Annotated in this window: 52 protein-coding genes and 1 pseudogene; 23 read left to right on the top strand and 30 right to left on the bottom strand. The window is 62.8% G+C overall.

Annotated elements, in window-relative coordinates; genetic code table 11:
• The first annotated feature begins 97 nt into the window (after positions 1–97).
• The 5 genes from NKH52_RS22510 (at position 98) to NKH52_RS22490 (ending at position 6,438) form a co-directional block, all read left to right on the top strand.
• Entirely contained in the window at positions 98–3,721 is a 3,624-nt protein-coding gene (locus tag NKH52_RS22510; RefSeq protein ID WP_352733754.1) for a hydantoinase B/oxoprolinase family protein, read from the top strand.
• 31 nt (positions 3,722–3,752) lie between these two features.
• The gene (locus tag NKH52_RS22505; protein WP_352733756.1) at positions 3,753–5,051 is read left to right on the top strand and encodes a BtaA family protein; all 1,299 of its coding nucleotides are present in this window, start codon (positions 3,753–3,755) and stop codon (positions 5,049–5,051) included.
• A complete protein-coding gene (locus NKH52_RS22500; RefSeq protein WP_352733758.1) occupies positions 5,048–5,713 on the top strand; it encodes a class I SAM-dependent methyltransferase in 666 nt (221 codons plus the stop codon). The genes NKH52_RS22505 and NKH52_RS22500 overlap by 4 nt, the downstream gene beginning before the upstream one ends.
• Positions 5,714–5,823: 110 nt before the next feature.
• The gene (locus NKH52_RS22495) at positions 5,824–6,120 is read left to right on the top strand and encodes a type II toxin-antitoxin system RelE/ParE family toxin (RefSeq protein WP_352733760.1); all 297 of its coding nucleotides are present in this window, start codon (positions 5,824–5,826) and stop codon (positions 6,118–6,120) included.
• 9 nt (positions 6,121–6,129) lie between these two features.
• Positions 6,130–6,438, top strand: coding sequence for a HigA family addiction module antitoxin (locus tag NKH52_RS22490; RefSeq protein WP_023813159.1), 309 nt, complete (start codon positions 6,130–6,132; stop codon positions 6,436–6,438).
• Positions 6,439–6,454: 16 nt separating this feature from the next.
• Here the strand turns inward: NKH52_RS22490 and NKH52_RS22485 are convergent, their stop codons facing one another.
• Positions 6,455–7,834, bottom strand: a complete 1,380-nt coding sequence (locus tag NKH52_RS22485; protein ID WP_352733762.1) for a serine hydrolase domain-containing protein — start codon at positions 7,832–7,834, stop codon at positions 6,455–6,457.
• A gap of 229 nt (positions 7,835–8,063) precedes the next feature.
• On the opposite strand from NKH52_RS22485, the gene NKH52_RS22480 reads away from it, so the two are divergent.
• Both NKH52_RS22480 and NKH52_RS22475 read left to right on the top strand, forming a co-directional pair.
• Complete coding sequence (locus NKH52_RS22480) at positions 8,064–8,864, top strand: glycoside hydrolase family 25 protein (protein WP_127296027.1); 801 nt, start codon at positions 8,064–8,066, stop codon at positions 8,862–8,864.
• 183 nt (positions 8,865–9,047) lie between these two features.
• Complete coding sequence (locus NKH52_RS22475; RefSeq protein WP_352733765.1) at positions 9,048–10,229, top strand: lytic murein transglycosylase; 1,182 nt, start codon at positions 9,048–9,050, stop codon at positions 10,227–10,229.
• A 57-nt stretch (positions 10,230–10,286) separates the two neighbouring features.
• Here NKH52_RS22475 and NKH52_RS22470 read toward each other — a convergent pair whose 3' ends face one another.
• Entirely contained in the window at positions 10,287–11,507 is a 1,221-nt protein-coding gene (locus NKH52_RS22470) for an alanine racemase (RefSeq protein ID WP_352733767.1), read from the bottom strand.
• Between the two features lie 200 nt (positions 11,508–11,707).
• Here NKH52_RS22470 and NKH52_RS22465 point away from each other — a divergent pair, with 200 nt between their 5' ends.
• Positions 11,708–12,625: a DMT family transporter gene (locus NKH52_RS22465; protein WP_352733769.1), complete on the top strand. Its 918-nt coding sequence runs from the start codon at positions 11,708–11,710 to the stop codon at positions 12,623–12,625.
• Positions 12,626–13,073: 448 nt separating this feature from the next.
• On the opposite strand, the gene metF is transcribed toward NKH52_RS22465, so the two are convergent.
• Both metF and NKH52_RS22455 read right to left on the bottom strand, forming a co-directional pair.
• A complete protein-coding gene (gene metF / locus NKH52_RS22460; RefSeq protein WP_352733771.1) occupies positions 13,074–13,991 on the bottom strand; it encodes a methylenetetrahydrofolate reductase [NAD(P)H] in 918 nt (305 codons plus the stop codon).
• On the bottom strand, positions 13,991–14,998 hold the full coding sequence (locus NKH52_RS22455) for an ArsR/SmtB family transcription factor (RefSeq protein ID WP_352733773.1): 1,008 nt from the start codon (positions 14,996–14,998) through the stop codon (positions 13,991–13,993). Before NKH52_RS22455 ends, metF begins: the two co-directional genes overlap by 1 nt.
• 184 nt (positions 14,999–15,182) lie before the next feature.
• Between NKH52_RS22455 and tsaA the strand changes: the two genes are divergently transcribed.
• Together tsaA and NKH52_RS22445 are read left to right on the top strand one after the other, a co-directional pair.
• Entirely contained in the window at positions 15,183–15,722 is a 540-nt protein-coding gene (gene tsaA / locus NKH52_RS22450) for a tRNA (N6-threonylcarbamoyladenosine(37)-N6)-methyltransferase TrmO (RefSeq protein ID WP_352733775.1), read from the top strand.
• Complete coding sequence (locus tag NKH52_RS22445; RefSeq protein ID WP_352733777.1) at positions 15,719–16,033, top strand: DUF2293 domain-containing protein; 315 nt, start codon at positions 15,719–15,721, stop codon at positions 16,031–16,033. The genes tsaA and NKH52_RS22445 overlap by 4 nt, the downstream gene beginning before the upstream one ends.
• A gap of 6 nt (positions 16,034–16,039) precedes the next feature.
• Here NKH52_RS22445 and NKH52_RS22440 read toward each other — a convergent pair whose 3' ends face one another.
• Positions 16,040–16,537 (bottom strand): hypothetical protein, encoded by a 498-nt coding sequence (locus NKH52_RS22440; protein WP_352733779.1) that lies wholly within the window; start codon positions 16,535–16,537, stop codon positions 16,040–16,042.
• Positions 16,538–16,686: 149 nt separating this feature from the next.
• Between NKH52_RS22440 and NKH52_RS22435 the strand changes: the two genes are divergently transcribed.
• Both NKH52_RS22435 and NKH52_RS22430 read left to right on the top strand, forming a co-directional pair.
• Positions 16,687–17,646 carry a D-amino acid aminotransferase gene (locus NKH52_RS22435; RefSeq protein ID WP_352733781.1) on the top strand — a complete coding sequence of 320 codons (960 nt, stop codon included), beginning with the start codon at positions 16,687–16,689 and terminating at the stop codon, positions 17,644–17,646.
• 132 nt (positions 17,647–17,778) lie between these two features.
• Complete coding sequence (locus NKH52_RS22430; RefSeq protein ID WP_352733783.1) at positions 17,779–18,618, top strand: SDR family oxidoreductase; 840 nt, start codon at positions 17,779–17,781, stop codon at positions 18,616–18,618.
• 142 nt (positions 18,619–18,760) lie between these two features.
• On the opposite strand, the gene NKH52_RS22425 is transcribed toward NKH52_RS22430, so the two are convergent.
• Both NKH52_RS22425 and NKH52_RS22420 read right to left on the bottom strand, forming a co-directional pair.
• On the bottom strand, positions 18,761–19,549 hold the full coding sequence (locus NKH52_RS22425) for a putative phage abortive infection protein (RefSeq protein WP_352733785.1): 789 nt from the start codon (positions 19,547–19,549) through the stop codon (positions 18,761–18,763).
• A gap of 257 nt (positions 19,550–19,806) precedes the next feature.
• Complete coding sequence (locus NKH52_RS22420; protein WP_352733787.1) at positions 19,807–20,424, bottom strand: MOSC domain-containing protein; 618 nt, start codon at positions 20,422–20,424, stop codon at positions 19,807–19,809.
• A 197-nt stretch (positions 20,425–20,621) separates the two neighbouring features.
• Here NKH52_RS22420 and NKH52_RS22415 point away from each other — a divergent pair, with 197 nt between their 5' ends.
• Complete coding sequence (locus NKH52_RS22415; protein WP_352733789.1) at positions 20,622–21,188, top strand: methyltransferase family protein; 567 nt, start codon at positions 20,622–20,624, stop codon at positions 21,186–21,188.
• 10 nt (positions 21,189–21,198) lie between these two features.
• Here NKH52_RS22415 and NKH52_RS22410 read toward each other — a convergent pair whose 3' ends face one another.
• The 3 genes from NKH52_RS22410 to ettA all read right to left on the bottom strand — a co-directional run bounded on the left by NKH52_RS22410 (position 21,199) and on the right by ettA (position 24,969).
• Positions 21,199–22,320: a beta-ketoacyl-ACP synthase III gene (locus NKH52_RS22410; protein WP_352733791.1), complete on the bottom strand. Its 1,122-nt coding sequence runs from the start codon at positions 22,318–22,320 to the stop codon at positions 21,199–21,201.
• A gap of 185 nt (positions 22,321–22,505) precedes the next feature.
• Positions 22,506–23,273, bottom strand: coding sequence for a trans-aconitate 2-methyltransferase (gene tam / locus NKH52_RS22405; RefSeq protein ID WP_352733793.1), 768 nt, complete (start codon positions 23,271–23,273; stop codon positions 22,506–22,508).
• Between the two features lie 46 nt (positions 23,274–23,319).
• Positions 23,320–24,969 (bottom strand): energy-dependent translational throttle protein EttA, encoded by a 1,650-nt coding sequence (gene ettA / locus NKH52_RS22400; protein WP_013530923.1) that lies wholly within the window; start codon positions 24,967–24,969, stop codon positions 23,320–23,322.
• 273 nt (positions 24,970–25,242) lie between these two features.
• On the opposite strand from ettA, the gene NKH52_RS22395 reads away from it, so the two are divergent.
• Complete coding sequence (locus NKH52_RS22395; protein ID WP_352733835.1) at positions 25,243–26,529, top strand: GGDEF domain-containing protein; 1,287 nt, start codon at positions 25,243–25,245, stop codon at positions 26,527–26,529.
• 73 nt (positions 26,530–26,602) lie between these two features.
• On the opposite strand, the gene NKH52_RS22390 is transcribed toward NKH52_RS22395, so the two are convergent.
• On the bottom strand, positions 26,603–27,610 hold the full coding sequence (locus NKH52_RS22390) for a ribonuclease T2 family protein (protein WP_352733795.1): 1,008 nt from the start codon (positions 27,608–27,610) through the stop codon (positions 26,603–26,605).
• 182 nt (positions 27,611–27,792) lie between these two features.
• Between NKH52_RS22390 and NKH52_RS22385 the strand changes: the two genes are divergently transcribed.
• The 3 genes from NKH52_RS22385 (at position 27,793) to NKH52_RS22375 (ending at position 31,646) form a co-directional block, all read left to right on the top strand.
• Positions 27,793–28,725: an alpha/beta fold hydrolase gene (locus tag NKH52_RS22385; RefSeq protein WP_352733797.1), complete on the top strand. Its 933-nt coding sequence runs from the start codon at positions 27,793–27,795 to the stop codon at positions 28,723–28,725.
• A gap of 99 nt (positions 28,726–28,824) precedes the next feature.
• Complete coding sequence (locus tag NKH52_RS22380) at positions 28,825–30,000, top strand: CaiB/BaiF CoA transferase family protein (protein ID WP_352733799.1); 1,176 nt, start codon at positions 28,825–28,827, stop codon at positions 29,998–30,000.
• On the top strand, positions 29,997–31,646 hold the full coding sequence (locus NKH52_RS22375; protein WP_352733801.1) for a thiamine pyrophosphate-binding protein: 1,650 nt from the start codon (positions 29,997–29,999) through the stop codon (positions 31,644–31,646). The genes NKH52_RS22380 and NKH52_RS22375 overlap by 4 nt, the downstream gene beginning before the upstream one ends.
• 52 nt (positions 31,647–31,698) lie before the next feature.
• Here the strand turns inward: NKH52_RS22375 and NKH52_RS22370 are convergent, their stop codons facing one another.
• Both NKH52_RS22370 and NKH52_RS22365 read right to left on the bottom strand, forming a co-directional pair.
• Entirely contained in the window at positions 31,699–32,142 is a 444-nt protein-coding gene (locus NKH52_RS22370) for a CHRD domain-containing protein (protein WP_023813180.1), read from the bottom strand.
• Positions 32,143–32,289: 147 nt separating this feature from the next.
• Positions 32,290–33,573, bottom strand: a complete 1,284-nt coding sequence (locus NKH52_RS22365; protein WP_352733803.1) for a cystathionine gamma-synthase family protein — start codon at positions 33,571–33,573, stop codon at positions 32,290–32,292.
• Positions 33,574–33,698: 125 nt separating this feature from the next.
• Between NKH52_RS22365 and NKH52_RS22360 the strand changes: the two genes are divergently transcribed.
• A complete protein-coding gene (locus NKH52_RS22360; RefSeq protein ID WP_352733805.1) occupies positions 33,699–34,157 on the top strand; it encodes an Lrp/AsnC family transcriptional regulator in 459 nt (152 codons plus the stop codon).
• A gap of 50 nt (positions 34,158–34,207) precedes the next feature.
• On the opposite strand, the gene NKH52_RS22355 is transcribed toward NKH52_RS22360, so the two are convergent.
• From NKH52_RS22355 to NKH52_RS22340, 4 genes are all read right to left on the bottom strand, one after another.
• Complete coding sequence (locus NKH52_RS22355; protein ID WP_109668338.1) at positions 34,208–35,179, bottom strand: ABC transporter substrate-binding protein; 972 nt, start codon at positions 35,177–35,179, stop codon at positions 34,208–34,210.
• Positions 35,180–35,219: 40 nt separating this feature from the next.
• Positions 35,220–36,374 (bottom strand): ABC transporter permease, encoded by a 1,155-nt coding sequence (locus NKH52_RS22350; protein WP_352733807.1) that lies wholly within the window; start codon positions 36,372–36,374, stop codon positions 35,220–35,222.
• Positions 36,371–37,249 (bottom strand): ABC transporter permease, encoded by an 879-nt coding sequence (locus NKH52_RS22345; RefSeq protein ID WP_352733809.1) that lies wholly within the window; start codon positions 37,247–37,249, stop codon positions 36,371–36,373. Before NKH52_RS22345 ends, NKH52_RS22350 begins: the two co-directional genes overlap by 4 nt.
• Before the next feature lie 432 nt (positions 37,250–37,681).
• Positions 37,682–38,473: an ABC transporter ATP-binding protein gene (locus NKH52_RS22340; protein WP_352733811.1), complete on the bottom strand. Its 792-nt coding sequence runs from the start codon at positions 38,471–38,473 to the stop codon at positions 37,682–37,684.
• A 127-nt stretch (positions 38,474–38,600) separates the two neighbouring features.
• Between NKH52_RS22340 and NKH52_RS22335 the strand changes: the two genes are divergently transcribed.
• Complete coding sequence (locus NKH52_RS22335; RefSeq protein WP_352733813.1) at positions 38,601–39,005, top strand: cupin domain-containing protein; 405 nt, start codon at positions 38,601–38,603, stop codon at positions 39,003–39,005.
• A gap of 35 nt (positions 39,006–39,040) precedes the next feature.
• On the opposite strand, the gene NKH52_RS22330 is transcribed toward NKH52_RS22335, so the two are convergent.
• From NKH52_RS22330 to NKH52_RS22320, 3 genes are all read right to left on the bottom strand, one after another.
• The gene (locus NKH52_RS22330; RefSeq protein WP_352733815.1) at positions 39,041–39,412 is read right to left on the bottom strand and encodes a hypothetical protein; all 372 of its coding nucleotides are present in this window, start codon (positions 39,410–39,412) and stop codon (positions 39,041–39,043) included.
• Between the two features lie 2 nt (positions 39,413–39,414).
• Positions 39,415–40,866: a dihydropyrimidinase gene (gene hydA, locus NKH52_RS22325; RefSeq protein WP_352733817.1), complete on the bottom strand. Its 1,452-nt coding sequence runs from the start codon at positions 40,864–40,866 to the stop codon at positions 39,415–39,417.
• A gap of 61 nt (positions 40,867–40,927) precedes the next feature.
• Complete coding sequence (locus tag NKH52_RS22320) at positions 40,928–42,178, bottom strand: Zn-dependent hydrolase (protein WP_352733819.1); 1,251 nt, start codon at positions 42,176–42,178, stop codon at positions 40,928–40,930.
• 121 nt (positions 42,179–42,299) lie between these two features.
• Between NKH52_RS22320 and NKH52_RS22315 the strand changes: the two genes are divergently transcribed.
• A complete protein-coding gene (locus NKH52_RS22315) occupies positions 42,300–42,938 on the top strand; it encodes a TetR/AcrR family transcriptional regulator (RefSeq protein WP_013530908.1) in 639 nt (212 codons plus the stop codon).
• A 114-nt stretch (positions 42,939–43,052) separates the two neighbouring features.
• Here the strand turns inward: NKH52_RS22315 and aptA are convergent, their stop codons facing one another.
• Positions 43,053–44,381: an omega-aminotransferase AptA gene (gene aptA, locus NKH52_RS22310; RefSeq protein WP_128303455.1), complete on the bottom strand. Its 1,329-nt coding sequence runs from the start codon at positions 44,379–44,381 to the stop codon at positions 43,053–43,055.
• Positions 44,382–44,607: 226 nt separating this feature from the next.
• On the opposite strand from aptA, the gene NKH52_RS22305 reads away from it, so the two are divergent.
• A complete protein-coding gene (locus NKH52_RS22305; RefSeq protein ID WP_352733821.1) occupies positions 44,608–45,243 on the top strand; it encodes a TetR family transcriptional regulator C-terminal domain-containing protein in 636 nt (211 codons plus the stop codon).
• Positions 45,244–45,247: 4 nt separating this feature from the next.
• Here the strand turns inward: NKH52_RS22305 and NKH52_RS22300 are convergent.
• Positions 45,248–46,134, bottom strand: a pseudogene (locus NKH52_RS22300) (helix-turn-helix transcriptional regulator).
• Between the two features lie 103 nt (positions 46,135–46,237).
• Between NKH52_RS22300 and NKH52_RS22295 the strand changes: the two are divergent.
• Positions 46,238–47,080, top strand: coding sequence for an SDR family NAD(P)-dependent oxidoreductase (locus tag NKH52_RS22295; RefSeq protein ID WP_352733823.1), 843 nt, complete (start codon positions 46,238–46,240; stop codon positions 47,078–47,080).
• Positions 47,080–47,802 carry an SDR family oxidoreductase gene (locus NKH52_RS22290; RefSeq protein WP_352733825.1) on the top strand — a complete coding sequence of 241 codons (723 nt, stop codon included), beginning with the start codon at positions 47,080–47,082 and terminating at the stop codon, positions 47,800–47,802. Before NKH52_RS22295 ends, NKH52_RS22290 begins: the two co-directional genes overlap by 1 nt.
• A 31-nt stretch (positions 47,803–47,833) precedes the next feature.
• Here NKH52_RS22290 and NKH52_RS22285 read toward each other — a convergent pair whose 3' ends face one another.
• The 8 genes from NKH52_RS22285 to NKH52_RS22250 form a co-directional block, all read right to left on the bottom strand.
• Positions 47,834–48,091, bottom strand: coding sequence for a hypothetical protein (locus NKH52_RS22285; protein ID WP_352733827.1), 258 nt, complete (start codon positions 48,089–48,091; stop codon positions 47,834–47,836).
• A 60-nt stretch (positions 48,092–48,151) separates the two neighbouring features.
• Positions 48,152–48,934: a trehalose-phosphatase gene (otsB, locus tag NKH52_RS22280; protein ID WP_502908088.1), complete on the bottom strand. Its 783-nt coding sequence runs from the start codon at positions 48,932–48,934 to the stop codon at positions 48,152–48,154.
• Positions 48,931–50,709, bottom strand: coding sequence for an alpha,alpha-trehalose-phosphate synthase (UDP-forming) (locus tag NKH52_RS22275; RefSeq protein WP_352733829.1), 1,779 nt, complete (start codon positions 50,707–50,709; stop codon positions 48,931–48,933). Before NKH52_RS22275 ends, otsB begins: the two co-directional genes overlap by 4 nt.
• Positions 50,710–50,850: 141 nt before the next feature.
• Complete coding sequence (locus NKH52_RS22270; RefSeq protein WP_352443089.1) at positions 50,851–53,013, bottom strand: amylo-alpha-1,6-glucosidase; 2,163 nt, start codon at positions 53,011–53,013, stop codon at positions 50,851–50,853.
• A gap of 50 nt (positions 53,014–53,063) precedes the next feature.
• A complete protein-coding gene (locus tag NKH52_RS22265) occupies positions 53,064–54,125 on the bottom strand; it encodes a glycosyltransferase family 4 protein (protein ID WP_352733831.1) in 1,062 nt (353 codons plus the stop codon).
• Between the two features lie 114 nt (positions 54,126–54,239).
• The gene (locus tag NKH52_RS22260) at positions 54,240–54,617 is read right to left on the bottom strand and encodes a DoxX family protein (protein ID WP_023813201.1); all 378 of its coding nucleotides are present in this window, start codon (positions 54,615–54,617) and stop codon (positions 54,240–54,242) included.
• Between the two features lie 62 nt (positions 54,618–54,679).
• The gene (locus tag NKH52_RS22255; RefSeq protein ID WP_023813202.1) at positions 54,680–55,138 is read right to left on the bottom strand and encodes a carboxymuconolactone decarboxylase family protein; all 459 of its coding nucleotides are present in this window, start codon (positions 55,136–55,138) and stop codon (positions 54,680–54,682) included.
• 43 nt (positions 55,139–55,181) lie between these two features.
• Positions 55,182–55,685, bottom strand: a complete 504-nt coding sequence (locus NKH52_RS22250) for an RrF2 family transcriptional regulator (protein ID WP_352733833.1) — start codon at positions 55,683–55,685, stop codon at positions 55,182–55,184.
• Between the last annotated feature and the right edge of the window lie 285 nt (positions 55,686–55,970).

Genomic DNA, 55,970 nt, shown 5'->3' with positions numbered 1-55,970 from the left:
AACATCATCTGGTTCATTTGCGATTGCCGCTCAGGCCGTGGCGAACTAACAGCATGTGCCGAACCACCGATCGAACGGAAGAGCGCCAGGGGCTGTCATGACCGAAAAATGGGATTTCTGGATCGACCGCGGCGGCACATTCACCGATATCATCGGCCGAGATCCGGAAGGCGGGCTGCACCCGCGCAAGCTTCTCTCCGAAAATCCCGAAGCCTATAACGATGCTGCCATCCAGGGCATTCGCGACCTTCTTGGCTTGTCGGCCGGCGACGCGATCCCGAGCGGCCTGATCGGCGACATCAAGATGGGCACCACGGTCGCCACCAATGCGCTGCTGGAGCGCAAGGGCGACCGCGTGCTTTTGCTCATCACCAAGGGCTTTCGCGATGCGCTGAAGATCGCCTACCAGGCGCGCCCCGACATCTTCGCCAAGGAGATCATCCTTCCCGAACAACTCTACGAGCGCGTCATCGAAATCAACGAGCGTGTGCGCGCCGATGGCTGCGTCGAACAATTGCTCGACATCGCCGCCTGCCGGCCGGCGATCGAACAGGCCAAGGCCGATGGCATCGATGCGGTCGCCATTGTCTTCATGCACGCCTGGAAATACCCCGACCACGAGAAGGCTGTGGCGAAAGTCTGCCGCAAACTTGGTTTCAGCCAGGTCTCGGTCAGCCATGAAGTCTCGCCACTGATCAAGCTGGTCGGCCGCGGCGACACCACTGTGGTCGACGCCTACCTGTCGCCGATCCTGTCGCGATACGTGCAAAGGGTGGCGGGAGAGTTGGGCGTGGCGCCCGGCCAATCGCCTCGCCTCATGTTCATGATGTCGTCGGGCGGTCTCACCGCCGCCGACATGTTCCAGGGCAAGGACGCACTGCTGTCGGGGCCCGCCGGTGGCGTCGTCGGCATGGTCGAGACGGCCAGGCTCGCCGGCTTCGACAAGGTCATCGGCTTCGACATGGGCGGCACCTCCACCGACGTCGCCCATTATGACGGCGAGTATGAGCGTGCCTTCGACACCGAGGTCGCCGGCGTGCGCATCCGCGCGCCGATGATGCGCATCCACACCGTCGCCGCCGGCGGCGGCTCGATCCTGCACTATGAGGCCGGCCGTTTTCGCGCCGGACCTGACTCGGCCGGCGCCAATCCCGGCCCGGCAGCCTACCGGCGCGGCGGCCCGCTCGCCGTCACCGACGCCAATGTCATGCTGGGCAAGCTGCAGCCCGATTTCTTTCCGGCAATATTCGGACCCGGCCAGGACGAACCGCTCGACGTCGAGACGGTGCGAGCAAAATTTGCAGCACTCGCCGCCGAAATCGGCGATGGCCGCACACCCGAGGCTGTCGCCGAAGGCTTCGTCACCATTGCCGTCGAAAACATGGCCAACGCCATCAAGAAGATCTCCGTCCAGCGCGGCTATGACGTCACCGAATATCTCCTGAACTGCTTCGGCGGCGCCGGCGGCCAGCACGCTTGCCTGGTCGCCGACGCGCTCGGCATGGAGGCTGTGCTGATCCATCCCTTCTCCGGCCTGCTGTCAGCCTATGGCATCGGCTTGTCCTCGGTCTTTGCCTCGCGCCAGCAGGCGCTGCTGAAACCGCTTGCCGAGGAGTCCAGAACCGAGATCGGCAACCTCATCGCCATCTTGAGAAAAGCCGTCATCGCCGAGCTCGCGGCGCAAGGCATCGGCGAGGATACGGTCGCCACAAAGCCCGTGCTGCACATTCGCTATGACGGCACCGACACGACACTGCCGGTGAATTTCGAGGCGGATTCGATTTTCCAGGCCAGGCGCGATTTTGAAATCGCCCACAAGGCGCAGTTCGGTTTCGTCTATGACGACAAGCCGATGATCGTCGAGACCGTCGGCGTCGAAGGCACCGACACCGGCGGCACCGGGCGCGACGAAACTGAATCGCGAACCGAAGACCTTGCCGTAAGCCCTTCGCAAACCCGCGAAATCTTCACCGAAGGAGAGTGGCGCACGTCACCCATCTTCCGCCGCGAGGCGCTGAAGCCGGGAAACAGGGTTGCGGGACCTGCCTTGATTATCGAGCCGAACCAGACAATCGTCATCGAGCCGGGCTGGCAGGCCGAAATCACCGCCAGGAACCACGTGCTCCTGCGCCGTGTCGAGAAAAAGCGCCGGCAGGCAGCGCTCGGCACCGAGGCCGATCCGGTCATGCTGGAGGTCTTCAACAACCTCTTCATGTCGATAGCCGAGCAGATGGGTGTGACGCTGCAGAATACCGCCTATTCGGTCAACATCAAGGAAAGGCTGGATTTCTCCTGCGCCGTCTTCGATCGCACTGGCGCGCTGGTCGCCAATGCACCGCATATGCCGGTGCATCTCGGCTCGATGGACCGCTCGGTCGAAACCATCATCCGGCTGAATTCCGGCGACATCCACCCCGGCGACGTCTTTGCCCTCAACGCGCCCTACAATGGCGGCACGCATCTGCCCGACATCACCGTGGTGACGCCGGTATTCGACGACGCCCAACGCGAAATCCTGTTCTGGGCAGCCTCTCGCGGCCATCATGCGGATATCGGCGGCACGGCACCCGGCTCGATGACGCCGCTTGCCACCACGGTCGACGAGGAAGGCGTGCTGTTCGACAATTTCCGCATCGTCGATCGTGGAAAATTCCGCGAGAAGGAGCTGGAAACGCTGCTCACCGACCACCGCTACCCGGCCCGCAATCCGCACCAGAACATCGCCGACCTCAAGGCACAGATCGCCGCCAACGAGAAGGGCGTCGCGGAACTGCGCAAGATGGTCGCGCATTTCGGCCTCGATGTCGTCGAGGCCTATATGGGCCATGTCCAGGACAATGCGGCTGAAAGCGTGCGCCGCGTGCTGGAGCGGCTGCCCGATAGTTCTGAGTACGAATACCCGACCGACACCGGCCAAATCATCAAGGTGAAGATCACGGTCAACCGGCAAAAGTGCGAGGCGACAGTTGACTTCACCGGCACATCACCGGTCATGAAGAACAATTTCAACGCGCCGGAACCCGTCGCCCGAGCGGCCGTGCTCTATGCCTTCCGCGTCATGGTCGAGGACATGATCCCGATGAATGCCGGGTGCCTGCGGCCCATCAACATCATCATTCCCGATGGCTGCATGCTGAACCCCGCCTACCCCGCCGCCGTCGTCGCCGGCAATGTCGAGACCTCGCAGCACGTCACCAACGCGTTGTTCGGCGCCATGGGCGCCATGGCAAACGCGCAAGGCACGATGAACAACCTGACCTTCGGCAACAAGATCTACCAATACTACGAGACGATCTGTTCCGGCTCGCCGGCCGGCCAGATGAACTCGGGCCGCGGCTTTGCCGGCACCTCAGGCGTCCACACCCACATGACCAACTCGCGCCTCACCGACCCGGAAGTGCTAGAGCTGCGCTTTCCCGTGCTGCTCGAGGATTTCCACATTCGGGAGAACTCAGGCGGCAAGGGCAAATGGAGCGCCGGCGACGGCACCAAACGCACCATCCGCTTCCTCGAAAAGATGGAATGCGCGATCCTGTCCTCGCACCGCAACCGCCCGCCGCAAGGGCTGGACGGAGGCGGCGATGGCGAGGTCGGCTCGACCAAGGTCCGCCGCAAGGACGGCACGATCGACATGCTGAAAGCCTGCGACCAGACCGTGCTGCAGGCCGGCGACGCCGTCATACTGACGACGCCGACGCCGGGCGGATTTGGCAAGCCGTAAGGAGGCATCAACAGGCTGTCACCGGCCTGTCATGACCCTGGGTTACCCGCTTGCGGCAAAGCAAATGGGGAATCATCTTGCCATGACGGACGTTTCCGCAGATCTGGTTTTTCGCCGCGGCAAGGAAGTTGGAAAGGCCGTCTACCAGAACCGCCCACTGTCGAAGGCAGGCATTTCGGAGCGGCTGTTCGCGTTCCTGTTTTCCGGCCTCGTCTATCCGCAGATCTGGGAGGACCCTGATGTCGACATGGAGGCGATGCAGCTTGGCCAGGGCCACCGCGTCGTCACCATCGCCTCCGGCGGCTGCAACATCCTGGCCTACCTCACGCGCTCGCCGGCCCGGGTCGACGCCGTCGACCTCAACACCGCACATATCGCGCTGAACCGCATGAAGCTGGAGGCGGTGCGCCATTTGCCATCGCAGGGCGACCTGTTCCGCTTCTTCGGCGCCGCCGACACCAGCCACAATTCGAAAGCGTATGACCGTTTCATCGCGCCGCATCTCGATCCGGTCAGCCGTCACTACTGGGAGCGCCGCAACTGGCGCGGCATCAGGCGCATCACTGTGTTCGACCGCAATTTCTACCAGACCGGCCTGCTCGGCCTGTTCATCGCCATGGGCCACCGCACGGCAAAATTCTTTGGCGTCGACCCTGCCGGCATCATGCAGGCCAAGAACATCGGCGAGCAGCGCCGCTTCTTCAACGAGGAGTTGGCGCCGGTCTTCGACAAGAAGCTTTTGAAATGGGCGACGTCGCGCAAGGCCTCTCTGTTCGGCCTCGGCATTCCGCCGGCGCAGTACGATTCGCTGATCACTTCTGGCGACGGCACCATGGCCAGCGTGCTGAAAGCCCGGCTGGAAAAGCTCGCTTGCGATTTTCCGCTGGAGAACAACTACTTCGCCTGGCAGGCCTTCGCCCGGCGCTATCCGAACCCCGGTGAGGCCGCCCTGCCCGCCTATCTCGAAAAACAGAACTACGAGACCATCCGCGGCAATGTCGGCCGCGTCGCCATTCACCACGCCAATCTGATCGAGTTCCTCGCCGGCAAGGACGCAGGCTCCGTCGACCGCTTCATCCTGCTCGATGCACAGGACTGGATGACCGACGACCAGCTCAACGCGCTGTGGGCCGAAATCACCCGCACCGCATCGGCCGACGCCCGCGTCATCTTCCGCACCGCCGCCGAACCCAGCCTGTTGCCGGGCCGAGTCTCCAGCTCGCTGCTCGACCAGTGGGACTATCAGGACGAGGCTTCGCGGGAGTTTTCGGCCCGCGACCGCTCGGCGATCTATGGCGGCTTCCACCTCTATGTGAAGCGTGCGGCATGAGCACGACCGAGCTGCCGGCCAACCATGCCGAATTGATGGACGGCGTCTACCGCTGGCAGCGCCACATCTATGACCTGACCCGCAAATACTACCTGCTTGGCCGCGACCGGCTGATCGCAGGGCTCGATGTGCCCGCCGGCGGCACCGTGCTGGAACTCGGCTGCGGCACTGGCCGCAACATCATCCTGGCCGCGCGTCGCTACCCCGACGCCCGCTTCTTCGGCCTCGATATTTCAGCCGAAATGCTGGAGACGGCCGGCGCCGCGATTGCCCGCGAGGGCCTGGTCGGTCGTGTCACGCTCGCCCAGGGCGACGCCACGGGATTCAATGCCAAGGCGCTGTTCGGGCGCAACGGCTTCGATCGCGTCTTCGTGTCCTATTCGCTGTCGATGATCCCCGGTTGGGAAAAAACTGTGTCGGCAGCGCTGGCCGCGCTGTTACCGAACGGTTCGCTGCACATCGTCGATTTCGGCCAGCAGGAAGGCCTGCCGGGCTGGTTCCGGACCTTGCTGCGCGGCTGGCTGAAAAAATTCCACGTCGCGCCGCGTGAATCGTTGCGCGAAGTGCTGGAATCGGAATCTCGGCGAACCAGCGCAAGCTTCCGTTTCCGCACGCTTTATCGCGGCTATGCCTGGCTGGCGGTTATCAAGATCACTTCCTGAATATTGCCGTGGGAAAGGCACATAAAGGCGAAGCAGCCACGATCCGTTGGATCAACGTTGCCTTATGACCCCGAGAGCGGTACACTATCTCACATGTATGGAAGCATGTGATGACCGTCGGCTTCAGGGATGAATGGCTGCGGGCCTTCTTCGTGGAAGACACCCATTCTCGCAACATTCCGTCCGATCTCGAAAGCCGTTTGTTCCGCAAGCTCCAGATGATTGACGACGCGATGATCGATCAGGATTTGCGTGTGCCGCCCAGCAATCATTTCGAGAAGCTGCGCGGCATTCTCGAAGGCTTCCATTCAATACGCGTCAACAAGCAATGGCGGCTGATCTTCCACTGGGACGGTGGCCGCGGTGAGGCGTCGGACATCTATCTCGACGACCACAGCTATAGATGAGGTGAGAACATGTTGATGACCGCACGCAAGCCGGCAACGGTTGGCGAAATTCTCACGGAAGAATTCATGCAACCGCTTGGCCTTACGCAGGCAGCTTTGGCCGAGGCGATGGGGGTCCAGCGCAAACATGTGAACGAATTGTGCAACGACCGCCGCAACGTGACGGCGGCGACCGCGCTCATTCTGGCACGGGTGTTCGGCAACAGCCCGGACTTCTGGTTGAACGTCCAGCGCCGCAGCGATCTTTGGCAGGTCATGAACTCGCCCGACGAGCGGGCGCGAGTTGACCGCGCCAAGCCATTGGCGACAGCTGCATAGCAAGAGTTGCGCCGCGCTAATGCAGCGCCTTGATCAGCGCCCCCACCATCGTCTGCGGCCGGTAGCCGAACTTGGCAGGCGTCAGCCCTAGCCGCACCACCACCAACTGCTCCGAGGGGATGATGGCGACCGTCTGCCCGTCATGGCCTTCCATCCAATACGTGTCCTTGGGCAGGCCTGCCGCGACGCTGGCGCCGGGGTTTTCCTCATCGCCCGGGGCCTCGATCCACAACTGACCCTTGCCGTAGACTTTCGAGGCGGATGCCGGCTCGCGCATCCAGTCGACGAAACCGGTTGGCAGGATCTGGTTGCCGTTCCACACCCCGCTTTGCAGCAGGAATTGGCCGAAGCGCGCCCAGTCATGGGCGGTCGCGTAAAGATAGGACGAGCCGACGAAGGTGCCCTGCTCGTCCGTCTCGAACACCGCGCTGTGCATGCCGAGCGGCTCGAACAGCGCCGTGCGCGGCCACGTCAGCGCCTTGGCCTTGTCGCCGATCGCGTCCTGCCAGAGGCGCGACAGCATCACCGCCGTGCCGCTCGAATAGGAAAACTGTTTGCCGACCTCTGCAGCCAGCGGCTTGGATTCGGCGAAGCCCGCCATGTCAGGTTCGAGATAGAGCATGCGCGTGACGTCGGCGACGTCGCCATAATCCTCGTTGAACTCCAGCCCGCTCGACATCGCCATCATGTCGGCAAGGCTGATCGCGGCGCGGCCGTCCGCCTTCCACGGGGCAAACAGGTTTTTGTCGTCGAAAGCAATCTTGCCGTCCTTGACCAGCGTGCCGACGATGGCGGCGTTCACCGTCTTGGTCATCGACCAGCCGAGCAGCGGCGTCCTGGCGGAAAAGCCATCACCGTAGCGCTCGGCGACGACACGGCCATTCTTGACCACCACCACCGCGCGCATGCCGGCGCCGGTCAGCGCCGCATCGTCCAGCAGCTTGGCAATCACCGGATCCTGTGATGCCTCGACGCGCTCGCCGTGCGGCCACAGGTCGCCCATGGTGGCCGCCGACGGCTCCGCCTGGATTGCGGTCCGCCGCGCCTTGCCTACATCGCCGTCCGGAACCGAAGCGCAGCCCAGCCCGTCACGGGCGACGGCGATGCTCTTGCCGAGGAAGCCGAACAGGCCCGCCGACACCGTTCCCCTGTTCTTGTCCACCGAAACACGCATTAGCCGCAGCAGGGGATGCCCGGGTGCCTGCACGTCGACGGCGAGCACCTCATTGGGATCGCGGCCGGCAATGAAGACGTTCGAACACACGATCTTGGCCGAGTAGCCCGAGCCGACCCTGATCAACTCCGGCGGCGCGATATAAAGCCAGGCAAAAAGGGCGGCGATCGCCAGAACGATCAGGCCAAGCAGCCATTTGACGATCTTGACCACGATCCGCATTTATTTCCTCCGGGCCCTGCGCGACCCTTATGTCATCGATTTGCCGCCATTGCTTCCGCAAATCACAATGCTTGTCGAGCGCCATCAACGGATTATCAACCATGATCGGCGATCACAGGATATGCTGAGCGATGCTGTGGGGCGATCGCTCGGAGGGGGCCCGATCACAAAACCGGCCATCAGTGTATAGACCCATCAGCGACCGGCTGAATCCGGCTCGGGAATTGCGATGCGCCGTCTTGCGGGCCTCATCATGCTGACGCTGCTTGGCGCCTGCTCGACCGTGGACGATCTCTCGCCGCTGTCGCCGTCCGCTTCGAGCAGCCCGACGGTTGCCGTGCGCGCGCCGCGCTTTGCCGATTCCAAACCGCATGAATGGGAAAGCGGCGCGCCGTGGAACTATGCCGTCCACGGCACCGATGTTTCCAAATACCAGACCTCGGTCGATTGGCCGGCGGCCAGGGCCAGCGGCATCTCCTTCGCCTTCATCAAGGCGACCGAGGGCGGCGATCGCTTCGATGAATACTTCAACGAGCATTGGGCGCACACGAAGGCCAACGGGATTCCGCGAGCCGCCTATCACTTCTACTATTTCTGCACCCCGGCTGCCGTGCAGGCGCGCTGGTTCATCCGCAACGTCCCCGTCGATCGCTCGGCAATGCCGCCCGTCCTCGACATGGAATGGAACCCGCAGTCGCCAACCTGCAGGCTGCGTCCCGACGCCGCCACGGTGCGCGCGGAGATGACCACCTTCCTCGAGATCGTCGAACGGCACTACGGCAAAAAGCCGATCATCTACACCTCGGTCGACTTCTTCGACGACAACGGGCTGGCGGGGTTCCGCGGCTATCCCTACTGGCTGCGTTCCGTCGCCGGCCATCCGCGTGAGAAATACGGCAGCCACCCCTTCACATTCTGGCAGTACACCGGAACCGGGATCATTCCGGGTATGACCGGCAAGGCCGACATCAACGTCTTCAACGGCAGTGAAGCCACCTGGAACAAGTGGCTGCGGCAGAACACCCGTTGACACCGGGTCAACGGCAGCGAAGCCGCAGGGAATAAGTGGCTGCGGCAGAACACCCGTTGACACCGGGCCTGCCGCCTGCTTTTCGACACAGCCAGCGGTGAAAAGTGCAACCGCCAGTAATTCAGGGCGTTGGGCTTCCGGGGAGCACAACAACTGCCCGCTATTCGTTTCGAGAGGAAGCTGATGCGACTGCGTTCCAAAGTCCTCGCGGCTGCGCTGACCTTGTGCGCCACGGCCTTGCCGGCGATGGCGCAGGAATGCGGCGGCGACTTCGAATCCTGGAAGCAGGGCGTCGCTGCGGAAGCCAAGGCGGCTGGCGTAGGTACAGCGGGTCTCGACGCCCTTGAAGCGGCAACCATCGACGACAAGGTGCTGGCGCGCGACCGCGCCCAGGGCGTTTTCACCCAAACCTTCGTCGAATTCTCCAGCCGCATGATCTCGGCCTACCGGCTGAAGCAAGGCGCGGCAAACATGAAGAAATACGCCGACGTCTTCGCCCGCGCCGATCAGCAGTTCGGCGTCCAGGCGCCGATCATCGCCGCCTTCTGGGCGCTGGAGACCGATTTCGGCGCCGTGCAGGGCGACTTCCACACGCTGAGCGCCTTGGTGACGCTTTCCCATGATTGCCGCCGGCCGCAACTGTTTCGGCCTCAGTTGATACCGCTTCTGCAATTGATCGATCGCGGCGTGCTGCCGGCCGATGTCACGGGCGCCTGGGCCGGCGAAATCGGCCAGACGCAGATCCTGCCCTCAGATTATCTGGCACGCGGCGTCGACGGCGACGGCGACGGCAAGATCGACCTGCGCGGCAGCGTGCCCGATGTGATCATGACCACCGCCAACAAAGTGCTGTCGCGCGGCTGGAAACGCGACCAGCCCTGGATTCAGGAAGTCCGCGTGCCCGAAGACATGCCGTGGGACCAGACCGGTCGCACCAACAAGCTGCCGCTGTCGCAGTGGGCGCAATGGGGCGTCACCTACCCCAGTGGCGCGCCGCTGGTCGACAACGGCCTGAAAGCAGGCCTGGCGCTGCCGATGGGCCGCAAGGGGCCAGCCTTCCTCGCCTACGACAATTTCGACATCTATCTCGAATGGAACCAGTCCTTCACCTATGCGCTGACGGCAGCCAACCTTGCCGCACGACTGGCAGGCGCGCCGCCGCTCGACCCGCGCAATCCCGAAACCGGCCTCAACAACGAGCAGATGAAGGCGTTGCAGACCAAGCTGGAAGCCAGGGGCTACGACGTCGGCACGGTCGACGGCATTTTGGGTACCAACACCCGCGAGGCGATCCGCAAGGAGCAGATGCGGCTAGGCCTGCCGGTGGATGGCTGGCCGACGCCGGAGCTTCTGGGGAAATTGTAGGCAGTAGGCAGTAGAAATTATCCCGAAAGCCGTGCCTGCCACCCTATTCCCTATTTACTAATCCGCCATCGTCTCCAAACTGGCAAACCCCTGTGGCGCGTCGCCCTCGTCGAACGGCGTCGTCACCTCGACGAAGGTGTCGGGGTAAAACCCGTTGAAGCGGGTCCTCAGCGACAGCGAATAGGCGCCGATATGGCCGATCTCGATCCAGTCGCCGGTATCGACCGTTTCCGGCAGCCAGAATGGCCGCGACAGGATGTCGACGGAATCGCAGGTCGCCCCGCAGACCTTGAACGGCACGATGTTCTTCTCCTCGCCATTGCGCGAGCGGATTGCAGGATCGGGAATGAAGCGGGCCGGCAGCGTGATCTTGCCGGTCCATGAATCCGACAGCGACGCCCAGATGCCGTCATTGATGTAGAGCCGCTTGCCCTTGCGCAGCAGCACCCGCACGATCAGCGACAGGCAGCGCGCCACGATCACCCTGCCCGGCTCCGCCACCAGCGACATCTGGTCGAACTGATACTCTTTCAGATCGCCCGAAAGCCGCGACATGATCTGGCCGAGCGACGGCATCTCGATCTGCTTGCGGTTGGGATCGTGGCCGTATTCGGCGGGGAAACCGCCGCCGACGTCGAGCCCGGCAATATCGAAGGTCAGCCGGTTGCGCACCCAATCGGCGGAGGCCAGCGCCCGCTCATAGGTGTCGGGATCCTCGATCTGACTGCCGACGTGGAAACACAGGCCAACCTTGTAGCCGGTACGGTTCAGCCGCTCGGCAAGTTCGACGGCATAGGCCGGCCCGGCGCCGAACTTCTTCGACAGCTCGTAAGCGGCATGGCCCTTGGTCTGCACCCGCACGAACACGCTGATCGAGCCCGGATCGATGTCGAGCGCCCGCACCACTCGCGTCAGCTTGGTGATCTCGTCCTCGTGATCCAGCGAAATGACGCGGATGGCGTATTTCTCCAGCGCCAGCTTGATGTCCGACTGCGCCTTGACCGGATGCATGTAGAGCATCTCGGCATCCGGAGAGACCGCACGCACGGCGGCGAACTCGCCCGGCGACGCGACGTCGAAAGCCTTGACGCCGGCTTCGACCAGGGTCTTCAGCACGATCTGCTCGCCATTGGTCTTGACCGCATAGGCGGTCTTGCCCGGGAACATGCCCATGAACTGTCTGGCATCCGCCATCAGCACTTGCGGGCGGAAACAATAGACCGGATCGTCCGGGCGAAGCGCCAGTGCCGCCTCGCGGGCATTCTCGAATCGCTGCATCGACGAATCCTTGATCTAGCCTGCGCACAATTAATCCAAGCTAGCGGCTAATGAAAACAATTCTGTGTCTCGTACGGCTGACGCTGGGGCGCTAGGTCTTGGCGGCAGGCGTTTGCCATCAATCACGTTTCGGGTGGCCCTTGTCTCCGAACCGGATATGGCTTCTGCCTGACTGGCATACGTCTGGGAGGGCGACTCACATGGCAATAGCCGCTACATCCGCACCACGCGGGCCGATGGTGCTCAAGGATTGGGGGCAACTCCTGCTGCTCGGCGCGATCTGGGGCGGCTCGTTCTTCTTTGCGCGCATCGCGGTGGCGGAACTCCCCCCGCTGGTGCTGGTGCTGTTTCGCGTCGCCATCGCCGCGATTGCGCTGCAGATCTATCTCGGCCTGCGCGGTCCGTCCTTCCGCCTCGCGCTTCCGCATGCCGGCCTGTTCTTCCTGCTGGCGCTCACCAACAATGTCGTGCCCTTCTCGCTGATCTTCGCCGGCCAGACGGAACTCGGAGCCGGCATCGCCTCGGTGCTCAACGCGACGACGCCATTCTGGACGCTGATCCTCGCCAACGCGCTGACATCCGACGAAAAGCTCTCCTGGAACAAGCTCGCCGGCATTGCGCTCGGCATCGCCGGTACGGCCGTCATGATCGGCCCCGGCCTGCTTGCTGGGCTCGGCGGCCCGGTCTGGGCCAAATTCGCGCTGATCGGCGCTTCGCTGTCCTACGGTATTGCGCTGATGGTCGCCCGCCGCTTCAGAGGCGTGCCATCGCCGGTCATCGCTACCGGACAGTTGACGGCGTCGACCATCATCATGATCCCGATCGTGCTCTTCACCCACGGTCCATCCGGCCTGTTCTCGGCCTCACCACCGGTCTGGGCGGCGGTGCTGGCGCTGGCGCTTCTGTCCACCGCCTTCGCCTACATCCTCTATTTCAACCTCGTCGCTTCGGCCGGCGCGACCAACGCCTCGCTGGTCACGCTTGTCGTGCCGGCCAGCGCCATGCTGCTCGGCTTCCTGTTCCTTGGCGAGCGGCTGGAGCTGTTCGAAATCGGCGGCGTGGTGCTGATCGCGCTCGGCCTCGTCACCATTGACGGGCGGCTGTTCGCAAGACGTTAGCCGTGCGTCCAACTGGACGCGCCGTAGCGCGAAAGTCGATTCGACTTTCGCCGGGGTAGCGCTGCCATGACACGACAGAGACACATCACCGCCATAATTTATTCACAGGTCTGAAGCTGGATTTTGCCTAGGAGTTTCAACGCCTAACGGCAAAAGACGGGTCGCGAATTCCACAATCACGTCGCAATGCAGCACATTTTCCGCTTGCCTGTGGCACAAATGAACCTAGACTCCTAGGCATAGCTCTTTAAGAGGAGGCTATGTCATGGGACTTACGAGGCCTATCAACGCATTGATGATCTGTGCTGCGTTCGCCTTTATCGGAGCCCTTATTATGGGCTTTCTTCCCTGACCCGCCAAGACGGGGAAGACCAGCACTACATAGTCCAAATCATTGAAAAGGCCGGGTTTTACCCGGCCTTTTTGCATTTCGGACGCTTCTTCAGGCCTAAGCCGCAGCCGATCCCGCGACCTCCGCTCCATGCGATCGGATGCCGATCATGTGACAGATGGCGAAGACCAGATCGGCTCGATTCATCGTGTAAAAGTGGAAATCACCGACACCGCGCTCGACCAGGTCCATGACCTGCTCGGCCGCCACCGCCGACGCCACCAGCGCATGCGTCTGCGGGTCCCGGTCGAGGCCCTCGAACCGCTCCACCAGCCAGCCCGGCACATGCGCGCCCGCCCTCGCGGAAAAGTTCGCGACCTGCTTGAAACTGTGAACCGGCTGGATGCCCGGCACGATGGGGATGTAGATGCCGGCGCGGCGGACGCGCTCGACATAGCGCTCGTAGAGATCATTGTCGAAGAAGAACTGGGTAATGGCGCGCGTCGCGCCATTGTCGACCTTGCGTTTCAGCATCTCGATGTCGGTGGCGAAATCGGGGCTTTGCGGATGCTTTTCCGGATAAGCTGCGACGGAGATGTCGAAATCCGCGATCGTCTTAAGCCCGGCGACCAGCTCCGCGCCATTCTCGTAGCCACCGGGATGCGGGCGATAGGGTTCGCCGACGCCGGAGGCAGGGTCGCCGCGCAGCGCCACGAATCGGTTGATGCCGATCGACTTGTAATCCTGGATGACCGCGTTGACCTCGTCGCGCGTTGCGCCGACGCAGGTCAGATGCGCCGCGGCAGGAATATCGGTTTCCGTCAGGATGCGCTTCACGGTGCGCGCGGTACGCTCGCGTGTCGAGCCGCCGGCGCCGTAGGTCACCGAAACGAATTTCGGCTTCAGCGGCTCCAGCCTTGTGACCGTGTCCCACAGCCTTGCCTCCATCTCGTCGGTCTTCGGCGGGAAGAATTCAAAGGAAACCCTGACCTTGTCGCCAATGTCGGGGCGGCGGGAAAAACGGAACTGGTTCATCAGGCGATTTCCCTTATCTGCCTTGTGTCGTTGGAAGGATCGGCGATCAGCAGGCGCCGGTCGCGGCCAAGCCAGAGTTTCACGGTGAGCCTGGCCTCGTTGCCGCCGCGCGGCTCGAACTCTTGGGCCTCTTCGAGATCGAGCCCGGCTTCCGCGAACCAGTCGGCGATCTGCCGGTCGGAAAAGCCGAGCCGCATATGCGCATGCTCGTCGCGCAGGAATTCCAGCGCGTGCGGCGCGAAGTCGACGATGACCAGGCGCCCGGCCGGGCGCAAAAGCCGCGCCGCCTCATGGATGGCGCGGGCGGGATCGTCGAGATAGTGCAGCACCTGGTGGATGGTGACGAGATCGAAGGCGTCGCGCTCGACCGGCGGCGCGAAGATGTCGCCCTGCCGCACCTGCGCATTCGAAACACCGGCCTTGTCGAGATTGGCGCGCGCCACGGTCAGCATCTCGCGTGACATGTCGATGCCGACGCCGCGCCGATAGAGCGGCGAGAAGATTTCGAGCAGCCGCCCGGTGCCGGTGCCGAGATCGAGCATCGACTGGAACGGCCGTTTTCCGACAAGCTTCAGCATTGCGGCCTCGACGGCGCGGTCCGGCACATGCAGCGAGCGGATATGATCCCAGCTCGCCGCATTCACGGAAAAATACTCGACCGCCCGGTCCTGCCGCTTGCGCTTGACCGAAGCCAGCCGCTCGAGGTCGCGTTCGACCTGCGGATCGGCGCCGCGAATGCCGGACACCAGCCCCATGACAAAGTCCCGCGCGGAATCCGCGTCCGACAAGCGGAAGAAGGCCCAAGATCCCTCCTGGTAGCGGCCGATCAACCCGGCTTCCAGCAAGAGCTTCAGGTGACGCGAAACGCGCGGCTGCGACTGGCCGAGAATTTCGGTAAGATCGGAAACGGTGAGGTCGCCGCGCGACAACAGTGCCAGTATGCGCAAGCGGCTGGATTCGGCCGCCGCCTTCAATGTATCCACCATGGTGTCGAGCGAGACATGCATCAGCGTATTCTCTTTGAAAAGATATAAACATATGTTTATGTCGATTTTCGAAATCATGCAAGTGCTATGTCGCTTCCGGACAAGAAAATGGCGCTTGCGTGGCCGCTTGGTGCCTGTCCCCAAAAGTGCGTTGCGATTTTGGGACAACGACATGCACGAACAAAAGATGCGAGATGAGAGCAAAATGACCGGACCGCGTGAGATGTTCGAGGAGCGCGAAGGCGAGCAGAGGCTGGAAAACGATCCGGCACTGATGACGCCTGACGGCGGCATCGTCTTCGTCGGCCGCATCGCCTCGCTATGGACGACGCGCGAAACCTGCCCGAAGAACATGCGCAGCGCGCGCGAGACCGGACAGCCGGCGGTGCTGACCATCGACGCGCCCTATCGCAATGGACTGCAAGGACTGGAGCGGGCCAGCCACGTCATCATCCTGTCCTGGCTGCATCATGCGCCGCGGGACCTGATTGTGCAGAAACCGCGCCATGCGGCTGAAGCGAAAGGCGTATTTTCGCTCCGCTCCCCTGCCCGCCCGAATCCCATCGGGCTGCACATCGCGAGGCTGATTGCCGTCGACATCGGCACCGGCCGCATTGATCTCGACGCCATCGACGTGCTCGACGGCACGCCGATCATCGACCTGAAACCCTATTTCGCCTCGACCGACGCCATTGCCGAGGCGACCGTCGAAGGGCGCGACGAGCCCAATAGGATTCGCCGATGACGGCGCCGACCGGCCGCCGCCGTGCCATCGCCAAGGCGCTGACCGCGCTGTTGCCGCTGGCGCCCTATGCCGACATGGAGAAGATCCGCACTGACGCCGGCCTGGTTCACATGAAGACCTTGCCGCCGGGCATCGCCGTGTGGCTGGCGACCATTGCCCATATCCGCCACGTGCACACCGACTACGAAAAACTGCTCAGCGAAGGCTATGACCGCGACTCGGCACGTTTCTTCGTCATCGAGCAGACCAACATCGTGCTCACCCGCTGGCGCGCGACACGCCTGCTGGATGCCGACGACGAGGATGAATGAACGCCGTTATTTCCGCGCGAGCACGGCGACGGCATTGTAGGGCTGGCCGTCGGCTTGGCCGACCCACGTCCAGGACAGATTTCCCTTGAAAAACCTGACGGTGATGTTGCCGCCGTCGATGCACTTGTCCTGACCGTAGGTGATGCTCTCGTGGTATTCCGCCGATGTGTCGTCCCGGGACGTCTGGGACAGGGAGCCGCCGCAGCCGAGCGACGGATAGTCGATCGACGCACCGCCATCGTTGATCGTCATGGCGATCGGCCAGTCGGCCCCGGCATCGCCGGCCGGACTCTGGTGGCCGCTGCCGACCCAGGTGCCGCTCAGCGACGGCACCGCGCAAGGCAGGTTCTGGAAGATCGGTGTCAATTCGCTGCCGGTTTTCTCGCAGCGATAGGTCTGGCCGCTCTGGCAGAGTTCCTCGCCTTCTTTCACACATTGCGCGCTGGCCTCGCCCGCGGCTGCGAAAATCGACAGAACTGTAACCACGATCCCAAACCTGTCCATATCCCCTCCTGATCGACGCCCACAACATAGGTCAATTCTAAACCAATGTATCGATCCCCGGAGGCCGAACAGCGCCGAGCGGGTGGCTCTATGCCTTCTGCCCAGCGCCGATAGCCTGCTGATCTCGCCTTGCGCGACAGGAGGCCCCGATGAGCCAGACGACGACACACGACGAGAAGCAACTGCCCGTGGTTGGCGACCGTCATGTCGACCCGCACTCCTACCCCAACGGCATCGCCTTTCTCGACGGTCAGTACCTGCCGATGTCGCAAGCCAAGATTTCAGTGCTGGATTGGGGATTTTTGCATTCCGACGCCACTTACGACACCGTGCATGTCTGGAACGGCCGCTTCTTCCGCCTCGATCTGCATCTCGACCGCTTCTTCGGCGGGCTGGAAAAGCTGCGCATGACCATCCCGTTCGACCGCGAGGGCGTGACCGAAATCCTGCACAATTGCGTGGCGCTGTCGGGTCATCGCGCCGCCTATGTCGAAATGCTGTGCACGCGCGGCGCATCGCCGACCTTCAGCCGCGATCCGCGCCAGGCGGTCAACCGCTTCATGGCGTTCGCCGTGCCGTTCGGCTCGGTCGCCAATGCCGAGCAGTTGCAGCGCGGCCTGCGTGTCGCCATCAGCGACAAGGTGCGTATTCCGCCGGCCTCGATCGACCCGGCGATCAAGAACTACCACTGGCTCGATCTGGTGCGCGGTCTCTATGACGCCTATGACCGCGGCGCCGAGACCGCGCTGATTCTCGACTTCAACGGCAATGTCGCCGAAGGCCCGGGCTTCAACGTCTTCTGCGTCAAGGATGGAAAACTCTCGACGCCTTCTATTGGCGTGCTGCCCGGCATCACCCGCCGCACTGTCTTTGACCTGTGCGCCGAAGAAGGTCTTGCCGCAACCGCCACCGATGTCAGTGTCGCCGCATTGCGCGAGGCAGACGAGGTTTTTATTACCTCGACCGCAGGCGGCATCATGCCGGTGACGGAGATCGACGGCGTCCGGATCGCGCACGGCAAGGTCGGCGCGATCACCAGTCGGCTGATGGCACTCTACTGGGAGAAGCACGACGACCCGGCTTGGTCGAGCCCGGTGCATTATCCCTGATAATTCAAGCGTCTTTTTCAAAAGATACCCGCCGCCTCTGGAAAATCAGAGGATCGACCGTATATGCCCGAAAGCGGAGAAGCCTCCGCTTTCACCCAAAATCACGCCCGCAGGGGCAAGGACTCCAAGATCATGACAAACAAGGTTTGGTTCATCACCGGATCGTCGAAGGGCTTTGGCCGCGTCTGGGCCGAGGCGGCACTCGCGCGTGGCGACAGCGTCGCAGCGACTGCCCGCGATGCCGGCACGCTCGCCGATCTCGTCGAGAAATACGGCGACAGGATTGCCGCGATTAAGCTCGACGTCACAGACAAGAAAGCCGTCGATGCCGCTGTCGCCGAAGCGCACAAGCGTTTTGGTCGGCTCGACGTCGTCATCAATAATGCCGGCTACGGCCATTTCGGCGCCATCGAGGAGGTCAGCGAACAGGAAGCCCGCGACCAGATCGAAACCAATGTCTTCGGCGCGCTGTGGGTCACTCAGGCCGCACTGCCGATCATGCGGGCACAGCGTTCAGGCCACATCATCCAGATCTCGTCGATCGGCGGCGTCAATGCCTTTGCCTCGCTCGGCCTCTACCACGCCTCGAAATGGGCGCTGGAGGCCTTCAGCCAGTCGCTGAGCATGGAGGTCGCGGAATTCGGCATCCACGTGACGCTGGTTGAACCCGGCGGTTTCTCCACCGACTGGGCCGGCCCGTCGGCCAAGGTGTCACAACCGATCGAGGCCTATGCGCCCGCCCGTGCCAAGATGGCCGAGCGCCGCGCCAATTCGGTCGCCGGGGATCCCGAGGCCACCGGGCCGGCCATGCTGGCCATTGTCGATGCGGTCGAGCCACCGCTCAGAGTGTTCTTCGGCGACGGCGGCCTGCCGATGATACGCCAGGAATACGCCAACCGGCTCGCCACCTGGGACAAGTGGGACCACGTGTCCGTCATGGCACAAGGCGCCAAGAAGAACCGCAAGGGTTGAAGCCCAGCGTGTTTGCTACGCCGTCTCCCCGGGGCGGCGTAGCGCGCTGACGCGATTAGAGAAATTCCTGCTGCAGTTGTGGCAAATGACAACCCCGCCGAAGTGACTTCAGAATGGGGACGGAATTAAAGACCTGCGATTCCTAGTCAGGTCTGTCTTCGAATGCTTGCTTGGGATAACATTTACCAAGATAGCTACGGCCAAAATCTTCTGGAAGATACTTCAACAGACGGTATTCGGTGATTAGATCAGAGAGGTCTTTCGATACAGGGTTAAGTCCATTGAATCCTGCCAGCGCCACCTCATGCGAGGATAACTGGCTTCGAAAAAGGTTTGCATAACGCCGCTTTTCAGAAAGGGTCAGAAGCTTGTCCTCCTTAATACGGAACAACATCGTGTAAAGCAGCCGGAAATAAGGGCCGGTTGTGCTTTCATATCTGTCTATGACCGCTTTCTCGTAGATCATGCTCACAAGGCTTGAATCAATTTTCTCCTGCGTGACATTTTCGAGCTGCCAAAGAATTTCAAAATTGGCTCGACGAATGGCCTCAGACCCCGAGGCAAGAACGTTGAACATTGGCTTCATCTTGCGATCTTTGATGTAGTCGTCGCCATATTTGTACTGGACAGCGTCACGAGCCTCGCGGAATAAGCGAAGAACCTCAAAGTAGGTACTCTCGAACCGCTGGATATGCTGGTCGCGCTGGGCTTCACGAATTTGGCGCTGCTGGAGGCGCAGAGTGAAGAACACGGCAGCGAATGCTAGCGTTGACATTAACGCGCTCAGTCCACCGAAACTGTCTCCCCATTGCCCCATGATTTCCGGGTCCCACGGGATCAACATCCGTTTCGCGAGAAATGGGTGCAGCGCCCAGATTAACCACAGAATGAAAGCGCCGATCGCGACGCTGCGGACAGTTCTATCTTCCATTTGCTTGAGCCCCCCAGCAACCAGGACGCTTCATACCATGCAATTCACCGACGCTGTAAACGCCTGAACGCACCGGCGTGACCACGGCTAAGCAGCCGGCGGTGTCGGATACCGCACGTACTGTTGAGATTCAGGTTAGGTCGAATCGAGAATAGCGGGCTCCGAGAACCGAAATGGAGCGCACATTTAGATACCTGAATATGGAAGCGCGGTGTCACCTCTTCGCAGGCCGGCATTACCTGAATATCAGCATACCCTCAGGCACGATAAATCCACTGCTCCGGCACGCGCACCGAAATCTCCTCGCCGGTCTTGACCGTTCCCGGCTTTTCGACCCAGGCGACGACGCCACGCAAACGTTTCGCCATCTTCGGGAACAACATCGCGCCGGCTTCCACGTCGGCCAATCCGGCGTTTTCGGCGATCGACCGGCCGGCGATGCGGCACGGGCCGTTCTGCGCGTCGACCTTGATGGTCACGCCGTCCTTGAAGAACAGCATCGTGCCGGCCGGCAGCATGGAGAGGTTCGGCACTCCCTCGATCACCAGATTGGCGCCGATCCATTCCGGCCTGATCTCGGCCAGGCCCATGCGTTCGGCCACGGTGGCCAGCTCGTCCGCCGCCACTATGGACAATTGCCGTTCGTTGCGTATTTCCGTGCCGCGCGGATACCAGGGCTCGCGCCCGCCCGAGCGCCGTGTCGGTCCGGCATGGAAGTCGCCTGAAATGCCGTCGAAACCCAGCCGCAATTCATCCACCGGGCGGGTCTGAAAATGATCCGCCGGCGCCACGTAAAGCGCTGCCGCCCTGGCGGCAAGCTTTCGCGCGGGGATGATTTCAACCGGCTTTTCTGCCTCGGGGAAGAGATCCGGCATGGCGTTCTTTCCAATCGTCATTCGACGAGTTAGCCGGGCGGGCTTCCCGGCGTCCAGTCGAAAGTGCTGATCGTCCGATCAACAGCGCCGATAGGATCGCGATCACGCTTTTCTTACCTGTCATCGATTTCGCACCGCATTGCTGCCGCGTGGTGCCGGTCTCATAGTGACGTCCAGACGGTTTGCGGAGGCTGATCATGCGACCTGTGACGGCAATCACGTTGCTTTGGTTGATCTGGGCAGGAAGCTGGGCCGTCGCCGCCCTGTGGTCCGACCCTGCCCAGAAGCGCGCCGGGTTCAGGGCAGAGGCCCGCTATCGGGGTCTCTGGGTGGCCGGCGCGGTGCTGCTGTTCATTCCGGCGCACGGCTATGAAGGCCGGCTCAGGCTGTGGATGCCTGATCTCTCCGAAGCCTGGATCTGTGTCGCCCTGATCGCCATCGGCATCGCCTTTGCCTGGTGGGCGCGCCTGCATCTCGGCAGGCTGTGGTCGGGCACCATCACCGCCAAGGCCGGGCATCGGGTCATCAATACAGGCCCGTATGGCCTGGTCCGGCATCCGATCTACACCGGATTGCTGCTGGCGATCCTCGCCACCATGGCGGCCAAGGGCACGGTCTGGGGCATAGCCGGAACCGCCCTGCTCATCATCGGCATCGTGACCAAGGCAAGACTGGAAGAAAGCTTCCTGCGCGGCGAGTTGGGCAGTGCCTATGACGACTATGCCAGCCGCGTTCCAATGCTGGTGCCGTTCGCACCAGCTTGACCAGACAAGCTCAAAGCATCCGCAACAGCGCACCGCCTATCGAATACCCCGCGCCAAAGGCGCAGATCAGGCCGAAATCGCCGGGCTTCATGTCGGCGTGGTTCTCCGACAGCGCGACGATGGCGCCGGCGCCCGCCGTGTTGCCAAGCCGCTCCAGCACCATCGGCGCGCGGTCGTGGTCGACCTCGTGGCCGAACGACAGTTTCAGGATCATCGCATTCATGCGCGCATTGGCCTGATGCAGCCAGAAGCGCCTTATCGCCTGCGGCGTCAGCCCATGCTCGGCGAGGAATTCGACGATGAATTTTTGCCCGGCGACGGTGACTTCCTTGAACACCTTGTTGCCGACCTGCTTGATCAGATTGCCTTCCAGATTGATCATGTAGGGATCATCCTGGGCGGTGCGGGTGTGGTAGCCGAGATTGGTGCGGATGTTGTTCGACATCTGCGTCCAGACGCGCGTGTCGAGCACCTCGAAGCGCCCCGGCCGCTTGTCGCCCTTGGCCAGGCCTTCGACCACCATCGACACCGAAGCGTCGCCGAAGATGAAATGCGTCTGCCGGTCGCGGAAATTGAGATGCCCGGTGATGATCTCCGGCGTCGTCACCAGGATGCGTTTGTGCGCGCCCGACCGCACCAGGTTGACGGCGACGTGCAAGGCGGCCGCGGCCGAGGAACAGCCAAGCCCCATGTCGAAGCCGGCGCCCTTCGTCCCCAACGCCTCCTGCATTTCAATGGCGATCGCCGGATAGGGCCGCTGGTGATGCGAGGCCGAGCAGATCACCAGGTCGATATCCGACGGCTGCAGCCCGGCGTGGTCGAGGGCCTTCTTCGCCGAGGCGATGCCGAACTCCGCCTCCAGCGACAGCGCGTCGTCGGGCCGCGCCGGAATGCGCGGCGCCATGCGGGTCGGATCGAGAATGCCCTCGCGCTCGATGACATGGCGGGTGCGCACGCCCGAGGCGTGGACGATGAAGTCGCTGTCCGATTTCGGCAGCGGCGGCTCGCCAGTATCCTGGCGACGCGCGTTTTCCAGGTCGACCCAGGCATTGAAGCTGGCGACCAGTTCTTCATTGGTGATTGTGGGTTCGGGGATTTCAACGCCGATGCCGCTGATGATGACGCGATGCATGTCCAGTCCGTCCCATCCGCAGGCGCTGCGGCTTCATGTGGGCGCCGGAATGCTCCGACGCAACAGTTTTCTCACCGAGGCGGTTTACGCCGGCTTAAACCAAAGATCTGGGCCGACTTAAGCCGATCCTCGACATGGCCACAGGCAAAGCCAAGCGGCCCTAAGACGCCGCGCAACACGGATAATCAAGCTCGTTTTGCGACAATGAAAATGCGAGGAAAGCGCAAGAGCACCTTGCCATCAGCCGTCTTTGGATAGGCCTCGGCGATCTTGGCCGTGTAACATTCGAGGAACAGCGTCCGCTCATCGGCACCCAGCGGATCGAGGAACGGTTTCAGGCCCGTCGACTTCACCCATTCGACGATCGCCTGCGCATCGGCAAGCGGGTGGTTGTAGATGGTGTGCCAGATATCCAGCCGATCGCTGAGCGGCGACAGAAGATCATAATAGAACGATACCGGCGGCAACGGCCCGCGTGCCGCGCCCTTGAGCTTTTCGGCAAACGCCATCTCGGCGGCGGTATCCCGCATCAGGCGGTGCGAGTCCTCGCCCATGTTGTCGGGCATCTGGATGGCCAGCGCGCCGCCTGGCGCGAGAAAACCCATCAGCCGCTGGAACACAGCGGGATGCTCGGGCAGCCACTGGAACACCGCATTGGCGAAGATCACGTCGACCGGCTCCGCCGGCTGCCATTTGGAGGCATCGGCCAGATCAAAGGTGACCTCGGGCAGGCGCGCCCGCGCCTTCTCGATCATGTCGGGAGAGGTGTCGAAGCCGCTCACCTGCGCATCCGGCCAGCGCTCGACGAGCAGCGCGGTCGAGTTGCCCGGCCCGCAGCCGATGTCGACGACCCGGCGCGGGAAGTCGACGGGGACCTGCGCCACCAGATCCCGCGCGGGCCGCGTGCGCTCATCCTCGAATTTCAGATATTGGGCGGCGGACCAATCAGCCATGTGAACTCCTCACGTCTTCTTGAGAATTCGCCGCCCGAAAAACCCCTTACCGCGTCAGCCTCTTGTAGGTCATGCGGTGCGGGTTGACGGCATCGGGCCCGAGGCGGCGGATCTTGTCCTGCTCGTAATCCTCGAAATTGCCTTCGAACCATTCGACATGGCTGTCGCCCTCGAAGGCAAGGATGTGCGTCGCCAGGCGATCGAGGAACATACGATCGTGCGAGATGATGACGGCGCAGCCGCCGAAGTTTTCCAGCGCGTCTTCGAGTGCGGCAAGCGTTTCCGTATCGAGATCGTTGGTTGGTTCGTCAAGCAGCAGGACGTTGCCGCCAGTCTTCAGCATCTTGGCCAGATGCACGCGGTTGCGCTGGCCGCCGGATAGATTGCCGACCTTCTGCTGCTGGTCGCCGCCACGGAAGTTGAACGACGCGCAATAGGCACGCGTGTTGGCCTCGAACTTGCCGAGCTTGACCACTTCGGCGCCGCCGGAAATCTCTTCCCACACCGTCTTTGACGGATCGAGCGCATCGCGGCTCTGGTCGACATAGCCGAGCTTCACCGTTTCGCCGACGCGCACTGAGCCCGCATCCGGCTTTTCCTGGCCGGTGATCATGCGAAACAGCGTCGTCTTGCCGGCGCCGTTCGGGCCGATGACGCCGACGATGCCGCCGGGCGGCAGCTTGAATTCCAGGCCGTCGATCAAAAGCGTGTCGCCAAAGCCCTTCGACAGGCCTTCCGCCTCGATCACCACATTGCCGAGCCGCTCGCCATGCGGGATGACGATCTGCGTATCGCTCGGACGCCGCTTGTCGGCTGCATCCAAAAGATCCTGGAACGCCTGGATACGCGCCTTGGACTTCGTCTGGCGGGCCTTCGGGCTCGACTGGATCCATTCGCGCTCGCGGCCGATGGCGCGCTGGCGGGCATCGTCCTCGCGGCCTTCCTGCTTGAGGCGCTTGGCCTTGGCTTCGAGGTATTTGGTGTAGTTGCCCTCATAGGGAATGCCGCGGCCGCGGTCGAGTTCGAGGATCCAGCCGGTGACATTGTCGAGGAAGTAGCGATCGTGGGTGATGATCATCACGGCGCCCGGATAGGCACGCAAATGCTTTTCCAGCCACGCCGTGGTTTCGGCGTCGAGATGGTTGGTTGGTTCGTCGAGCAGCAAAAGATCCGGCTGGCGCAGCAAGAGCTGGCAGAGCGCGACACGGCGCCGCTCGCCGCCCGAAAGCTTGGTGACTTCCGAATCCTTGGGCGGGCAGCCCAGCGCTTCCATCGCCATCTCGACCTGCTGTTCGAGATCCCACAGGTTGAGCCGGTCCATCTCGTCCTGAAGCTTGGCCGACTCGTCGGCCGTCTCGTCGGAGTAGTTCATCATCAATTCGTTATAGCGTTCGATGATCGCGGTCTTGGCGGCAACGCCTTCCATGATGTTTTCGAACACGGTCTTGTCCGGATCGAGCGCCGGCTCCTGCGCCAGGTAGCCGACGGTGGCGCCTTCGGCCAGCCAGGCTTCGCCGTTCCACTCCTTGTCGAGCCCGGCCATGATCTTGAGGATCGTCGACTTGCCCGAACCGTTGGGGCCGAGGATGCCGATCTTGGCGTCGGGATAGAAGGAGAGATGGACATTCTCGAGCACCTTCTTGGTGCCATAGGCCTTGTTGAGGCCGGCCATGTGATAGATGAACTGGCGTGCCACGCGCGCTTTCCCTGAAAAAACTGACTGCCCAGAAAACTGACTGGATCTGTCGAATTGAGTGGAGGTTGGCCGCTATGTAGGCGATGCGGCGGCGAACGGCAATCGCTTTTGCCATATCTGCCCGGTCACACGCGGAAGTGTCCGCCAACCGCCGAAGTTTTCCACCAGCACGAAGCGTGCTGAAATCTCCGGTTAACTCTTCGGCGTCAAAACAGGATCGGAGTGGAATCGCTCGCTATTCGCGATTTCGAGAAAGAGATCGGGTCGACGGCATTGCTGAACAGTTTCCTGCTCCTTGCCGAAGCGGTCGTCTACTTCAGCGTCATGGTGACGCTTTTCCGCTTCCGGAGGCGTATCGGCCTCGGCGTGTTCATCTGCGCGCTCGGTGTCATGCACTTCCTCGAGACCTACCTCGCCAGCGTTTTTTACGTCGCCTTGCCGTTCGGCATGGTCTCGCCTGGCTCGGCGGTGCTGTTTTCCGGCAAGCTGGTGATGCTTTTGCTGCTCTATATGAAGGAGGACGCTGCAACTGTGCGTCAGCCGATCTACGGCCTGCTGCTCGGCAATGCGCTGATGATCGGGCTGGTGCTGCTGCTGCGCCTGCACGTCATCGCGGCACTTCCTGACGGCAGGCTTCCAGACATCGGCTTCATCGACCAGATGGGCTGGCTGATGGTGTGGGGCACGACGCTGCTGTTCGTCGATGCCATCCTGATCATCCTGCTTTATGAAAAGCTCGGGCGTCATCTGCGCAAGGCGCCGTTCGCGCGCATCCTGATTTCGGTCGCTTGCGTGCTGACCTTCGACCAGGCCGGGTTTTTCACCGCCCTGCATTTCGTTGCCGGCGCGCCGATAGCCGTCTTTTTCGGCGGCTGGTTCGCCAAGATGGCGGCGGCAGTGACGTTCAGCACCATGCTCGTCGCCTATCTCAAATGGTTCGAGGAGCGCCAGATCACGGCGCCACGCGGCCTGACCGATATCTTCGATACGCTGACCTATCGCGAACGCTACGAAGCGCTGGTCGAGCATGTCGGACGGGACGGCCTGACCGGCCTGCTGCACCGCGGGCGCTTCGACGCCGACGGTGAAGCCGCCGTCCAGACCAGCCTGCGCACCGCCAGGCCGCTCAGCCTGCTGATCATCGATGTCGACCATTTCAAATCGATCAATGACCGTTTCGGCCATGCCGAAGGCGACAAGGTGTTGAAAGCCGTTGCCGCGCTGCTGCGCGAGGTCGCCAGTCCCGAGGACCAGGTGTTCCGCATCGGCGGTGAGGAATTCGCCATCCTCAGTTCTCGTCCGCACTCGGTCACCAGGCTGTTTGGCGAAAGCATTCGCCATGCGATCAAGGCTTCAGCGGCTACCAGTCGATTCGAATTCACCGTCAGCGCCGGCGTTTCCAGCGTCAGCGAAACCACGCGCTGCCTTGCCGACCTGTTCGCGCTTGCCGACCAGCGTCTCTATAAGGCGAAGTCGACCGGCCGCGATCGCGTCATCGGCGAGCCGGGCGGCCAAGAAGCCGACACGGCCGCTGCGCGGACCAAATCCGCACAGATCTAGTTCTGTCGTTACGACTTCTTCTGCCGCCGAAGACCGGTCACGGTGGAAACCGCCACCAGGAAACCGCCCGTACTTACTGGAACCCGATCGCGTCGACATTGCCTGTCGGGCAGCCGGCCTTGTTGGTCGGCACCGAAGCCAGCAGCAGATCCTTAAGCGAGCTGTTGGGCCCGATCGGACCCGCGAGGCCGAGCGTCAGTTCGCCGATCAGCCGCCTGCCGCTCGACGGATCGATGACGCAGGAAACGCGCACGCGATCCCCTGCTCCCGCCCCGAAGGCAGTGTCGAAAGCGCCGCGGATCTGGTCCGCCGTCAGCTTGCCGCCGATGTTCTTGGCAAAGAGATCGCGCACCGGCGAGCTGTTCACCGCGCGCATCAGGTTGAGCGCATCGGAGAAATAGTCCTGCTGGCTCTTGCCGTAGCAGGTGCCGTGCTTGATCCATTCATGCCGATCGAGGTGGGAGGCCGTGCCAGGCATCACCTGATCGAGTTCCGTGCGGGTGTTGGCGTCAAGATTGACCGGCGGCAGGTCTTTCCAGTGGGCCGGGTTGTCGTTGGCCTTGTCGCTCGCCGTCGCCTGGCAATAGAAATTGCCGTTCGGCTGCGGCCAGAGACCGTGCAAGGTGAAATGCGTGGCGTCGAAATCACCAGCACTCTGCGCCCTGCATTCGGTCTTGTTCGACTTTGTCTCGCAAAACGCCGGCTGCCAGCTCAGCGCGAAGACGTATTCAGGTTTCCCCGATGCCGCCGGCTTGCCTTGCCCGTCAGGTGCGGCCGGCACGGTCACCGCGCTGCTGCCGGAAACGTGGCCGCAGCTGACCTTCACCCAGCGGCGCTCCGGATCGGCACCCGGCACCAGGATGAGATAATGCGTCGGCGTATCCTTGTTGCCGGCAAGCAGCTGATAGCTCTGCCCGGCATCGGTCGAGACATTGCCGGGGTTCTTGCCGTTCTTGATCGCTTGCGTTGCCGGACAGGCAGCGTCGGCCACAAAGGAGCCGCTCATCTTGACGTCGGCACGCGCGGCACCGGCCAGCGACGCGGCCAGCATGGCCAATCCGAAAACGACACCAATACGCATGGAAAATCCCCGGCTGGACAAGTGGGCGACAGACTGAAGCTGTCTCCATGTCAGAATTGCGATATTTTGCTGGCCGAACGCAAGAAACATCGTCGCGAAAAGCGGGGTTGCCGGATTGACGCATAATGTGGGCCGGCGCAAACAAAGCCAACGACGATAATGCAAGGGCGGGACCAGGCGGCATGTCATTCAGCCAGCAGCGCGTGGTTCGCTCCCCAACCGGTGCCGAGCTCAATCTTTTCGTCAGGCAGGCCGATGGCCGGGCACGCGCCGTCGTCCAGATCAATCATGGACTGGCCGAGCACGCAGCGCGCTATGCCCGCTTTGCCGATTTTCTTGGCTCCCGCGGCTTCGACGTCTATGTCCACGATCATCGCGGCCATGGCGCGACCAAGGCCCCCGACGCGCCGCTCGGCAGGTTCGCCGCCAGCGACGGCCCGGCCAAGGTGATAGCCGACGTCGGCGCCATCCATGATCTCATCGCCCGCGAACAGCCAAACAGACCGGTCATCCTGTTTGGCCATTCGATGGGGGCGTCGGTCGCGCTGAACTTCCTGTTGGGTCACTCGCCACGCGTCCATGCCGCCGCTATCTGGAACGGCAATTTTTCGCAAGGCCTGCTCGGGCAGGCGGCGCTGGGCATCCTTGCCTGGGAGCGGTTCCGCCTCGGCTCCGACGTGCCGTCGCGCCTTCTGCCAAAGCTCACCTTCCAGGCCTGGGGCAAGGCGGTGCCCAATCACCGCACATTGTTCGACTGGCTGTCGCGCGACGAGGCGGAAGTGGCGAAATACATCGCCGATCCGCTCTGCGGCTGGGATGCTTCGGTGTCGATGTGGCGCGATGTGGTCTCGATGGCGCTGAACGGCGGCAAGGATGCCGGCTTTGCCGGCATCCGGCGCGACCTGCCCATCAGCATCGTCGGCGGCGAAAGGGATCCGGCTTCCGACTATGGCAAAGGGATCACCCATCTTGCCGATCGCATGCGCACGATGGGCTTTTCGAATCTGGTTTCAAAGGTTTACGCCGACACCCGCCACGAAAGCCTGAACGAGGTGAATCGCGATATCATCATGGATGATTTCGCCATTTGGGCCGACGAAGTCCTCAAAGCGTGACGGATTGGCCCATTGCAAGAGCCGTGACAGCCGTTGCAGGGCTTGATAGAGGCTCTGCTTTCGCAGCAATCACGGTGATTGCGGCAACCACGGTGATCCATGGCTGAGCCCCCGCTGAAAGGCGTCCGCGTCGTCGAACTCGCCCGCATCCTTGCCGGGCCATGGGCCGGGCAATTGCTTGCCGATCTCGGCGCCGATGTCATCAAGGTCGAAAGCCCCGATGGCGGTGACGACACCCGCAAATGGGGCCCGCCCTTCGTCATGGGCAAGGACGGCGAGAACCTGTCGGCCGCCTATTACCACTCCTGCAATCGCGGCAAGCGCTCCATCGCCATCGATTTCTCGACGCCGGAAGGCGCCGAGACCGTGCGCCGGCTGGTCGCCACCTCGGACGTGCTGATCGAGAACTTCAAGCTCGGTGGCCTGAAGAAATACGGCCTCGACTATGACAGCCTGCGCAAGATCAACCCGCGCCTCGTCTATTGCTCGATCACCGGCTTCGGCCAGGACGGACCCTATGCGCCGCGCGCCGGCTACGACTTCATCATCCAGGCCATGGCCGGCATGATGTCGATCACCGGCGAGGTCGGCCGCGAGCCGCAAAAAGCGGGCGTCGCCATCTCCGACATCTTCACCGGCCTTTATTCGGTCATCGCCATCCAGGCAGCATTGCGCCATGCCGAGCAGACCGGCGACGGCCAGCACATCGACATGGCGCTTTTCGACACCCAGATCTCGGCGCTCGGCAACCAGAATTTGAACTATCTCGTCTCCGGCCAATCGCCGGTGCAGATGGGCAATGCGCATATGAACATCGCCCCTTACGAGGTGGTGCCGGTCAGGGACGGGCACATCATCCTGGCGGTCGGCAATGACGGCCAGTTCGCCAAATTCTGCGCCGCTGTCGGGCTGGACGATCTGCCTGCCAATCCCGATTTCGCCACCAACCCCGCCCGGGTCGCCAACCGGGTCAAGCTGCGCGAGCGCATGATCGAGGCGCTGAAGGTTTTTGACCGCGATCCGCTGCTGGCCAAGCTGGAAGCGGCCAGCGTGCCGGCGAGCCCGATCAACACGATCGGCCAGATGTTTGCCGATCCGCAGACGATCGCGCGCGGCATGCGGCTCGATCTCGACGACGGCCATGGCAATCTTCTGCCGTCGGTGCGCGCGCCGATGGTGATGTCCGGCACGCCTCTGGTCTACGAGCGCCCGTCGCCGCGCCTGGGCGAGCACACGCAAGAAATCCTTGCCGAACTGGAGAAGTCTGGACAATGAAGACCGGCGGACAACTCATCGTCGACGCGCTCGAAGCCAACGGCACCGACCGCATCTATTGCGTGCCCGGCGAATCCTATCTGGCGGTGCTCGACGCGCTGCACGATTCTGCGATCCGCACCATCGTCTGCCGCCAGGAAGGCGGTGCCGCGATGATGGCCGATTGCCACGGCCGCCTGACCGGCAAGCCCGGCATCTGCTTTGTCACCCGCGGCCCCGGCGCCACCAACGCCTCGGCCGGCATCCACATCGCCATGCAGGATTCTATACCCGTCATCCTGTTCATCGGCCAGGTCGCCAGCCACGCCAAGGAGCGTGAGGCTTTTCAGGAGGTTGATTATAAGAGGTTCTTCGGCGACATCGCCAAATGGGTGGTCGAGATCGACGACGCCTCGCGCATCCCCGAATTCGTCACCCGCGCCTTCGCGGTGGCGACATCGGGCCGTCCCGGCCCGGTGGTGATCTCGCTGCCCGAAGACATGCTGACCAGCGTCGTCGAAGCACCTATCGCCTTGCCACACACGCCGGTTGAGACACGGCCGGGCGAAGCGGAGCTCGATGCGCTGGAAAAGCTGCTGGCTAAGGCCAAGCGGCCGTTCGTCATCCTCGGCGGCACGCGCTGGGACGCCGATGCCGTGGCACAGATGCGCACGATCGCCGAGGCCTGGTCGCTGCCGGTCGGCTGCTCCTTCCGCCGCCAGATGCTGTTCGATCATCTGCACCCGAACTATGCCGGCGATGTCGGCATCGGCATCAATCCGAAGCTGGCCACAGCGATCAAGCAGGCCGATCTCGTGCTCCTGATCGGCGGCCGCATGGGCGAAATGCCGTCCTCGGACTACACGCTGCTGAAAAGCCCCTACCCCGACCAGACGCTGGTCCACATCCATGCCGCCGCCGGCGAGCTCGGCCGCGTCTACAGGCCGACACTGGCGATCAACGCCTCGCCGTCCGCCTTCATCGACGCTTTCGCCAAGCGCAAGCCGGCCTCGGAGCCGACCTGGGCAGCCGAGACACCAAAGCTGCATGCCGCCTATCTCGACTGGTCGACGCCACCTGAAGGCGGCCCCGGCTCGGTCCAGATGGGCCCGATCATGAACTACCTCGAAAAGATGCTGCCCGACGACGCCATTCTCACCAACGGCGCCGGCAATTACGCGACCTGGGTGCATCGCTTCCACCGCTTCCGCCGCTTCGCCACTCAAGGTGCGCCGACATCGGGCTCGATGGGCTATGGCACGCCTGCGGCCGTCGCTGCCAAAGAGCTGTTTCCGGAGCGCACCGTGGTCGCTTTTGCCGGCGACGGTTGCTTCCTGATGAACGGGCAGGAATTCGCCACCGCCGTGCAGTATGACCTGCCTATCATTGTGGTCGTCGTCAACAACGGCATCTACGGCACCATCCGCATGCATCAGGAGCGCGAATATCCCGGCCGCGTCGTCGCCACCGATCTTAAGAACCCCGACTTCGCGGCTCTCGCCCGCGCCTATGGCGGCCATGGCGAAACGGTCGAGAAGACCGCCGATTTCGCCCCGGCCTTCGAACGAGCCCGCGCCAGCGGCAAGCCGGCGATCGTGGAAATCCGCCTCGACCCCGAAGCGATCACGCCGACCAAGACGATGACGCAGATACGCGACAAGGCGTAGTCCAAACAAAAAAAGAGGCGGTCGCCCGCCCCTTTTTGTCATGCGGCTTGCGCTATTTCGCGGCCTCGATCTGTCCGCGGATTTCGCCGTCCTTGTTGGCTGCCGTGTGCAAATTGACATAGTCCTTGCCGCCCATCAGGTCGGCGGCCTGCGCGTCGGTCAGCACGGCCGACCCTTTGATCGGGCTCTTGAGCTTGCCCTTGAACGGGATCGCCACCCCGGCGTTTTCACCCATCGCGGCTGGGCCGTGAATATGCCCGGCGGTCGCCGACCCGCTGAGGCCGGAATATTTGACGTTCCAGCTGAGTTTCTTCGTGGCCGTGTCGAAGGTAAGAGCTGCGGTGCCCTTGCCTTTTGTGGTCACCGGCGGGTTCTGCTGGGCGCCGTCGAGCGTCGCTTTCAGCTTCACCGTCTCGGCCAGGGCCGGCGCTGCCGTAAGGAAGGACGCCGAGATGGCCAGTGCCGAAAGCATCGGCGCCAAGGATTGGATACGCATGAGGATCTCCGTTTGCTGATGACATCCAGCCGCGGCTCCCCGGCGCGCGGATGTATCGGCACAACGCTTATAAGAGCGAATGGCTGCGCGCGAGTAACACTTACGTGCAAACTAATGGACCGCGCGATACCCCGGATACGGGGAGCGTCAGACCGCCGCCAGCGCCTGCGTCAGGTCGGCGATCAGATCGTCCGGGTGCTCCACGCCGATCGACAGCCTGACCGTGGTCTCCAGCACGCCGATGCGCTCGCGCACCTCGAAGGGTATGCCCGAATGCGTCATGGCCGCGGGGTGGCTGGCCAAGGATTCCGTTCCGCCCAGGCTCACCGCCAGCTTGAAGATCTGCAGGTTGTTGAGAAAGGCGAAAGCCGCCTTCTCTCTGCCCTTGATATCGAAGGAGAAGGTCGAGCCGGCACCAGTGCATTGCGCCCTGTAGGTGCGGCCAGCCGGCGTGTCCTCGCCCAGGAACGGCAGGTAATGCACCTTCTCGACCTTGGCATGGTCGCGCAGGAATTCGGCGACCAGCCGCGCATTGTCGTTGGCCCGCTCCATGCGGATCGACAGCGTCTCCAGCGAGCGGCCGAGCATCCAGCAGGAATGCGGGTCGAGCTGCGTGCCGATCGCGCCGCGCAGCGCCTTGATCGGCTTGGTGACCGCCTTGCCGCCCATGGCGGCGCCCGCGATCAGGTCGGAATGGCCGCCGACATATTTGGTCAGCGAATAGACGGACACGTCGGCGCCATGTTCGATCGGCCGCTGGAACACCGGGCCGAGCAGCGTGTTGTCGCAGACGACGATCGGCGTCGACCCCTGGCTCGCGCCGATCTCGTCGGCGATCTTGCGCATCAGCGCGATGTCGACCAGGCTGTTGGTCGGATTTGATGGCGTCTCGATCAGGATGACCGACACGCGGCCCTTCGCGACGGCGGCGTCAGAGGCCGTGCGCACCGCCGTCTCGTCGACGCCGTCCGCGAAACCGACAGCACCGATGCCGAAACCGGAGAGCGTGCGCGTCAAAAGCGTCTCGGTGCCGCCGTAAAGCGGCTGCGAATGAAGGATGACGTCGCCCGGCCTGATATAGGCGAGCAGTGTCGTGGCGATCGCCGACATGCCTGATGAAAACAGGATGCAGGCATCCGTCCTTTCATAGATTGCCAGACGGTCCTCGACGATCTCGCTGTTGGGATGGTTAAAGCGCGAATAGACCAGGCCGGACGCCGTGCCGCTCGGCGGCTCCTTGCGGCCGGAGGTGTAATCGAAGAAGTCGCGTCCTTCTTCCGCCGACTTGAACACGAAGGTCGAGGTCAGGAACACCGGCGGCTTGACCGCGCCTTCCGAAAGCTGCGGATCGAAGCCATAGCTCAGCATCAGCGTCTCCGGGTGGAGCTTGTGGTTGCCGATATGGGTTTTCGACGGGCGTGGCGCGGTCATGATCTTTCCTGCCTGTTCGAGTGAAATATTGAACGGCAATTTATGCGATCCTGTTCCACCAGTCCTTGCTATTTTTGGGCTCTCATGGCTGCATTCCCGCAACAAATTGCCTGGAGAGACCGAACGTGCAGCAGAAGATAGCCGATGATTTCGACCGCAAGATCCTGCGCGAACTGCAGGCAGACGCCCGCATCACCAACAACGAGCTTGCCGAGCGGATCGGCCTGTCGCCGTCGCCCTGCCTGAGGCGGGTGCGGCGGCTGGAGGAAACCGGAATTATCAGAGGCTACACCACGCTGGTCGATCTCTCAGCCTTCGGCTGGAACATGGTCGCCATCGCCACCATCCGGCTCAGCCGCCAGAACGAGGACGAGATCGTGATGTTCGAGGACGCGATACGCGGCTGGGAAGAGGTGCTGGAATGCCACCTCGTCACCGGCTCGCGCGATTATGTGCTGAAGGTGGTGACGGGAAGCCTCGAGCAGTACGAGCGCTTCATCAAGGAAAAGATCGCGCGGCTGAAATGCGTCGCCTCGATCGAAACCAGCTTCGTCATGAACACCATAAAAGAACGGCGCCTCTGACATTTCTGCCGGAGGCGCCGCTTTCTGGATAGATGTGTTGCCGACTAGGCTTACTTCACGGCCTTGTCGGTGATGGCGGTGGTGTAGGCGCCGGTCGGCTCCTTGGTGATGATCTTCTGGTCGAGCAGCGCCTTGGCGGTGCGCTCGTAGGTCGCCGGGTCGAGCTTGCCGTCGGCATTGTCGATCAGCTTGGCGACTTCGCTCATCATGCGCTTCTGGTGGTTCTCGTCCTGGCCGCCGCCGTCCATGACGATGCCCGCGGCTTCGTCATTGTTGTCGATGGCGTATTTCCAGCCCTTCATCGAAGCGCGCACGAAACGCACCATCTTGTCTTCGAAGGCCGGATCCTTGAGCTTGTCTTCGGACGCATAGAGCCCGTCCTCGAGCAGGTCGTTGCCCATCGCCGAGTAGTTGAACACGGTCAGCTGTTCCGGCTTGTAGCCGGCATCGATGAGCTGCCAGTACTCGTTGTAGGTCATGACCGAGATGCAATCCGCCTGCTTCTGGATCAGCGGCTGCACGTCGAAGCTCTGCTTCAACACGGTGACGCCGTCGGCGCCGCCTTCGGTCTTCAAGCCGAGCTTGTTCATCCAGGCGTAGAACGGATATTCGTTGCCGAAGAACCAGACGCCGAGCGTGTGACCCTTGAAGTCGGCTTCGGTCTTGATCGGGCCGTCCTTCGGGCAGACCAGCTCCATGCCTGCCTTCTTGAACGGCTGGGCGATGTTGACCAGCGGCACACCCTTTTCGCGGGCTGCCAGCGCACCGCCCATCCAGTCGACGATGACATCGGCGCCGCCGCCGGCGATCACCTGCTCGGGCGCGATATCGGGACCGCCCGGCTTGATGTCGACGTCGAGACCTTCGGCCTCATAGAAACCCTTGGCCTTGGCGACATAGTAGCCAGCAAACTGGGCCTGCGTGACCCATTTCAGCTGCAACGTCACCTTGTCGGCGGCCATTGCCTGGAACGCGGCGAGCGACATCGCGCCGGCCAGAACGGGAATAATCAGTCTTTTCATTTTTTTACCCTCTGAAGTTAGTGCCCTAAACCCACCGCCCCTATCCACCACGGACAGAGGGATGCCAAAACGTGACGGCTCTTTCGACAAGAGCGACCACGCCATAAAAGACCGAACCCGCAAGTGCTGCAACTGCGATTTCGGCCCAGACCATGTCGATGTTCATCCGCCCGACCTCGGTCGAGATGCGGAAGCCCATGCCGACGACAGGCGTGCCGAAGAACTCGGCGACGATGGCGCCGATCAGCGCCAGCGTCGAGTTGATCTTCAGCGCGTTGAAGATGAAGGGAGCTGCTGCCGGCAGCCTGAGCTTCAGCAGGGTTTGCCAGTAGCCCGACGCATAGGTGCGCATCAGGTCGCGCTCCATGTGGCCGGAGGCGGCAAGGCCGGCGACCGTGTTCACCAGCATCGGGAAGAAGGTCATGATGATGACCACCGCCGCTTTGGACTGCCAGTCGAAGCCGAACCACATCACCATGATCGGGGCGACGCCGATGATCGGCAGTGCCGAGACCATGTTGCCGATCGGCAAGAGGCCGCGCCGCAGGAACGGCACGCGATCGGCGAGGACCGCGGTGATGAAGCCGGCGCCGCTGCCCACCACATAGCCGAAGATCACTGCCTTGAAGATGGTCTGCCTGATATCGGCGCCGAGCACCGGCAGCGAACCGGCGATGCGAGCGCCGATGGCGCTTGGCGGCGGCAGCAGGATGAAGGGTATGCCGGCCCCGCGCGTCACCGCTTCCCAGATGATCAGTATCCAGGCGCCGAAGATGGCCGGGATGATCAGGCGCAACGCGGTCCGCGCCCATTTGGCGAAAGGACGCAACGACGACAGCACCGCCACGCAGCGCCAGCCAAGCAGCCATGCACCCGCGAGCAGCAGGAAATACGGCGCCCGCGCCAGACCTTCGAAGCCGGCGATGCCGCCAATCAGCAGCCAGGCGACCAGATGCGCGCCGATGAAAAGCACAACGGCTTCGACGATGGACGGTATTCTGGCCATCGAGATCAAAGCGGCGACAAGCAGCACGCCAAAGATCAGCCAGTTCGTCGCCGCATAGGGATATATCAACGTCCCTGCGGGCTGCGCCAGTGCATCCACTTTCGGCACGGCGATCGCGCCGAGCGCCACAGCGATCAGGCACAGCACGATCGCCAGCACCGCTTGCCAGGAGGGTTTCAGCCAGTTCATGCCGGCCTCCCGCCCATGGCGCGGTCGACGATACGCCCGGCAATGCCGACAACCATGACCAGAAGTGCCGCCACCACGGACCCAGCAACCAGCGCCGACCAGATGTCGATGGACTGGCTGTAATAGGCGCCGGCGAGCAACTTGGCGCCGATGCCGGCGACCGCGCCCGTCGGCAATTCGCCGACGATGGCGCCGACCAGGCTTGCCGCCACCGCCACCTTCATCGAGGTGAACAGGAACGGCACCGAAGCCGGCACGCGCAATCTCCAGAAGGTTTGCGCACGACTGGCATTGTAGGTGTGCATCAGGTCGAGATGCATGATCTCGGGCGAGCGCAGCCCCTTCACCATGCCGACAGTCACCGGGAAGAACGACAGATAGGTCGAGATCATCGCCTTCGGGATCAGACCGCTGATGCCGATCGCCCCCAGCACGACGATGATCATCGGCGCCACCGCCAGGATGGGGATGGTCTGCGAGGCGATGATCCACGGCATCAGGCTGCGGTCGAGCGTCGCCACATGCACGATGCCGACCGCAATGATGATGCCGAGCGCGGTGCCGAAGGCAAAGCCGAGCAGCGTCGACGACAGCGTCACCCAGGCATTGTAGACGAGGCTGCGGTTCGAGGTGATGGGCCGCAGGAAGGTGTTCTCGAAGAAATTCACTGCCACCTGGTGCGGCGCCGGCAATGTCGGCTTCGGCTGCGACAGCGTCTTGCCGATGAGTTCGCTGAACGTGGAGGTTTCACCGGCACGGCGGTCGAGATCGCGCTGGAACGGCGCGTTGAGGATGACGGCGAAAACATACCAGAGCACGACCACCCCAGCGAGGATGGAGGTGACGGGGATGAGTTTGTCGCGGAAGGTGTCCATCAGCAGACCTCGCCGGACAGGCGTGCGCTCTGCGTAACGCGAGCGACCCACCACGCGTTCGTCATCCTAGGGCGAAGCAAGGAGCGAAGCGACGCGGCGCAGACCCTAGGATCCATGCCGTTACCTCTCCGCTCCGCAACGGTGCGGAACATGGCTCCCTGTGCCTCGCCCTGCCTCGCAGACATTCTGGACCGCTTGCACCTTCCGGCAGGCGTCACGGCATGGATCCTAGGGTCTACGCAGGTCGCTTCGCGCCTGCTCCGCCCTAGGATGACGAACGCGTGGTTGGCCGCTCCCTTTACGCAGGCCGCTTCGCATCGGCTCCGCCCTAGGATGACGAAGGCGCGGGTGGCCGCCCCCTCACCCGACCTCCGCTTCGCTCCGGCCACCCTCTCCCTGGTGGGGAGAGGAGGGAGCCCGTCGTTTGCTCCCTCAATCATCATAGCTGTGCCCTGCCCGCAGTCCGTCGCGCACGCGCGCTGCGATCGCCAGAAACTCCGGCGTCTCGCGGATGTCGAGCGGCCGCTCTCTCGGTAGCGTCGATTCGATGATGTCGCTGACGCGGCCCGGGCGCGGTGACATGACGACGATGCGCGTCGACAGATAGACGGCCTCCGGAATGGAGTGGGTGACGAAGCAGATCGTCTTGTCGGTGCGTCCCCACAATTCCAGCAATTGCTCGTTGAGATGGTCGCGCACGATCTCGTCAAGGGCGCCGAACGGCTCGTCCATCAGCAGCAGGTCGGCATCAAAGGCCAGCGCACGGGCAATCGAGGCGCGCTGCTGCATGCCGCCCGAGAGCTGCCAGGGATATTTCTTCTCGAAGCCAGAGAGGTTGACGAGCTCGAGCGTGCGCTTGATACGCTCGCCTTGCTCCGCCTTGGACAGACCCATGATCTCCAGCGGCAGCCCGACATTGCGCTCGATCGTCCGCCAGGGAAACAGCGCGGCGGCCTGGAAAACATAGCCATAGGCGCGTTTCTCGCGCGCCTGTTCTGCTGTCATGCCGTTGACCGAAATCGTCCCCGAGGTCGGCTTCTCCAAATCGGCGATGACGCGCAGCAGCGTGGTCTTGCCGCAGCCCGAAGGCCCGATGAAGGAGACGAACTCCCCTTTGCCGATGGTGAGATCGACATTGGACAGCGCCTGCACCGGCCCGTCATTGGTCTGGAAGGTCAGTCCGAGTTTGCTTGCCGCGACGACGGCTGGCGAAGTCCCCGTCATCGGCTGCCGCCTGCCTGTTTCCGTCCCTGCGGCGGCTGGAATCCGATTGCTTTTATCGCGATGTTGTTTTCCACTCGCCCTGTCCCATTGGTCTTGTCCCACTCGATCGACGCCCGGAGTTTCCCCGATGTCGCCCAAACCCACTTGTCATCTTATCCGCCCTGAAAGCACTTATGAAGGCAAGCAGGGATTGACCTATTTCGCCGGCATTACCGCCGAAACCGTCGGCGCCTCCGGCATCTGCATGCACATGCTCACCATCCCGCCCGGCGCGCGCGCCAAGGCGCATATGCATGAGAGCCACGAGACGGCGATCTATGTGCTCTCCGGCGAAGTCCACACTTGGTACGGCGACCGGCTCGAGCATCATATCGTCGCCAAGGCCGGTGACCTCTTCTACATTCCCGCCGGCGTGCCGCATCTGCCGGCCAATCTGAGCAGCGCTCCGTCTTCGGCCGTCATTGCCCGCACCGATCCCAACGAACAGGAAAGCGTCGTCCTGCTGCCGGAACTGGATGCGCTGGTCGCGTGAGGCCAGCATCGACGGAATGGCCGCCATCGGCACCGTCACGAACATGATTGCAGCGGCCCCATTTCCTCAAGGCCGGGGATGGTGACGAAGAAACCATCCTCTCCCTTGTTGGCGACCACGACGGTTTCGATTGTCGTTCCGGCCTCGCCTTCCACCGAACAGGTCGCGCCAAGCGATTGCGCGCCCAGCACCGATGTCAATTGCTGTGTGAACCGGCAGCCGCTGCCATAAGTCTCGACGCCTTCGGCGGTCAGCACGATATAGGCATCGCTCTCCTGATAACCGGCTTTGACGCCGGCACAGCCGACATCATTGCCCCAGGAGCCGGCCAGTAGGCCGTCCGCTGCTGCCGGACCTGAGGCAGTTGCCATCAGGACCAACGAAATGAGCGCGGCCGAACGCGCCAAGCTCAAACCCCGGTCGCCGGGATGCCGGTGCGTTCCACCTTGCGCGGCGCGGAGATTTCCTTCCACGTCGACAGCGCCCGGTTGACCGCCGCATTCGGCTCGCGGCCGACGAATTCTCCATGCCCGGGCTTGGCCTTGATCTCGGCCTCCTGGATCGACAGTTCGCCACGCGAGAACACGAACCGCGGCAGACCCGTCACCTCGAACCCTTCGAACACGTTGTAGTCGATGACGGACTGCTGCTGCTTAGAAGTGATCTTCTTTTTTCGCTTGGGATCCCAGACGACGATGTCGGCATCCGCGCCTTCGACGATGGCGCCCTTTTTCGGATACATGTTGAGGATCTTGGCGATGTTGGTCGAGGTCACCGCGACGAACTCGTTCATCGTCAGCCGGCCGGTGTTGACGCCTGTGGTCCACAGCACCGGCATGCGGTCTTCGAGCCCGCCGGTGCCGTTCGGGATCTTGGTGAAATCGCCGATGCCGTTACGCTTCTGCTTGGTGGTGAAAGCGCAATGGTCGGTCGCCACCACCTGCAGCGAGCCCGCCTGCAGGCCGGCCCACAGCGAATCCTGGTGCAATTTGTTGCGGAAGGGCGGGCTCATCACGCGGCGCGCCGCATGATCCCAGTCTTTGTCGAAATACTCGCTCTCGTCCAGCGTCAGGTGCTGGATCAGCGGTTCGCCGAACACCCGCATGCCCTTCTGCCGCGCCCGGCGGATCGCCTCGTGGCTCTGCTCGCAGGAGACATGCACGACATAGAGCGGCACGCCGGCCATGTCGGCGATCATGATGGCGCGGTTGGTCGCCTCGCCTTCCACTTCGGGTGGCCGTGAATAGGCGTGGCCCTCGGGGCCGTTGTTGCCGGCAGCCAGCAGCTTCTGCGACAGGGCGGCAACGACGTCGCCATTCTCGGCATGCACCAGCGGCAGCGCGCCGAGATCGGCGCAGCGCTGGAACGACGCATACATCTCGTCGTCGTCGACCATCAGCGCGCCCTTGTAGGCCATGAAATGCTTGAACGAGGTGATGCCCTTGTCGACGACAGTGGCCATCTCGTCGAACACCTGCTTGCCCCACCAGGTGATCGCCATGTGGAAGGAGTAGTCGCACGACGCCTTCGAGGTCTTGTTGTCCCACATCTGCAAGGCTTCGAGCAGCGACTGCTGCGGCGCCGGCAGGCAGAAATCGACCACCATCGTCGTGCCGCCGGAGAGCGCCGCGCGCGTGCCGGATTCGAAATCATCGGCCGAATAGGTGCCCATGAACGGCATTTCGAGATGGGTGTGCGGGTCGATGCCGCCCGGCATGATGTAGCAGCCGGTGGCATCGAACTCGTGGTCGCCATGCAGGCCCGAACCGATGGCCACGATCTTGCCGTGCTGCATCAGCACATCGGACTTCCAGGTGCGGTCGGCGGTGACGATGGTACCGTTTCGGATGACTTTGGTCATTAGCTGTTCCCTTGTTCTTGCCGCGCTTCTTACGAGCGTCGTTTGAAGGTAGATTCTAAGCTCACTCCACGATGACAGCCGTCTCCACCACCGCGTGGAACAAAACGTCCGCGCCCGCCGAAGCCCATTCCTTGGTGATCTCCTCGGCCTCGTTGTGGCTGAGGCCATCGACGCAAGGGCACATCACCATGGCGGTGGGCGCGACGCGGTTGATCCAGCAGGCGTCGTGGCCGGCGCCGGAGACGATGTTGCGGTGGGAATAGCCGAGGCGTTCGGCGGCATCACGGATCGCCTTGACGCAGCCGGCATCGAAGGTCACCGGATCGAAAGCGCCGACCTGGTCGATCTCGTAGCGGATGTCGAGTGCATCGCAGATCATGTCGATGCCTTCGCGGATGCGGCCGTCCATCGCGTCCAGCACTTCCTTTTCCGGCGAGCGGATATCGACGGTGAAGACGGTGCGCCCGGCAATGATGTTGCGCGAATTGGGATAGACCTCCATGTGGCCGACCGCGCCGACGGCATCGGGCTGGTAGTCCATGGCGATCTCGTGCACCAGTTCGATCACCCGCGCCATGCCGAGCCCGGCATTGCGGCGCTTGGGCATCGGCGTCGAGCCGGTGTGGGCTTCCTTGCCGGTCAGCGTCACCTGCAGCCATTTAAGGCCCTGGCCATGGGTGACGACACCGATGTCGATATCTTCGTCCTCGAGGATCGGACCCTGTTCGATATGCAGTTCGAAGAAGGCGTGGATCTTACGGTCGCCGACCTTCTCGCTGCCCTTCCAGCCGATGCGCTCGAGTTCCTCGCCGAATTTCTTGCCCTGTTTGTCGACATGCCCGTACACATCGGCCTGGTCGAGCACGCCGGCGAACACGCCGGACGCCATCATAGCCGGCGCGAAGCGCGAGCCCTCCTCGTTCGTCCAGTTGGTGACGACGATCGGATGTTTGGTCTTGATGCCGAGATCGTTGAGAGAGCGCACCACTTCAAGCCCACCCAGCACGCCGAGCACGCCGTCATACTTGCCGCCGGTCGGCTGCGTATCGAGATGGCTGCCGACATAGACCGGCGGCAGGCTGGGATCGGTGCCTTCGCGGCGGGCAAACATCGTGCCCATCTCATCGACGCCCATTTCGAGCCCGGCCGCATCGCACCAGCGCTTGAACAGATGCCGCCCTTCGCCGTCTTCGTCGGTCACGGTCTGACGATTGTTGCCGCCGGCAATGCCGGGGCCAATCTTCGCCATCTCCATGATGGAATCCCACAAACGGTCTGAATTGATTCGCAGATTCTCGCCGGGTGCGGCCATCTTGAGTTCCCATCTACACCAGGGTTCTTGTCGCCCCTTGAGTGATTTACAGCTTGACCGTATGGTCAGCTTTTAAACTACACAACCTGACCAAGCGGTCAACTAGAATCTTGGGGTAGACATGGCAGAACCCACCCGCCCCATGCGGCGACAGGAGATCCGACGAGAGAATGAAAAAACCATTCTCGTCGCTGCCGAGAAGGTGTTTGCGGAGGCAGGGTTCGGCGGCGCCACGATGCAGTTGATCGCGGATCTGGCGGGACTGCCGAAGGCAAATCTCCACTACTATTTCGCCACCAAGGAAGAGCTTTACCGGTCGGTAGTTCAAAACATCTTTGAAATCTGGCTACAGGCGGCCAATTGCTTCGACGCGGCGCGCGGACCCATAGACGGCATCAGTGCCTATATCGACGCCAAGATGGAAATATCACGCCGCCATCCTGACGGCTCGAAGGTCTGGGCCTCTGAAGTGATGCACGGTGCGCCGGTGCTTCAGGACTATATGGAGTCGACGCTGCGCGAATGGACGGACGGCCGCGTCGAGATCATCAGGCGCTGGATCGAGGAAGCCAAGATGGACCCGGTGGATCCGCGCCATCTGCTCTATATGCTTTGGGCTACGACCCAGCACTACGCCGATTTCGGTCACCAGATCGAGACGCTCAATGGCGGCAAGCCGCTGTCCGACCGGCAATGGCGGGAAGCCAAGGAAAATATCAAGCGGGTGATCCTGACCGGGATCGGCGCGCTGCCCGCCTGACTGTAACCGTTCGTTGCAGCAAAAGATCAGGTCGGCGCACTGCCGCACCGACCCCACCCGACCGCTTCGCGGCCACCCTCCCCTCGAGGGGGAGGGATATCCGCGCCCAGTTCTTCAATCTATCGACCTCAGCACTTCCCGCACATGGTCGATCAATTCGTTGATCTGGCCCTTGGTGATGATCAGCGGCGGCGACAGCGCGATGATGTCGCCGGTGGTGCGGATCAGCGCGCCGCGCTCGAACGCCTTGACGAAGGCCGAGAAGGCCCGCTTGGTCGGCTGACCGGCGATCGGCGCCAGCTCGATCGCACCGATCAGGCCGATGTTCCTGATATCGATGACGTTCGGCTCGCCTTTCAGCGAATGCAGCGCGTCTTCCCAGTACGGCGCCAGCTCCTCGCCGCGGGTCAGCAGGCCCTCTTCCTTGTAGGTGTCCAGCGTGCCGAGTGCAGCCGCGCAGGCGATCGGGTTGCCCGAATAGGTGTAGCCGTGGAAGAACTCGATCATGTGCTCGGGGCCGGTCATGAAGGCGTCGTGGATCTCCTTCTTCACGAACACCGCGCCCATCGGGATGACGCCGTTGGAGACGCCCTTGGCGGTGGTCATGATGTCGGGCGTGACACCGAAATAGTCGGCGGCGAACGGCGTGCCGAGACGGCCGAAACCGGTGATGACCTCGTCGAAGATCAACAGGATGCCATGCTTGGTGCAGATCTCGCGTAGCCTCTCGAGATAGCCCTTCGGCGGCAGGATGACGCCGGTGGAGCCGGCGACCGGCTCGACGATGACGGCGGCGATGGTGGAAGCGTCATGCAGGGCGACGATGCGCTCCAGTTCGTTGGCGAGTTCCGCGCCATACTCCGGCACGCCCTTGGTGAAGGCGTTCTTTTCCGGCAGGTGCGTGTGCGGCATATGGTCGACGCCGCCGAGCAGCGTGCCGAACATCTTGCGGTTGGTGACGATGCCGCCGACCGAGATGCCGCCGAAATTGACGCCGTGATAGCCGCGTTCGCGGCCGATCAGCCGGGTGCGCGAGCCCTCACCCTTCACGCGGTGATAGGCGATTGCCATCTTGAGCGCGGTTTCGACCGATTCCGAGCCGGAATTGGTGAAGAAGACGTGGTCCATGCCCTTGGGCGCCAGGTCGACCAGGCGGTTGGCCAGTTCGAAGACGATCGGGTGGCCCATCTGGAAGGCCGGCGCATAGTCGAGCTCGGCGGCCTGCTGCTGGATCGCCTCGGTGATCTTCGGACGGCAGTGGCCGGCATTGACGCACCACAGGCCGGCGGTACCGTCGAGCACCTTGCGGCCGTCACTGGTCGTGTAATGCATGTCCTTGGCGGACACCATCATGCGCGGCGCCTGCTTGAACTGCCGGTTTGCCGTGAACGGCATCCAGAATGCGCTGAGATCGTTCGGCGTGACTTTCAGCCGGTTGGACATGACCAGGACTTCCCCTTGTAAACTGTTTCGCTGCGCCCAACGCTTGGTCTTTGCCGCGTTTTCATGCTACGCAAATTTTTGACCGATTGGACAAACGTTAGCACCGCCCTGTCGGCGGTCAAGGATTACTAGCGGAAATGCGGCACCTGAAGTGCGTTCCACAGGCTAGGGAAAAACTGGTCCAGAGAATTGGTCCAGACGACCCTCAACACGAGGGCTTGCAACGGTGACCATCGCCACGGACGCGCCCCGCCGCACCCGCATCCAGCAGGAAAAGCGCGAACTGATCCTGGAGGCGGCGCTCGAGGTTTTCTCCACCAACGGCTTTCGCGGCTCGACCATCGACCAGATCGCCGAAGCCGCCGGCATGTCGAAGCCCAACCTGCTCTACTATTTCCGCCGCAAGGAAGACATCCACGAAACGCTGATGCAGCGCCTGCTCGACACCTGGCTGGCGCCGCTGCGCGAACTCGACGACATCGGCGATCCCCTCACCGAACTGCGCAGCTACATCAGACGCAAGCTGGAGATGGCGCGCGACTTTCCGCGCGAGAGCCGGCTGTTCGCCAACGAGATCCTGCAAGGCGCGCCGCGCATCATGCCGCTGCTGGCCGGAGAGTTGAAGACGCTGGTCGACGAGAAGGCGACCGTCATCAGGGGCTGGATGCGCGCCGGCAAGATCGCCAAGACCGATCCGTGGCACCTGATCTTCTCGATCTGGGCAACGACGCAGCACTATGCCGATTTCGACGTCCAGGTCCGCGCCGTGCTCGGGCCGAACCGCGGCGGCGACGGCCGCTTCGAGGACGCCGCAAGGTTTCTTGAGCAGTTGTTCCTCGATGGGCTAAAGCCGAAGACCTGACGCTTCAGGCATTGCGCCGCTCGGCCGGCAGCGCGTCCAGCAATGTCTGCAGCTTGGCGACCGAATTCTGCTCGGCGAGCGGCGTGTAGACGATCAGCTTCATGTCGGAACCGTCGCCGATCGACAGGCTCATATGCTCGAAAGTCATGGCGCCCGTGCTCGGGTGCCGGACATGCTTCACCCCCGACAACCGGTGCGCGACGTCGCGCTGCGGCCACCAGGCACGAAATTCGGGGCTCGAACGCGTCATCAACTCGATCAGCCGCTCGAAATCCGGATCGCGACATAGCGGGCGCTCGCGGCCCGGAACGAGGCCAGGACGGTGCGCGCCAGTTGCTCCCAGTCGACCAGCAGGCGCCGGTGGTGCGGGCTGGTGAACACCATGTGGACGATGTTGCGGGCATCACCCTCCAGCAGGCCATAATCGCCGAACACCGCCACCGCCGCCGGGTTCCAGGCCAGCACGTCCCAGCGCCGCCCGACAACATAGGCCGGCTGCAGCACCAGGCTCTGCAGCATATGCAGCAGGGGGCCGTCGACCTTTTCGGGCGCCACCGCACGGCGCTCCGGCTGCTGGCGGTCGGCGAGGATGAACAGATGCTGTTTTTCGGCCACGTCGAGGCGCAGCGCTTCGGCGAGCGCCGTCAGCACTTCCACCGAGGGCCTGACCTCCCGCCCCTGCTCCAGCCATGTGTACCAGGTGGTGCCGACGCCGGCGATCATCGCCACCTCCTCGCGCCGTAGTCCCGGCGTACGCCGCCTGAGACCGGTGGCGATGCCGGTGGCCGAGGGCGTCAGCCTTTCGCGGCGCGAGCGCAGGAAGGCGCCAAGTTCGCGCCGGCGGCTGTCTTCAGCGGAGTGGTTTGGGGCCGCGTGGGGTTGGGACTCCATGCGTCTATTATAGCAGTATTGATACCAGGATAAAGTTTGAACTGTTTGGCTCGCGCCAACTGTCCCATCTTCCGTTCAGAGCAACAGAACGGAGGCTCTGAACATGGAACTCAAAGACAAGACGATCCTCATCACCGGTTCGACAGATGGCGTCGGCCGCGTCGTCGCGCAACGGCTCGGCGCCGCAGGCGCCCGCGTGCTGGTGCACGGCCGCGATGCAATGCGCGGCAAGGCCGTTGTTACCGAGATCGAAGCTGCCGGCGGCAAGGCGGAGCTTCTGGTCGCCGACCTCTCGTCGCTGGCCGAAGTGCGCCACCTCGCCGAGGCGGTGCGCGCCAGGACGGATCGGCTGGACATCCTCATCAACAATGCCGGCATCGGCACGGCAGGCCAAGGCGCCAAAAGGCAGGTCAGCGCCGATGGCTATGAGCTGCGCTTCACCATCAATTATCTTGCCGGTTTCCTGCTCACTAGCGAGCTTTTGCCATTGCTGAAGGCGAGCACGCCGGCCCGCATCGTCAATGTCGCCTCGGCGGGGCAGCAGGCGATCGATTTCAGCGATGTCATGCTGACCCGCTCCTATGACGGCGTGCGCGCCTATTGCCAGAGCAAGCTGGCGCAGATCCTGTTCACCGTCGATTTGGCCGAACAGTTGAAAGGTACCGGCGTCACCGTCAACGCGCTGCACCCGGCGAGTTACATGAATACCACCATGGTCCGGCAGGCTGGTGTGACGCCGTGGAGTTCGGTCGAGACCGGTGCCGAGGCCATCCTCAACCTCGCCGCCTCACCCGCGCTCGACGGAAAAAGCGGCCTCTATTTCGACGGCCTGCGGGAATCCCGCGCCGACGCCCAAGCCTATGACGCCAAGGCAAGGCAACGGCTGCGAAGCCTGAGCCTCGATCTCATCGACCCGGCCTCCCTCACATCGAAGGAACAGCATTGATGACCAAGACAATCGAACACACCGTCGTCATCGGCGGCTCGTCCGGCATCGGCCTGGCGACGGCGCGAAAACTGCTTGGCCCGGGCATGAAGGTGACCATCACCGGGCGCAATGAGGAGAAACTGAAGAGCGCTTGGAAAAGCTTTGGCGGCGCTGCCGAGAAGGCTGCTTTCGACGCCGCGAAGCCGGATGAGGTCCGCCAGTTCTTCGAGAGCCTCGGTCCTTTCGACCATCTGGTGCTGGCGGCCAGCGGCGGCAAGGGCCTCGGCCCCTTCCCGACGCTTGACCTGAGCGACATCGGCAGTGGCGTGGAGGAAAAGGTCCGCCCGCAGCTGTCCTGCCTGCAGGCCGCCTTGCCGACACTCAACAAGGCCGGATCGGTCACCTTCATCTCGGCGGTGTCGGCGCAGCTCGCGGCGCCGGGCGTCGCCGGTATCGCCGCCATCAACGGCATGCTGTTGACCGTGGTGCCGATCCTGGCGGTGGAACTGAAGCCGCTGCGCGTCAATGTCGTGGCGCCCGGCGTCATCGATACGCCCTGGTGGGATTTTCTGGCCGAGGAGCAGAGGCAGGCGCTGTTTGCCGATTACGCAGGCAGGACCCCGGTCGGCCGCATCGGCCGCGCCGAAGACGTCGCTGCGGCAATAGCCTTCCTCGTCTCCAACGGCTTCATGACCGGTCAGGTATTGACCTGCGACGGCGGACTACGATTTGCGGCGTAGCGTTCCTCGGGCGCCGACAGGCTTTTCACCCTCAATTGGCTCTTTTTGGACCGCCCCGCACGCTCTTTTCGCCGGGGCTGTCAACGCCCGGTCTCACCGCATCCGAAGCGGTCTTTTCCGGAACATAGGAATAATCAGGCGTATCAGCCCCATACATCTTGTTGTCGATCGCCTCTTGCCAGCTGAAATCCGCGTCGGACGGTGAAACGTCGGCAATGTCATGGCGGGAGGAGCGAGAGTGCAGCCAGTTCGGGGTGATCTCTCGGACCAATTGTGCAAAGCGTCCCATCGAAACCGTTCCTTTCCTTGTCTTTTCTAGGAGGCGCGATCGCGGTTGCGTCAGTTGGACCTAAAGTTGACCTCTCAGCCAGGCTAGCGTCTCGGCAACGCTGGCCAGCCCGTACTGCGCGGTGGTTTGCGCCGGTGGTTTGACCCGTATCGATATGCCGCCCGCATCATTGACGGTTTCGAAGCCGTTTTCGTCCGACGTGTCGTCGCCCAGGAAGACCGGGCGACGGCCCGTGAATGGCGCGATCTCCATGAAACGCCGGATGGCGGCGCCCTTGGCGGCCTCCAGCGGCAGCAATTCCACGCCGGCGTTGCCGGCAACCACCCGGTAGCCCTTTGGCAGCGTGGCCAGCGCCTGCTCGACAAGCTGCGTCGCGCGGGGAAGCAGATGGGGGGCGGCGCGCGTGTGGATGGCCAGCACCCTTCCCTTGCGCTCGATATAGGCCCCACGACCGAGCTCGGCCTCGATCTCGTCGGCAAGCGCAGAAATATCCGCCGGCTCGTCCGCGACTTCGACGTCGTCGTTCGGCAGGAGCCGGTGCTCCAGTCCATAGAGCCCGGCGGCGCGCAGCTTCAAAGGCTGAAACAGATGGTCGACAGCCGCAACGGAGCGGCCTGTGATGAAGGCCAATGCCCCGTCCAGCTTGCGGTCCAGGCCTTGCAGCAAGGAGCGAAGCTCGTCGCTGACCGAGACGGCGTCCGGGTGCTCGGCATGTTCCAGCAGGGTGCCGTCGATGTCGAGGAACAACGCCCATTCGCCGGTCAGCACAGTCTGCGGTTTCGGCATGACGGCCTGCGGCTTTTGCGGGCTTTCGCTGATTATCTTTTGCAGGACCTCGTTCATGACATGACTACCCGTTTGCGCTCGAACATGGACACGACATTGTCGACGCTAGGCGGCCGGTCACCGACACCGGTTACCCGGTCGAGGTCACCGCGCTTGCGCAAGCGCGCTGCATCCAGAAGCATGCTGCCGGCCCAGCGATAGACATTGTTGTTGCGGATCGTTTCGCGCATGGGCCGCATGCGCTCGCGCTGTTCGTCTGAAGTCATGATCAGCGCCTGCAGCAGCGCTTCGCTCATCATGGCGGCGTCGTAAGGGTTGACGATCAGCGCCTCCAGCAATTCGCGCGAGGCGCCGGCGAAGGTGCTGAGCATCAAGACGCCCTGTTCGTCGTCGCGCGCCGCGACGAATTCCTTGGCGACCAGGTTCATGCCGTCATGCAGGCTGGTGACCATGCATATGTCGGCGGCGCGATAGATCTCGTAGACCTGTTCCTGTGAGTGATGCTCGGCCACCATGACCACCGGCCTGTAACCCTCGCTGCCATAGCGTTGGTTGAGCTCCTCGGCATAGCGGTGGCATTCGTCGTGGAGCAGCTTGTAAGCCGGCAGCGTGCCGCGGCTAGGGGCCGCGACCTGCAGGAAAACCAGCTTTCCGATCCATTCAGGGTATCGCTTGAACAATTCGTCCAGCGCCTGAAATCGATCCAGAATGCCCTTCGTGTAGTCGAGACGCTCGACGCCCACGGCCAGCTTCACATCCGCCTTCAGTCCGAACCTATTGCGCAGACGGGCCCGGCAGTCATCGACGTCAGGCAATTTTGCCAACAGGTCGGCCGGCCATTCTATCGAGATGGGATAGGCGTGCACCAGCGTCGTCTGGCCACCGTAGGAGATCGCCGCATCGGCTCGCTCGATGCGGCTTTCCAGGAAGCGATCGACGCTTTCGGTGAAATTGTTGGCGTGGAACTGGGTGTGGAAGCCGATGATCGAACTGCCGAGCAGTCCTTCGAGGATGCGTTCACGCCATGGGCAGATGCTGTACACTTCCGAATTCGGCCACGGGATGTGCCAGAAAGTGATGACGATCGCCTCCGGCAGGCGCTCGCGGATCATGCGCGGCAGCAGCGCGAAGTGGTAATCCTGGACCAGCACGATCGGCCGCTCGTTGCGCGCTTCGGCAACCACCGTGTCGGCGAACTTCCGGTTGACGGCCTCGTAGGCCTCCCAGTCCGAGGCGCGAAAAATCGGCCGGGTGAAGGCGATATGGCAAAGCGGCCAGAGGCCCTCATTGGCGAAGCCGAGATAGTAGCCCTGATGCTCTTGCTCGGTCAGCCAGACCCGGCGCAGCGTGTAAGACGGATGGCCGGGCGGCACCTGTACCCGGTCGTGGTCGTCGACGGTGAGGCGGTCCGCCGTTCCGCCGCCATAGGCGATCCAGGTGCCGCCACAGGCGCGGGTGATCGGCTCGAGCGCCGACACCAGCCCGCTGGCCGGCACCAGCAATTCGACGCCATCATCCCTGATGTTGTGGATATAGGGTTCCCGGTTGGACACCACGATCACCTGCGCATCGGGCAGATCGTCGGCGAGGATCTTGCGCAATGTCTCGGGCGACCACGTCACCAGCGCCGCATCGGCCGATTGGCCGTTCTTTTCGAACTCACGTATCACCTTGCGCGCCGCCTCCGCGGCCACGTCTTCGCCCGCTGTATGGGCAACCGCCGGAGGGTGACTGCGGCGCTGCCGCGATAGGGAGAGGAATACGGCAAGAGCGGAAAAACCGAGGCTCGCGAAGATCAGAACCCAGAGCAGTTCCGCACCGTAGTTTGTCATTGAATGTCAACTCACCCGGCCGTCGGCGACCGTTTGTTCGTGTTTCCCGTTTGAAAAGGTCCGCCGACCACGTGGTCAGCGTTCGGACCTGTATTTTTGCAACGCACAAAGCTCGGATCGGTTCCGCCAATTTTGTTCGGATCATGTCCTTACGATGAGCGGCACCAGCCCTTCATGGCGGTCGGCAAGGAAAGCGACGACCCGATCGCCGACGCGCTGGAAGGTGAGATCGACGACCCGGTCGCCGACGCCCAGGTGCCGCAGTGTCAGCGTGTCGATGCCGATCGGCAGCCTCGGGCGGGTGACGCGGATTTCGCCATCCCAGCCGTCGATCTCCAGGCCAAGGCAGGCCTGCATCAGCATGAAGGCCGAGCCCGCCGACCACGCTTGCGGCAGGCAGGCGACAGGATAGGCGATGGGTGCTTCGCCCGGCGCGCGTGTAAAACCGCAGAACAGTTCGGGCAGCCGCATGTTGAAATGGACCGCGGATTCGAATGTGCCGCTCATCAGGCGAACCACGCTTTCACGCTCGCCATAGCGTGCCAGGCCGGCACCGCAGATGGCGGTGTCGTGCGGCCAGATCGAGCCATTGTGGTACGACATCGGGTTGAAGAACACCGCATCGTCGGCAAGCGTCCTCAGCCCCCAGCCGGAATGGAAGGAGGCGGAAAGCAGCTGGTCGGCGACCATCTGCGCCCGCGCCGGCTCAGGCAATCCGACAAAGAGCAGATGCCCAGCATTCGAGGTCCGCACCTTGCAGGGCTCGCCGGCACCGTCGATCGCGAGGGCGTAGAAGCCGAGATCGTCAAGCCAGAAATCGCGTTCCACCGCCACCCGCATCGCCTCGGCGCGGTCCTCCCAGTGATCGGCTTTGTCGTCTTCGCCACGGCGGCGGGCAAGCTTGGCCAGCCCCCGGAAAGCGGCAAAGACATAGCCTTGCACTTCGACCAGCGCGATCGGGCCCTTGGGAATGCGGCCATCGGCATGGAAGACCGAATCGAAACTGTCCTTCCATCCCTGGTTGGCGAGGCCGGACTCGGCCGCTCGCTGGTAAGTCACGAATCCGGTCTCCCGGCCTGCCTCCTCCGTCCATTCGGCCGCGGCGCACAGTGACGGCCACAGGCCGTCGATGAACGCCATGTCACCGGTACGATCGGCGTAGGCGCAAGCAAGATAGATGTAGAGCGGTGTCGTATCGACGCCACCGTAGTAGCGGCCGAAGGGGAGCTCCCGCAGCGCCACCATTTCGCCCTTGCGGGTCTCGTGCATGATCTTGCCCGGCTGCGAATCGCTGAACGGCGATGTCTCGGTCGCCTGGTGCTGGGCCAGAAAGGCCAACACGCCCCGCGCCAGGCCCGGATTGAGCCACAGCATCTGCAGTGCCGAGATGACGCCGTCACGACCGAACGCCGTCGAGAACCAGGGGATGCCGGCATAGGGATAGGGGCCGGTCGCCAGTTCGGTGGTGAGCAGCGCGACATCGGCGCGGGCGCGCTCGACCCAGTCGTTGAAGACGCGGCCCGAGCTGCGCACCGTCGCGCCATGGCGACGTTTGGCCCGCATGCCAAAGCGGGCGCGGGCAGCAGCGGCGCGAAACCGGTCGCGGTCGGGCTTATCGGCCACCTCGGGACCGACCTCGACATAAAGCACCTTCCTGCTGCGCTTGGTCACGGCGATCAGGAAATCGGCACGGGTGGCTGTCAGTTGGTCCGGCGCCTGCGAGAACGATATCGCAGAGAGGCGGGCCAGGCCGTCGAGCCCGTCATAGCGCAGCAGGACGGACGTCGCGTCTGTTTCGGCGGCATGGGCCAGCCCGCGCTTCAGCCGTGTCGAGCCGCGCACTTCGAACATGTCGCGGAAATCGGCGGAATAGTGCAGGGAAACGCTGATCGTCGAGTGTTCCCGGCTGTAATTGGAAAGGGTGATGCGTTCGAACAGCCTGTCCTGCCAAAGCAGCCTGACGCGTTCGATGTGAATGGCTCCCTGCGGGATGTCGCGTCCACCGGCGCTCTGTATCGGCAGATTGGTCAAATTGGTGGTGAACAGCACATTGTCCTGGCTGAGCGAGGCGCCGAGCAGCGATGTCTGCCTGCCGCCGACGGTCAGCCGGAACTCGGAAAGAACCCGTGTGTCGTCGCGAAAGAAACCGTCGCCGGCTCCGCGTATGTCGCCATAGGCGTCGGCAACCGCGAAGCAATCGCCCTGCTTGAGGGCAAACAACCGATGCGGCTCGCGAGGGGCGGTGGCGTCGAGCGATGCAAGCGCAACCGCGGGATCGAGCTGGCGCTCATCGAGTTGGGCCATTCATCAAAGATCCCTGTTGTTTCGTTGTCGTGGCTCGAGCACGTCGTTGCTCAAGACGCCTTCGCCGCGCTCGGGACGCCGATCAGGCCCGCATAGGCGGCCAGATAATCGCCAGCCATTCTTCGAGCGGAGAACCGCTTTTCGAAACCGGCCCTCACCTTTCGCCTGTCGAGTTGCAGCAAGTCGGGCACCGCGGCGACCGCGCCGTCCACCGTGTCAGCGATGAAACCGGTGACGCCTTGATCGATGATTTCGGGCAGCGCGCCGCAATTCCAGCCGATGACCGGCGTGCCGCAGGCCATGGCCTCGATGGCGACAAGGCCGAACGGCTCCGGCCAGTCGATCGGGAACAGCAGGCCGGCCGCCTTGCCGAGAAATTCCGCCTTCTGGTCCTCCTCGATCTCGCCGACATAGACGATGCGATCGCCGTCGATCAACGGTTCGACCACCTCGTGGAAATAGGCGCGGTCGTCGTCGCCGATCTTTGCCGCGAGCTTGAGCTTGAGCCCCGAACGCAAGGCGATCTCGATGGCGCGGTCCGGGCGCTTGTCGCGTGAGAACCGGCCGAGGAAGGCAAGGTAGGGTTCTTCCGCCGTCGTTTCAAAAGTCGGTTCGTAGAGAGTGGTCGGCAATCCGTGATGGATCGTCGCCAACCAGTTGGCGTTGGCAAGGCCAGCCTTCTGGCTGTGCGAAATGGAAATCAGGGGAAAACGCGGAAACCGTTCATAGGCCGGCGCCAGGTCGACATAATCCAGCCTGCCATGCGGTGTCGTCACCGTGCGGTCGGCGAGATCCTCGAAGAAGGAAAAGTGCAGGAAATGGCTGAGATGGAAGTGGATGACGTCGAACTCCGACGCCCGTTCCCTCACCTGCGCAAGCATCGAAAGATGCGCCGCGATCTCGGATTTAAGCGGACGCGGATCGAGGCGCAGCGCGCGTTCCCGGCTGGGTACCAGCGTCGCGGAAGTCTGGCTGTCGCCACTGGCGAACAACGTCACCTCATGGCCCAGATCGACCAGCGCTTCGGTCAGATACGAGACGATGCGCTCGGTGCCGCCATAGAGCCTTGGCGGCACCGATTCATAAAGCGGCGCGACATGGGCGATTTTCATATTCCATCCTGGATGCTGGGCATGCAGGTGTGAAATGCGTCAACGGCTCGATTGGTTCCGATTTTATGATCGAGCCGTGGGCACCAGAGGCCGCAGTCGGCATGGAACTGTGCGTCAAACAGATTGCGCGATCAGGGTCAGAAAGCCACCGCTCAGCGCGACATTGCCGACGAAGCCGTTGATGCGGGACGCACGGTCCTGGCCCTGATGGTCCCAGAAATTGTGAAACATCGGCGTGGCGACGATGAGGAACAGCAGCAGCACCGCGGCCGCGAGTGCCGTCCACAATCCTGCGATGACCAGCACGCCGGCGGCGATCTGAAGCACGATGCCGAGCCACAGCGCCAATCTTGCCTGCGGCACACCGCGCGCGGCCATCAGCTGGGTCAGGAAGGCCGCGTTCTGGATGTTGCGCAGGCCGGCGAAGACGAAGGCGCCGCCGAGCAACAGGCGAGCGAGAAACAACAAGGTCGAAGGCAAATCGGCAGGCATCAAACGCTCCCTTTGAAAGTGGAGCGCCGCCTTTCGACGGCGCTCCCAACATAACCGGACAATCAGGCGGCCTTCGCCGCCGGCACCGGGTGAATGGCCTGGAACGGGATGCACAGCCGGTTCCAGGTGTTGATCATGCCGAGCGCAACGGAAAGCTTGACCAGTTCCTCTTCCGAGAAATGCTCGAGCGTCTTTGCATAGAGTTCGTCCGGCACGCCATTGCTGGCGATCAAGGTGACGGCTTCGGTCCAGGCCAGGGCAGCGCGTTCGCGCAGGGAAAACAGCGGCGATTCCTTCCAGGCTGAAACCAGATAGAGCCGCTGCTCGGTCTCGCCGTCGCGCCTCGCCTCGCGGCTGTGCATCTCGACGCAGAACGAGCAGCCATTGATCTGCGATGCCCTGAGCTTGATCAGGTGCAGCAGGCTCACCTCGAGCCCGCATTCGTCCACCGCCTTGTTGAGCGCCGACACAGCCTTCATGATCTCCGGCGCCTTGGCGAAAAATTGCAGCCTCTGTTTCATCTTCCTGTCCTTTCAAATCTGCTTTGGGTTTGGGTCTACGGGGTTAACTGGATTTCTGCGGCCGCTGGTGGCGCTCGACGAAGGCGCAGCTCGCAGCAAGCGACCTGGGATCGCCTTCTGCCGCATAGGTGGCCACGATATCGGACAGCTTGGTCTCGGCGAGCGCGGCGCGATAGGCACGCTCGGCCTTCAGCATCGCGGCGTTGATGCCGCAGGGTTTGACATAGGCCGATGCATCGAGCTTCACCGGACCGCGCTGGCGGATCTCACCGCAACGGAAAGCCGGCTCGCGCCCTTCGATGGCCAGCACGATGTCGAGCAGCGTGATGCGCTCGGCCGGCCGCGCCAGCCGATAGCCACCGGCAGGCCCGGGCGCCGATTCCAGGATGCGTGCGGCGCTGAGCATGTTGAGATGCTTGAGCAGATAGCTAGGCGACAGGCCAAAGGCCTCGGCGAGAGCAGCGCCAGGCATGGTGCTGTTCCCCTCCACACTGGCCAGCGTGGCAGCGCAATGGATGGCTGCCTCAACGCCCTCGCCCAGCTTCATTGGATCGGCTCCTTTATCATGGACACATACTATCGTGGATAATTTTTATCTGCAATAGGAAATGGAGGATTATCCACATATTCGTGGTGGCCACGAGAGTGAGGTTTCCGAGGTGCAAAGGTCTGGTGGTTTTCGACACCCAGCGCTTCACAGGACTTGGGTTCCTCGCTCCCGCGAAGCGGGCTAGGCGATTCACACATGGTTGTGTGCGTCAAGTTCTGCAAAATGGGCGATCATGAAGCTGGTCATGCGGCTTGGCGTAGAGCGAGCTTCTTGTGCTCGCGC

Origin of the sequence: Mesorhizobium sp. M1066 (assembly GCF_040318635.1) — a bacterium.
Classification (GTDB): Bacteria; Pseudomonadota; Alphaproteobacteria; order Rhizobiales; family Rhizobiaceae; genus Mesorhizobium.
The sequence above is the reverse complement of the archived record's forward strand: the minus strand, read 5'-3'. Positions and strand labels throughout refer to the sequence as shown.

Coding starts and splice junctions, on each gene's coding strand:
- NKH52_RS22510 (WP_352733754.1), top strand. CDS start 98: ATGACCGAAAAATGGGATTTCTGGATCGACCGCGGCGGCACATTCACC.
- NKH52_RS22505 (WP_352733756.1), top strand. CDS start 3,753: ATGACCCTGGGTTACCCGCTTGCGGCAAAGCAAATGGGGAATCATCTT.
- NKH52_RS22500 (WP_352733758.1), top strand. CDS start 5,048: ATGAGCACGACCGAGCTGCCGGCCAACCATGCCGAATTGATGGACGGC.
- NKH52_RS22495 (WP_352733760.1), top strand. CDS start 5,824: ATGACCGTCGGCTTCAGGGATGAATGGCTGCGGGCCTTCTTCGTGGAA.
- NKH52_RS22490 (WP_023813159.1), top strand. CDS start 6,130: ATGTTGATGACCGCACGCAAGCCGGCAACGGTTGGCGAAATTCTCACG.
- NKH52_RS22485 (WP_352733762.1), bottom strand. CDS start 7,834: ATGCGGATCGTGGTCAAGATCGTCAAATGGCTGCTTGGCCTGATCGTT.
- NKH52_RS22480 (WP_127296027.1), top strand. CDS start 8,064: ATGCGCCGTCTTGCGGGCCTCATCATGCTGACGCTGCTTGGCGCCTGC.
- NKH52_RS22475 (WP_352733765.1), top strand. CDS start 9,048: ATGCGACTGCGTTCCAAAGTCCTCGCGGCTGCGCTGACCTTGTGCGCC.
- NKH52_RS22470 (WP_352733767.1), bottom strand. CDS start 11,507: ATGCAGCGATTCGAGAATGCCCGCGAGGCGGCACTGGCGCTTCGCCCG.
- NKH52_RS22465 (WP_352733769.1), top strand. CDS start 11,708: ATGGCAATAGCCGCTACATCCGCACCACGCGGGCCGATGGTGCTCAAG.
- metF (WP_352733771.1), bottom strand. CDS start 13,991: ATGAACCAGTTCCGTTTTTCCCGCCGCCCCGACATTGGCGACAAGGTC.
- NKH52_RS22455 (WP_352733773.1), bottom strand. CDS start 14,998: ATGCATGTCTCGCTCGACACCATGGTGGATACATTGAAGGCGGCGGCC.
- tsaA (WP_352733775.1), top strand. CDS start 15,183: ATGACCGGACCGCGTGAGATGTTCGAGGAGCGCGAAGGCGAGCAGAGG.
- NKH52_RS22445 (WP_352733777.1), top strand. CDS start 15,719: ATGACGGCGCCGACCGGCCGCCGCCGTGCCATCGCCAAGGCGCTGACC.
- NKH52_RS22440 (WP_352733779.1), bottom strand. CDS start 16,537: ATGGACAGGTTTGGGATCGTGGTTACAGTTCTGTCGATTTTCGCAGCC.
- NKH52_RS22435 (WP_352733781.1), top strand. CDS start 16,687: ATGAGCCAGACGACGACACACGACGAGAAGCAACTGCCCGTGGTTGGC.
- NKH52_RS22430 (WP_352733783.1), top strand. CDS start 17,779: ATGACAAACAAGGTTTGGTTCATCACCGGATCGTCGAAGGGCTTTGGC.
- NKH52_RS22425 (WP_352733785.1), bottom strand. CDS start 19,549: ATGGAAGATAGAACTGTCCGCAGCGTCGCGATCGGCGCTTTCATTCTG.
- NKH52_RS22420 (WP_352733787.1), bottom strand. CDS start 20,424: ATGCCGGATCTCTTCCCCGAGGCAGAAAAGCCGGTTGAAATCATCCCC.
- NKH52_RS22415 (WP_352733789.1), top strand. CDS start 20,622: ATGCGACCTGTGACGGCAATCACGTTGCTTTGGTTGATCTGGGCAGGA.
- NKH52_RS22410 (WP_352733791.1), bottom strand. CDS start 22,320: ATGCATCGCGTCATCATCAGCGGCATCGGCGTTGAAATCCCCGAACCC.
- tam (WP_352733793.1), bottom strand. CDS start 23,273: ATGGCTGATTGGTCCGCCGCCCAATATCTGAAATTCGAGGATGAGCGC.
- NKH52_RS22390 (WP_352733795.1), bottom strand. CDS start 27,610: ATGCGTATTGGTGTCGTTTTCGGATTGGCCATGCTGGCCGCGTCGCTG.
- NKH52_RS22385 (WP_352733797.1), top strand. CDS start 27,793: ATGTCATTCAGCCAGCAGCGCGTGGTTCGCTCCCCAACCGGTGCCGAG.
- NKH52_RS22380 (WP_352733799.1), top strand. CDS start 28,825: ATGGCTGAGCCCCCGCTGAAAGGCGTCCGCGTCGTCGAACTCGCCCGC.
- NKH52_RS22375 (WP_352733801.1), top strand. CDS start 29,997: ATGAAGACCGGCGGACAACTCATCGTCGACGCGCTCGAAGCCAACGGC.
- NKH52_RS22370 (WP_023813180.1), bottom strand. CDS start 32,142: ATGCGTATCCAATCCTTGGCGCCGATGCTTTCGGCACTGGCCATCTCG.
- NKH52_RS22365 (WP_352733803.1), bottom strand. CDS start 33,573: ATGACCGCGCCACGCCCGTCGAAAACCCATATCGGCAACCACAAGCTC.
- NKH52_RS22355 (WP_109668338.1), bottom strand. CDS start 35,179: ATGAAAAGACTGATTATTCCCGTTCTGGCCGGCGCGATGTCGCTCGCC.
- NKH52_RS22350 (WP_352733807.1), bottom strand. CDS start 36,374: ATGAACTGGCTGAAACCCTCCTGGCAAGCGGTGCTGGCGATCGTGCTG.
- NKH52_RS22345 (WP_352733809.1), bottom strand. CDS start 37,249: ATGGACACCTTCCGCGACAAACTCATCCCCGTCACCTCCATCCTCGCT.
- NKH52_RS22340 (WP_352733811.1), bottom strand. CDS start 38,473: ATGACGGGGACTTCGCCAGCCGTCGTCGCGGCAAGCAAACTCGGACTG.
- NKH52_RS22335 (WP_352733813.1), top strand. CDS start 38,601: ATGTCGCCCAAACCCACTTGTCATCTTATCCGCCCTGAAAGCACTTAT.
- hydA (WP_352733817.1), bottom strand. CDS start 40,866: ATGACCAAAGTCATCCGAAACGGTACCATCGTCACCGCCGACCGCACC.
- NKH52_RS22320 (WP_352733819.1), bottom strand. CDS start 42,178: ATGGCCGCACCCGGCGAGAATCTGCGAATCAATTCAGACCGTTTGTGG.
- NKH52_RS22315 (WP_013530908.1), top strand. CDS start 42,300: ATGGCAGAACCCACCCGCCCCATGCGGCGACAGGAGATCCGACGAGAG.
- aptA (WP_128303455.1), bottom strand. CDS start 44,381: ATGTCCAACCGGCTGAAAGTCACGCCGAACGATCTCAGCGCATTCTGG.
- NKH52_RS22295 (WP_352733823.1), top strand. CDS start 46,238: ATGGAACTCAAAGACAAGACGATCCTCATCACCGGTTCGACAGATGGC.
- NKH52_RS22290 (WP_352733825.1), top strand. CDS start 47,080: ATGACCAAGACAATCGAACACACCGTCGTCATCGGCGGCTCGTCCGGC.
- NKH52_RS22285 (WP_352733827.1), bottom strand. CDS start 48,091: ATGGGACGCTTTGCACAATTGGTCCGAGAGATCACCCCGAACTGGCTG.
- otsB (WP_502908088.1), bottom strand. CDS start 48,934: ATGAACGAGGTCCTGCAAAAGATAATCAGCGAAAGCCCGCAAAAGCCG.
- NKH52_RS22275 (WP_352733829.1), bottom strand. CDS start 50,709: ATGACAAACTACGGTGCGGAACTGCTCTGGGTTCTGATCTTCGCGAGC.
- NKH52_RS22270 (WP_352443089.1), bottom strand. CDS start 53,013: ATGGCCCAACTCGATGAGCGCCAGCTCGATCCCGCGGTTGCGCTTGCA.
- NKH52_RS22265 (WP_352733831.1), bottom strand. CDS start 54,125: ATGAAAATCGCCCATGTCGCGCCGCTTTATGAATCGGTGCCGCCAAGG.
- NKH52_RS22260 (WP_023813201.1), bottom strand. CDS start 54,617: ATGCCTGCCGATTTGCCTTCGACCTTGTTGTTTCTCGCTCGCCTGTTG.
- NKH52_RS22255 (WP_023813202.1), bottom strand. CDS start 55,138: ATGAAACAGAGGCTGCAATTTTTCGCCAAGGCGCCGGAGATCATGAAG.
- NKH52_RS22250 (WP_352733833.1), bottom strand. CDS start 55,685: ATGAAGCTGGGCGAGGGCGTTGAGGCAGCCATCCATTGCGCTGCCACG.